The following is a 57,671-nucleotide window of genomic DNA, read 5'->3' as shown; positions in this document are numbered from 1 at the left end:
TGGGCCAAGGAATCATCACGGGTCTTGCTGATAGCCATTTCCATCAGAATGCCCATCCATATCCCTCCATCCAAGTTTTTGTTGCCTTCAAATTGAAGGACCTCGGAAGTGATTTCCTCTGCCAAAATCGGCCTGTCCATCAGCATGACGGTCGGAACATTCGATCTGGCAGCCTGTATTGCAGCAGACAGGGCAGTAATGTCCGATCCATAAACGAACATCTTTGGTTTTGCCTTTTTTTGTGCACAAACCAGACAGGGAAATAGCAAACAAAGAAAGGTTAGGACTCTCAAATTCATAGTTCCATAATTTTAAATCGAAAATAAGCAAAATCAAACAAGTATTCGTTATGCTATTATCCATTATATCGTTGAAATAGCTAACTTTGCTACATGGTAGAAGAAGAAAAATCATTGAATTTTATTGAAGAGATTATCGAAGAGGATCTTCGTAATGGGAAAAATGATGGGCGTGTATTGACCCGTTTCCCTCCTGAGCCAAATGGCTATCTTCATATTGGGCATGCTAAGTCAATCTGTCTAAATTTTTCTTTAGCGCAGAAGTACAATGGCAAAACAAACCTACGTTTTGACGACACCAACCCTGTAACAGAGGATGTGGAATACGTAGATAGCATCAAAAAAGATATTCAATGGTTAGGATTCCAGTGGGCCGAGGAATTATACACCTCAGATTACTTTGATACACTTTACGACTTTGCGGTCGAATTGATCAAAAAGGAATTGGCCTATGTAGACGACAGCACTTCAGAAGAAATCGCTGCATCTAAGGGAACTCCTACCGTTCCAGGAACTCCGACCGTATACCGCAGCCGCTCTATCGAAGAAAACCTAAAACTTTTCGAAGAGATGCGCGATGGTAAATATAAAGATGGCGAAAAGGTATTGCGTGCCAAGGTGGACTTGGCGAGCCCTAATATGCACATGCGCGATCCGATCATTTATCGTATCAAACATGCCCACCACCACCGTACTGGTGACAAATGGTGCATCTATCCTATGTATGATTTTGCTCATGGACAATCTGATTCCATCGAAAAGATAACTCACTCGGTATGTACCTTGGAATTTATTCCGCACCGTCCATTATACGATTGGTTGATCAACAGTTTGGAGATTTTCCCATCTAAACAATATGAGTTTGCTCGATTGAACCTGAACTACACGGTGATGAGCAAGCGTAAATTGCTTCAATTGGTAAACGAAAAGTTCGTTGAAGGTTGGGACGATCCTAGGATGCCTACCATTTCAGGCCTACGTAGACGTGGATATACCCCTGAAAGTATCCGTAATTTCTGCGAACGCATCGGTATCCAAAAACGTGAAAACATGATCGATGTCAGCCTATTGGAGTTCTGTATCCGTGAGGACCTGAACAAAACAGCTTGGCGCAGAATGGCCGTATTGGACCCAATTAAATTAATCATCACAAATTATCCTGATGGAAAGGTTGAGGAACTACATGGCGAAAACAACCCAGAAGTTGAAGGTGGAGAGGGTAGCAGGGTAATCCCATTTTCTAAAGAACTATGGATCGAGCGTGAGGACTTTATGGAAGACGCTCCTAAGAAATTCTTTAGGTTAGGGCCAGGTCTTTCCGTGCGCTTGAAACACGGCTATATCGTAACCTGTACTGATTTCAAAAAAGATGAAAACGGTAATATTACGGAAGTGTACTGTGAATATGTTCCTAATTCTAAATCTGGTGAAGATACATCAGGCATGAAGGTAAAAGGAACCATTCACTGGGTTTCTATACCACATGCCAAAGAAGTGGAAGTACGTCTTTATGACCGTCTGTTCCAAGATGAGAATCCTGCTGCTGCCGAAGACTTCAAAGCTTCTATCAATCCAAATAGCCTACAGATCATTGAAAAAGCCTATGCTGAACCTGATCTGGCAAATGCTGAGCTTGGAAAAGGATATCAATTTATCCGCTTAGGTTATTTTAACCTTGATAGCAAGAATACAACTGAAGATAAACTTGTCTTCAACAGAACAGTAACATTGAAAGACTCTTGGGCTAAAGAGTCTAAAAAATAATCTGGTTTTAAGGCATAAAAAAAGGACAAGTAAATTTCTTGTCCTTTTTTTATGGCCCGATAGTTTTACAACCACACGGCCTTGTATTTCTTGTCCATTCGGGAGGCTTCAGCCATCAACCGTTCATCTCCCAATTCTTTCAAGATCGGAACATACTGGTCTAATGCCGCCAATCCCAACTGAATGGAAATGGAATCATACCCCCTTTTTGCTTTTTGATAGATTGCCAATTGATAGTCCAAATTTTCCTTAATGGCCTCCAATTGCCTACCCGCCAACATCTTTGCTCTATCGACTTCCTTTACCTTCAGCAAGGTGTCCACAAGTACAGTATTGTAGTAGGTCTGTCGCATGCTTTTGGTCTCCCTCGGTTGAAAATCATAGGCTTGCAAGGCCAATTCCCTTGCCTCATCTAACTTTCCTTGATTAACCAAGGCTTGCATACCATCTGTATAGACATTAGGGTAGATCCATCCCTCATAGTATTGGTTGGAATCAACATCGAAATGCTTCAACGTATTAATATTGGACCATTCAAATTTATGAATGGCATTATCGTAAATCTTATCTGCATTGATCAGTCCGTTGCCATTTGAAGACTGCCCCATATCTACAGGCATCAGTTTGCTGACCAAGCCCTCTGAAGCAAGGTATTTATCCATGCCCATGGAGATTGCCGGTGCACTCAAGGAGACAAAGTAAATTGGCCTTTCCCAATTGTTATTGACCAAAATGGACATCAAGCTTAAGTCTGCTCGGGTCACCAGATTTTCCTTGAGCTCCCATTGCATGTGCTCTGGGATAAACTGCTGCCATTCCGCTGGAATATTGGCATTTTTCAAGGCTTTCTCCTTATCTATCTTAAGTTGGAGCTTTTTCGTCGGCATCACATTTACAAAACTGCCATCACTTGTTTCCAGCTTGTTCCTATTATCGTCCGAAAGCATCACATCCAGCAATTGATCCACATCTGTATAGCCTTCAATTCCTAGGTCAACCACCTGAATCACGTCACGAACACCCTTTTTTACTTTATTAAAGTCGAATGCGATCGGCAAAGCCTTGGATTGATTGACACCCTCCATCGCCTGCTTTACATACCAATCCGAGCCTAGGTAGCCATAATTCAAGACCCTGACATCTGTCCGGATTCCCTCTACTTCCTGTAGATACCATAATGGGAAAGTGTCATTATCAGCATAGGTGAACAATATGGCATTGGGCTCACAGGAGTTCAAGGTATTCAAGGCCACTTCCCTCGTCATATGACGACCAGAACGGTCATGGTCGTCCCAATTCTCCTTGACCAACAATATAGGGCCAGCAAGCATAGCAAATCCAACGGCAGAATAGGTAATTGCCTTCATGGAAAGTTTGCTCCTTTTTTGCATAAAATCAATCAAACCCAGGACTCCTAAACCGATCCATATAGCAAATACATAAAACGAACCTGCATAGGAATAATCACGCTCTCGCGGCTGTAGCGGTGTTTGATTTAAATACAGCACAATAGCTAATCCAGTAAAGAAGAACAATAGACCAACAATGCTGGCGTCCCTTTTGCTTCGCTTTGCTTGCCAGATCAAGCCGGCAAATCCGAGCAGTAGGGGAAGGAAGAAGTAGGTATTCCTACTTGGATCTTCTTTCATACGATCAGAAATGGCATCCATTCCCGGCAAACGCAGTTCATCCAAAAAACCAATCCCTGAAATCCAATTGCCAGCAGTCAACTCGCCTTGGCTAGGTGTATCATTCTGTCTGCCCACGAAATTCCACATGAAATAACGGGAATACATATGACCTACCTGATAATTGAAAAAGAACTTCATATTATCCAGAAAGGTTGGATCCTCCCCATCTTGTAGATTCAAATATTGTTTATAGAATTCAGTATGCTTTTGGCTGTACAACCTCGGGAACAATACTTCCTTGTCGTATTTATAGCCTTTGACATTTTCATATTGCTCATATTGCTCGGTATCCTTCCTATAACCTACGGATTCCTTAACATCCGTTATTTTTGAATTGAAGGTCGGTCCCTTAAACAGGGGTTCAGATTGGTATTGTTCCCTGCTCAAATAGCCCAAAAAGGAATATGCATTATCAGGAGCATTATTGTTCAGTGTAATATTCGTTTGAGCACGGATTATTATCATACTAAAGGACGTGAACCCGAAAAAGACCAAACAAGTACCTAAAATCAAGAGATTTAGGATAGGCTTGTTCTTTCTGATCGAATACATAATGCCGAAAACCGCTGCTGAAACTAAGAGCAGGACAAACAGAACAATGCCTGAACCAAATGGCATACCCAATGTATTAACGAAGAAGAGATCAAATCCTGCTGCTATCTTTACAGAATATTGGATCACTCCCCAAAGAATAAAGGCTAAGGCGAGAACTCCCCAAGCAAAGGATTTAATTGCACCTTTCCAGGTCACCTGCTTAGACTTCCTGAAATAGATCAGGAGTGCTATGGCTGGAATCGTCAATAAATTCAACAGATGAACTCCGATGGATAGTCCCATCACATAGGCAATCAGCAATAGCCATTTATTGGAATCCGGTTCATCTGCCCTTCTCTCCCACTTCAACGCCAACCAAAATACAATGGCGGTACAAAGTGAAGACATGGCATAGACCTCTGACTCCACAGCAGAATACCAAAAGGAATCTGTAAAGGCATATGCCAGAGCTCCTACCGCTCCAGCAGCGAAAATCTGCAGATTTTGGAGGCTATTCCCTTCTGACTTTCCTAAAAGCAGTTTTCTTGCCAAGGCTGTAATGGTCCAAAACAAAAACATAATGGTCAAGGCTGAACAAAATGCCGAACCTAAATTCATCCAAAGTGCAATATGTTCCTTATTTCCAAGAGCAAGGTTTGAAAACAGGTTCTGAACCAAGAGAAACAAGGGTGCCCCAGGTTGATGTACAATTTCCAGCTTATCCGATGCCGCAATAAACTCACCGGTATCCCACCAACTGATGGATTGATCCACAGTGAATGCATACAATACAAACGCAATAACAGCACATAGCCAGCCGAGAAGATTGTTGATTTTGCTATAGTTCATAATAGTAGGTAATAAATGTGATTTAAATTTAAAAAAGAATTATCTCCCACATTTGTGATTAACATTATTTAACATGGAATACGGCTGCTCTCTTTCTTCCAAAAAGGCCTTATCATTGCTGGATTTTCAGGAGCTTTATTTGGATTTGTTTTACCCACATTCCGAAAACTCGCAAAATGAATAGAATTTTATCCAAGTCATTCTCGAAGCTGTCTCGAAGCTGTCTCGAATGAGACTGCTATATTGGTTAAAAAACTCTCCTCATGATAAACGACAAAAGGCGAATGAAATCATCCGCCCTTTGTTCTTATTTTAGAGTTAGTCAATTTAATTACACTAATTTTTCAACGATATTTTTAGTAGGTCCAGGATTACTCATGGTGTAGAAATGCAGTACTGGAACTCCAAAGTCTATTAATTCCTTACATTGCTGTACTAGCCATTCTTCGCCAACTCGCCTAACATCCGCATTGGTTTTACAGGATTCCACGGCATCGCTTAGGTCTTCTGGAATATCCAAGTGGAAAATCCGAGGAAGGGTAATCAATTGCTTCTTGGTTGTCAACGGCTTCAGTCCCGGAATAATAGGAACATGAATATCATTTTCCCTACACTTCGTCACAAATTCCTTATATTTTTCTACGTTAAAAAACATTTGGGTAACGATAAATTCAGCTCCCATTTCTACCTTTTTCTTCAACCATTTAAAATCGGTATTGAAGTTAGGTGATTCAAAATGTTTCTCGGGGTATCCGGCAACGCCGATACAGAAATTGGTCTTTTCGGATGAGCCTATATCTTCATGTAGGTAGGAACCTTCGTTCATATCCACCACTTGTCGCAATAGGTCGGTTGCATAAGCATGTCCTCCAGCGGTTGGGATAAAGTCGGCATCACCTTTTCTGGCATCACCTCTCAGCACCAATACATTATCGATACCTAAGAAGTTCAGGTCGATAAGTGCGTTTTCAGTTTCTTCTTTGGTGAAACCACCGCAGATCAGATGCGGAACCGCATCAACTTTATATTTACTCATGATGGCAGCACAGATGGCTACCGTACCAGGTCTTTTTCTATAGGATACCCTTTCCAACAATCCGTTAGCATGTTGTTTGTACAGGTAATCCTCACGGTGGTACGTCACATCGATAAAGGGAGGTTTGAATTCCATCAGTTCATCCATCGTTTGGAAGATACTTTGGATACCCTGCCCTTTAGCAGGAGGTAACAGCTCAAAAGAATATAAGGTCTTGCCTTTCGCGTTCTTGATGTGATCTACGATTTTCATAAAAATATATTAAGGCTTAGAGAGAACACAGTGAACACTGATTCTTTGGCTTATCTTTCCCATTTTGGGGGTAGAATGTAGCACCTTGACTGGTGTCAGGTTGCTAAGGCTTCAGCGGGTCTAGTCCCTCTGCCTTTCTCTATAAGCGAGGGCTAATATCGTCAATAGCAAGGTAATCTCAAAATGTTTCAAGAAAAAACTTTGCGGATGGCATTGAATCAGAAGGAATCAGGGTTGGATGGATGGGACATATAAATGAATGGAAGAAGGTATGATCATAAAAAAATGGGCGTTTATGAAACGCCCATTCTCTTTTCAAAATATCTTATTAATCTTCTAGGTACATATCTATCAAACCTTCAGGAAGGTTCAATACGATAATCTTTTCTTCGGGGTCTATGCCGACGATGAAGTCCTCATTAAGGGGAAACATGGCGTCTCGGCCATCGATATCTACGGTTGCGATAAATTGCTGTGGCATCTCTTGGACATGGGTAATTTCGCCCAATTCGCCTTCGTCTTCCTCAATGGCGGTATAACCTACCAGATCATGATAGGTAAAATCATCGGGATCACGTTCTGGCATTTTATCGTTTGGCAGGTAGATTTGCTTTCTCAATAAAGGTTGGGCTTTGTCAATATGGTCAACATCTTCAAAGTTGACATAAGCTGTGCTGTTATTGTGAAATTTGACCTTTTCTACAAAGAATGGCACCAATTTCTTGTCCATCTCCAAGAAAACTACATCCAGATCAAGGTCCATATAGTTATCAAATTCAAAAAACAGTTGCAGTTCACCCTTCAACCCTCGGGTTTTACTGACATAACCGATATAAAAACATTGATCTTTCGTCATATTCACAAATTAATTTCCAAAAATACGGAATTCTTTTTCTGTTGGGATTTTAGGGATGTAAAATCAAGATAAAATGGGAACAAAAAAGCCGGTTCATAGAATGATCCGGCCATTTTGAATACTTTATGAAGAGATTATCCTTCAGTTTCTTCAGTGTTTTCAGTAGCATCAGCAGCTTCTTCTGCTTCTTCTGTAGCTGTTTCTTCAGCAACAGGAGCGTTTTTAGCAGCGATAGCAGCAGCTCTGTCTTCTTTTTTCTTAGCTTCAGCAGCTAAAGCAGCTTTCTTAGTCTCATCTTTAGATTTCGCTAAGCCTGATTTCTTTCCTTCGATTTGAGCATCTTTACCTTCAGCCCATTTAGTGAAAAGTTCTTCAGCTTTAGCTTCATCAAAAGCTCCTTTTTTCACACCGCCTTGTAAGTGTTTTTTGTATAAAACACCTTTGTAAGAAAGGATAGCGCGAACTGTGTCAGTAGGTTGGGCACCTTTGTTCATCCAGTCTAACGCTTTTTCGAAATCCAAAACGATAGTTGCTGGGTTAGTGTTTGGGTTGTAAGAACCTAAACGCTCGATGAACTTACCATCACGTGGTGAACGGCCGTCTGCTACTACTACGTGGTAAAAAGGTTTTCCTTTTTTACCGTGTCTCTGCAATCTGATTTTAGTTGCCATGTTTTTTCTTTATTTATGTATTCAACATATCCCCCGTTGCTTCATGCAGGAGGGGACGCAAAGATACAAAGTATTATCAATTAATACAATAGAGAATTTAAAGCTGTTTTATCTGTAAAATATGCCCTCCTTCCGAGCTATAATCTTGAAAAAGATTTGAGTAATCTCCTAATAATACCGATATTCAGATACTTCAAACCATTGACATCTTATGCAAAGAATTGCTCCTTTAAGGATTGTAAAAGCTTCCGCTGGATCTGGAAAAACATTTTCTCTCACCGTACATTACCTGACCCTGTTGCTATCAAAAGAGAGCAGCTATCGGGAAATCCTCGCCGTTACCTTTACCAACAAGGCTACAGCCGAAATGAAAGGCCGTATCATGTCCGTCCTTCATGGCTTGGCAATCGGCAGTACAGCAGATGACATTGAGCAGTACAGACAGCAATTATTGCAGCAGAACACGCAATGGGACCCTGTAAGCATTCAGGAAAAAGCCAATCGGATCTACAGGAGGATCCTCCATGACTACAGCCATTTCTCGGTAAGTACCATTGACGGGTTTTCGCAAAAGGTGATCCGTAGTTTTACCTACGAACTGAACCTCGATTCTGGCTATGCCATCGAGATGAACACCAACAAAGTGAAGCGTGACCTGACCGTTATGCTAAACCAACTATTGGATGAAAGACCTGACCTGTTGGAATGGATCATCAACTATGCTGAACAGAAGATCGGGAAGAATGAGAACTGGAACTACCGACAGCAGTTAATGGGTTTGGCAGGGTTGATTTTCTCGGAGAACTTCCAGGAGTTTGACAGTTTTATGATTTCTGCTGATACAGACAGGATCTTCAACCTGCTCAACAAAGAAATTGATGAAAAGACGAATGCCTTTTTGGATGCCTTGGTTCAAGGAATAGAAACTTTCAAAGCTGAATATCGCCGATTGGGGGTTGATGATTCAGAAATGAAGGGAAAGTCCAGAAACAGACTCGTAGCGGCCAGCAAGATCAACATAGACCCCAAAAAGATTTCTACCTCTGATATCCAGGAAAAGATATTTGACAAGTTTTTGGTTTTGTTGGATAATGAAGAGCATTATATTGACGATAAAAAGGAGGTTAGGTATGAATACATGCAGGGCATCCGTCCGGCATTGGACGCCATCCTTTCCCTACAGCAGCATTTTGCAAATTATATTGCTTACCAAGCCGTACAGACCAACCTGTATTTCCTGAGGTTGCTCAAGGAAATGAGTGACCTACTGAGTCAATGGAGAAAGGAAAACTCTGCACAATTGATCTCGGATGCGCAGATACTGCTAAACAAATTGGGTTTAGATGAACACAGTGACCCGACCTTTATCTGGGAGAAGATTGGCAACCGATACAATTATTTCCTGTTTGATGAGTTTCAGGACACTTCACGCATACAATGGAAAAACTATAGCCCATTGCTCCTAAATGCCCTTGCTGATGCTACGGGCAAGATTGCTGAGCATCTAGTGGTAGGCGATGTGAAACAGAGTATTTATCGTTGGCGAAATGGGGACTGGCGGATCCTTTTGCAACAGATTGACCAGCAGGTTTCGCAGAATTTCCACCTCAAGGAAAATCAAATAAATGAATTTATAGATAACGGAACGTTGGACACTAATTTCCGCAGCCTTCCGAATATCATTAATTTCAACAACTACCTATACGAAAAGATCCCTAGTCTATTGCAGCAAGTTTTGAACGAGAAAGTTGGCGAAAGTCTGGGCGAAGAAGGCATGACTTGGTGGAATGCTACGGGCAACAATAGCCTACTTGAAAAAGCTTATCAAAACAGCAGGCAACTGATCCCTGAACATAAGCTTCAGAACGGCAAACCCATGGGAAATATCGAAATCTCCTTTTTCCCTGTCAGTGATGGTCGAGCGCGGAACAATCAAGTGATGGAGGCTTCGGTAGAAGCCCTTTGTTCCAAGATTGCCGAATGGATCAGGACCGGAAAATATAAGCCAGCGGATATTGGGATCCTTGTCAGGAGCAATGCGCAGGCAAAATTGGTCATTCAAGAACTGATGCGCTTCAAAAACACCGAGAACCTCAACTTTGAGGTCATCTCTGGAGACGCCCTAAGTCTAATATCGAACCATGCCGTCAATCTGATCATTGAAACCTTAAGGTCTTTGGTTTTTCAATCGGAGAAACACGTTTTACACCTTGCCAACATGGCTTATCTTTTCCAATTGGCGCAGGGGAAATCCAACTTCGAGGAATCGATATGGCTGAAGTTCAAGGACAATAGTATTAAGGAACTGTCGGATGTGCTTCCGCTTACATTGATAGACTCATGGAGTCAATTGCAAAAAATGCCTTTGGTCCATCTGGTGGAAAAACTGATCGATGTTTATCAATTAGGGAATGAAGGAAGTATTCATTTACCATACCTTTTAGCCTTCAAGGATATCGCTACGGCTTTCTCCACCCAAGGGGAACGTGGAATCATACAATTCCTGGAATATTGGGATGAGGATGGCGAAAGGGCTGTACTGCCGTCGAGTGGCAAGGTCGATGCCATAGAGGTCAGTACAATACATAAATCTAAGGGATTGGCCTATGAGGTGGTGATGATCCCATTCTCTTCCTGGAAACTGGATGGAATGACCAATGGCGATTTTTGGATCGATGTAATGGATTCTCCTTTTTCAGAACTCGGAAAAATACCTGTAAAATATACCCAAACCTTAGGCAAGTCGATCTTTTACAAACAATATTTTGAAGAGATGCTGTTTAACTATATGGATGCCCTAAACACTTTTTATGTGGCAACCACAAGGGCAAAAAGCCATCTCTATATTACTGCGCCTCAATTTAAAGATGAGGTTGACAAGAAAACCGGTGAGATATTAGGTTCCGAGGTCAAGAATGATTTTATTTCAGACCTTTTGATTCAGGTCCTATCTGCCAGCAATTCTCCATTCCGATTAGAGAACAATGAATTTATTCTTTTGGATGAGCCATTAGCCGCTGAGCAGTCAAGCAAGAAAAAGGAAACTGAACAAGCTAGCATAAAAATTGAACTGAAGGATTATCCACAATCTTTAGCGCTAGAAACTGCTTTGGAAAAATCGACCTCAAGGAACATCAACACCATTTTGATGATGGAGAAGGCTGCACAATATGGGGTACTGGCACATGAGATCGTTTCGCTGGTAAAGGATGAATCGGAAATCGACAAACTGGTAAACCAATATATTGAGGAAGGTATTTTGGCCAGGGAAGAGAAGGACCTTCTCCTGGAAGAAATACAGCAGATCTGGAACCATCCAATCATTAACCAATGGTTGACGGGAAATTATAAGGTGTGGAATGAATCGAGCATCATCCTGGAGGATGGCAGTACCCAAAGACCGGACAAGGTGTTTACCAATGATCAGGAAACCATCGTATTGGACTTTAAATTTACTCAAGGAGATTATATCAATCATAAAACGCAGGTAGGAAGATACATGAATGCATTGAGCAATGTAGGTTACGGCCATATCAAAGGCTATCTATACTACGCTAAGTCGAAAGAATTAGTGGAGGTGAAATAAGGAAAGAACATGGAAAAAGCATTTTTAAGACTCGTTGCAGAAGACATTCAGGCTGAGTTTGGCCAAGACATATCAGATATTGCCATTGTATTCAATAATAAGAGGCCTATTACCTATCTGAAAAAACATTTGGTAGATGTATATGGAAAGGCCATTTGGTCACCACAGTTCTTTACCATTCAGGAGTTTTTTGCCCAATCAAGCAGTAATTTGCAGGCAACGGCATTAAGTCAGTTCTTCTACCTTTTTGAACTGCACAACGAATTATTGACCAAGGAAGGTCGTGATCCAGAGACCCTGGAGGAGTTCTACCCTATTGCGGAGATCATCTTAAGTGATTTTGGGCAGATCGACTATGATCTGGTACCGGTAGACCAGATCTATATGGAGTTGTTCGATACCTCCGAAATAGACCTTCATTTCCAACATTTCACGGAAGAGCAACAGTCATTCATCAAGCAGTTTTGGAAATCCTTTAGCATGAAAGGCCATACAGCCGTTCAGCAGCGCTTTTTGGCGCTATGGAAGCGATTACCAAAACTATATAAAGCATTTCAGGAGAAATTAAAAAACGAGAAGCAGACCAACTACCCTATTCTATATCGGGAATTGGCCGAAGGTAAAGCCGAGAATCAAGACTTTATCAAAGAGCACAAGAAAGTGCTTTTTGTAGGTTTCAACGCCTTGAACAGAGCTGAAGCACAATTGTTCAAAAAGTGGCAGGAAGAGGGTTTGGCTTTGTTTTACTTCGATGCGGATGCGCATTACCTGGATGATAAAATTCAGGAGGCGGGTTTATTCCTACGTCGGAACTTATTTAATACCGGCCTAGTCAATGCCTTGGGAGAATCGCCAAATCTTATTGCCAACCGGAATACGGATGTCAATCTATACAAAAGCCTTGGAAAAAACAGTGAAGCAAAATTGCTGCACGATGTTCTGGCAGTAAAGAACATAGATTTCAATAAGGAAACGGCAGCAATTCTGTTGGCTGATGAAAGTCTGTTGGTGCCCTTGCTGCAAAGTCTACCCAATATGGACATCAATATTACCACAGGATACCCCTTGATCCAATCAGCTATTTATGGATTGCTAGATCTATGGGCAGAAGTGCAGTTATTGATCACTCAACAGAAAAAGGAAAAAATACCTTATCAGCTATTGGAGACCTTCCTGAGCCATCCAATGACCAAGGTTAGTCGGAAACAGAAGCAAGATATACAGCGGGATTCTGCCAAGAGGCAGCTTTTTGAAATTCCGATTGCTGAGATTGATGTAAGTGGTTCAGCGCTTCCACATTTCTTCAGAAAACTAAATAATCCGGAAGAGCTTATCCCTCAAATGATCAAAATCATCGATGATCTGTTGAGCAGTCTTGCCTTGGAAGGAAGAACCAAACTGATCGAATCAAACCTTTTGATCGAAACCAAAAAGGTATTGAATCAGATGCACCTCGGTTTTGAAAAGCTGGGTAACTTGAGCGTGCTGTTCCAAGTTGGCTTGATCAAGAAAGCATTATCTCCGATCAATTCAGCTATTGAAGGGGATCAGCTTCACGGATTGCAGATCATGGGTCTGCTTGAAAGTAGATGTTTGAATTTTGACCATGTGTATGTTTTAGGGGTCAATGAAGGAATTCTCCCGAAAACTTCCAGCTCTCCTACCTTTCTGCCGAATAACTTACGGAAGGCATACGGACTTCCTGTTTTAGAAAACCAGGACGCTCTTTCTGCTTATTTATTTTATAGACATTTCCAATACAGCGATGATATACACCTGTTCTACAACGGAATCGTGGATGAAAGCAGTACGGGCGAGGAAAGTAGGTTCATCAAGCAGTTGATGTTTGAAACTAAGTTTAATTTCATCAACCATATCCAACAACAGCCTTTATTGTTTCCTAATCAACCTCAGGAATTGGTCATCGAGAAAAAAGGAGCGATTTGGAACAAGCTTTATGAGAGCTATATCATCAATAAAAAACCGCTTTCAGCATCGGCATTTACTACCTACCTGATGTCACCGTTGCAGTTTTTCCTGAAATATGTGGCTGAGATCAAAGAACCACCCAGCATATCTCAGGAGTTTGAGATGAATAAACTGGGGACGGTCATTCATAACTGCATGGAACATCTGCTAACGGCTATATTAGACCGTAAAGATTTTGTTCCAACTTCGGAATTGGAGAAAGCACTTGAAAAAGTGGATACGGTCGTAATTCAGGAAATCGGCAGGCAATATGAATCGGAATTGCACACCTTGGAAGACCTGAACAGTTTGCAACGTATCATGCATAAAATATCTTCTGAATACATCAAGATGTACCTGCAATATGATATGGAGCAATATGAATCGATCAAGATCGTGGAATTGGAAAATGATGTGGATTATCATTTGGACTTCGAGATCAATATCAATGGCACTCCTGAGATGATCAATCTATTTGGGATCATTGACCGTGTGGATGAGGTAGTTACGAAGAATGGACAGCATAAACTTCGGATTGTGGACTATAAAACTGGGGCAGATCAAGTTATTTTTGGTAATTTGGATAAAGTATTTGCCGAAAACACCGAAAACAAAGCCTTATTGCAGACCTTATTTTACGCTTATGTCTATGAACAGGTTTCAGGACTGAAAGGATTGGAGCCTCATCTATATGTTGCAAGACGTATGCGCGAAGATGGCACCTTATTTAGGAACAGAAGTGGTAGTTTGGTTTTTGAAAACTTAAACTTGGAGGATCAAAAGAAGGTATTTATAGGATTCTTGAAAGAAACATTAGAGGAATTGTTCAATCCTGAGATACCATTCAAACATAATCCAGATGCTATAGTTTATCCTTCAGACCCGTACACCTTGTTTTATAAGTACAGTGTTGCAGAAAAGGCAGAAGAGGAGGCTTAAGTACGGTAAAACTTTATTTTGCAAGAATATTCATGTTAGAAGTCAATTTTAGGATCAAGGTTTTTTATCATGCCGCGAGGGATTTAAGCTTTACCAAAGCATCTAGAGAACTAAACATCAGTCAACCTGCAGTTTCCAAACATATTCAAGAACTGGAGAATACCATTGGTCAGGCGCTATTTTTGCGTAATGGCAGCAGAATCCTGTTGACTGAGGCTGGTGCTACCTTAATGGAATCGGTGAAGGTCATCATCCATGAATATGAATTGGCTGATTATAAGCTGGGGCTGCTCAACAATCAAATCCGTGGAAACTTGGTCATTGGTGCCAGCACAACCCTTGCGCAATATATCTTACCGAAGCTAATTGCCAAGTTTTCTGAACAGAACCCGCTGATCAACATCAAGCTGTTTACCGGCAATACGGCTCAGGTGGATCGCTGGCTCTATGAAAGGAAGATTGGTTTGGGCTTTGTGGAAGGTATCGCAGAAGACCAATCCCTGAAATACAACAAGATCCTGGATGACCAGTTGATATGGGTAGCCAGAACCACCCACCCCCTATTTAAGCAATCACCTATCTGCTTGGATGAGCTCAAAAAACAGGAGTTTATCTTCAGGGAGCCTGGCTCTGGAACGAATGACATCGTATTCCAGAAGTTTAGTGAAAATGATATCAATGCCAGGGATCTGGTAAATCGGGTACAGATGTCGAGTTCAGAATCAATTAAACAATATATACGATATAGTAATGCCATTGGGATTCTATCTAAATATGCCGTTCAGAATGAATTGGAGAATGGAATTCTAAAACAAATAGAAGTTGAGGGCTTCGAAATCAACAGAGAGTTATATTTAGTTCATCTTCACGGGGAGCTGTCAGGGCTTCCAAAACAGTTTATACGCTTTATCAATCAATCACTTACAAAGTAAGATAACCTGAGGTTATAGCCCATAACATTTTACCGTTTTAGCGACTCCATTAACAAGCTTAAGTTTGTTCATATGGAAAACGATTTAAACAAACCACAAAACCTTCTCAAGGAAGTAAATAAGATTGCCAAACAGACAAAAATCGTGGCAGGCTTATTTATTTTCATCGTATTCGTTGTCCTCATGCAAGCATTGGGGTTCAACACCAATATATTTAAGGCCAAACTAGCTGCTGACAAAAAGCAGGATAGCGTGGCGACCAATTCCGTGAACCTGATCAAAGACTTTAAAATGGCGCCCTATCCTGATTCTGAGGAAGGGAAAATGGCCGCCTATGGGGAAAAATTAATCAAAGAAACGCCCAAATACCTGGGTCCCAACAACAAGCATGGCGAGGTGTTTTCGGGCAATAACCTTGCCTGTGGCAGTTGTCACCTTAATGGCGGAACAAAGGAATATGCAGCCCCCTATATCGGCTTAAGCGCCTTATTCCCTATATATAGCGGCCGTGAGGGCAAAGTTGCAACAATAGAGGAAAGAATCAATGGCTGCTTCGAAAGGAGCATGAACGGCAAGAAACTGCCCTCAGAGAGCAAGGAGATGATTGCCATCGTGAGTTATATCAAACACTTGAGTAAAGATGTTAAAGTTGGAAGCAGGATAGAAGGTCAAGGCTTCGTGAAACTAGAGGCTCCTGACCGCAAGGCCGATCTACAACATGGGGAGTCAGTATTCAAGACACAATGTATGAGCTGCCATCAAGCTAACGGCCTTGGTTTGCCTAAAAAAGCTGATGAACCAGAGGAAGGTTATTTATATCCTCCACTTTGGGGTTCCGACTCATTCAATGATGGCGCGGGCATGGGTAGAATGCTGACCGCAGCTAAATTCATCAAGGGCAATATGCCATTGGGAGCAAGTGCTGACGCTCCTATCCTATCAGATGAAGAGGCATATGATGTAGCGGCCTACATCAATTCCTTTGAAAGGCCTTCGAAAGCGAATAAAGAAAACGACTATCCTGATCTGAGCAAGAAACCAAAGGACAGCCCTTATCCGCCATTCGCTGATAAAATACCAGAAGAACAACATAAATACGGACCTTTTAATTTTTAAAAAGCATGAGAAATATAATTATTATTTGCAGTCTATTTTTAATGACTAGCAGCCTAGTAAAGGCACAAAGCAAATCAATTGACAACAAATTGATTGAAAACGCCAAGTTTAGTGGCGCGGAGACTCACCATAAACACTATAAAGCCATCTATCAATTGGACAGCAACAATCCTGATGTTGTTAAAAAGGCTTTTAGGAACATCAAGAACGTCTTGAATGACCCACGCTTAAAGGATAAGATCGAAGTGGAGTTGATAACTTTCTCTGGCGGTACTGAAGTGATGTTAAAAGACTCAGGCTATGAAGAAGCATTGAAAGAACTGATCGATAAAGGAGTCACAGTGGCTCAGTGTACAAACTCTCTGCATGAGAGAAAACTGAAAAAAGAACAGTTATATGATTTTATCGGCTATGTACCGAGTGGCAATGGTGAACTGGTGATCCGTGCTTCAGAAGGCTGGGTAATCGTAAAACCATAATACACCTTAATCCATTGTAGAAATATTGAATATATGAAGAATTTAAAACGAATATTATTACTTGCTGTTATATTGTTGATGAACAAAGCATTTGCCCAAGACCCTTTTCAATATGATCCACCATGGAATACGCCGCCAAAGTCGGCAGTTGATTTCACCGTTCCAGGTATAGACAATGTCCCGGATCTGTTTGGTGATATCGTAGACCCTCAGTTAGTGGTGTTTTTTGCAGGAAACCAATTTATGGTCATGGATGATCTATTGGACGCCTTCAAAAAGAAACATCCTAAATATGAAAGGATCTTTGTGGAAACATTGCCTCCGGGCATCTTGGCCAAACAGATAGAGGGTGGATCAATCACCATCGGAAATATGAGGATCACCCATAAACCTGATGTTTATGCAGCTGGTAAAAACAGGATCGACAGTATGCAAAACCACTTCTCTAGAACAGAGGTCTATGCATACAATAAATTAGCGATCATGGTTCCTCAAGGAAATCCTAAAGCTGTAAAAACAGTCCAAGATCTAGCCAAGAAAGATGTGAAGATCGCCATGCCTAACCCTGCATGGGAAGGAATAGGAAGACAGATTGTATCGGTCTATAAAAAGTTAGGTGGCGAACAATTGGAGAAAACCATCATGAAGGATAAAGTAGCTGATGGCTCAACGTACTTAACCAAGATTCATCACAGGGAAAGCCCTATGAAAATCCTTTATAAAGAGGTTGATGCAGCCCCAGTTTGGTATTCGGAGGTCGTATATCAAAAGCTATTAGATCATCCCGTAGAGATGGTTGAAATTCCAAATGACCAGAATATCAGAGCAACATACATGATTGCTGAGATGAAAAACGCTCCAAGAGCTCAAGCGGCAAAAGATTTTGTGGATTTCATGAAATCTGATGAAGCAAAAGCGATCTACAAGAAATATGGATTTGAAACACCATAGTTTGTTTAATTAAAAAGAGAAGGGTTCCAATCCATGATTGGAACCCTTCTCTTTTTATAGCTATTCGCTTATTTCTTATATTTTCTGATGGCTTTGTTCGCTCTTTTGGTTGCGGTGTCGATTTTATAATCGAGCCATTTATCTTTAAAGATCTTACGCATGGTGTCATCAAAGTGGCGTGTTACGAAAAGGTTCCTAGCACCCTTCAGTTTCTCGCTCAATGAATTCGCCAAAGCGCGTACAGAAATAGAATATCCCTCAGTTTCATATTGGATATAATGCCACCATCCAGCAGGCATATACAAGGTCTCACCTGGATTGATTACCGCTTCATAACCATCTAAAAATTCTAAGCCTGGATAATCCTTTACATCGCTCTTTTTCAAGTTGGCAATGCTATGGAAGTTATAAGGCAATTTATACATAAGGTCAGACTGGTTGTTCGGGAATAACCAGATACGCTTTGCTCCTTGGAATTGCGAGATGAATACATGGGACATATCGATATCAAAGTGGTTCCTAGTTGCAGAACCTTCACCACCGAAGAACATATAGGGTAACCACTGGATGACCTTGCCACCTGTAACATCATTGAATATAACGTCTTTTTTCAGCTCAGGTCTTATTTTCATAAGGTTAAACAAGAATAGACGAAGCTCAGTAGGTTCTTTACGGATCATATCCAAGTACTCTCCAAAGGTCATCTTTCCAACCGGAGGACTTGCTGCATGGTTTTGTGACTCCTCTTCCCGACCATAAACGTCGATTTTTTCGTTACCCGCTATTTCCTTGAAATAGTCGTAGCTCCACTTATTCCAACAAGGGCTATCCTTACTGATAAAGTCCTTGATGATAACAGGCTGACTCTTATTCAGATAGTCCCTAACAAAATCTTTAGGAGCTATTCCAGATATACTATTAACAGGTTTTAATTTCACAATATTCCCATTTTTGAGTTAATGCAAACATAAAAAAAATATTTCTACAATAAATATACCCAACCCACATGAAGGGAATATTTATGACTATTTTTTGGTAATGTAGGGAGAATATATTTATCAAAAAATGATAAATATCAAATTTGTAAGTGTTTCTTGATAATCGCTTTACGATGTTTTAGCTGAGATAAACAGAAGGTTTGTTGACCCATTACGGGAAACCATAAAAAAAGGCTACCCTTCTCAGGATAGCCTAAATATTATTTTGGGCAATTGCCTACTTGTTAACCTGTTTGATGTACTGCTCAATGGCCATTGTCATACTTGGAGCATTCGGTGTCGGTGCTGGGATATCCAGGATCAGACCATGTTCCAATAATGCCTGTTGAGTAGTAGCGCCAAATGCAGCGACACGGGTGTTGTTCTGTACAAAATCAGGGAAGTTCTCATACAAGGACTGTACACTGGAAGGACTGAAGAACACGATGATATCGTAAAAAACATCTTTCAAGTCCTTGATGTCCGAAATCACTGTTTTGAATAGCACAGCTGGCGTGAAATCATATCCATTTTCTTGCAACCAGCGCTGAGTTTCCTCATTGGCAACGTCAGAACAAGGAAATAGGAATTTCTCTTTGTTGTGCTTTTTCAGGACATCCTCAAGATCCTGTGCGGTTTGCTTTCCGAAGAAAATCTTGCGCTTACGATATTGAATGTATTTCTGAAGGTACAAGGCAATGGTTTCAGAAATACAGAAATATTTTAGTTCCGCAGAAACTTCAAATCGCATTTCCTCACATACCCTAAAGAAATGATCTACTGCATTTTTACTGGTGAAAATGACTGCAGAAAAATCTGCAAAATTAACCTTCTCTTTTCTGACATCTTTTGCAGAGACGCCTTCAACATGGATGAACCCTCTGAAGTCTAATTTTAAATTATACTTCTCGGCTAGTGTGAAGTAGGGAGATTTATCGTTTTCAGGCTTTGGTAAAGTAACTAAAATGCTCTTTACTTTTTTGGATCTTTCTACATCAATCTGCATATACTCTTTCTTAATTACTTAGTGACCTCACTAATATCAAAATTGGTGCTAATTCGAGACTGCAAAGATAAAGAATTAAATAAAAAATAGAAAATTTGAAATGACCGAACAGGTGAAAAGCAGTCCTAATAAACCTATACGAGAATAAAATAATTACAATACAAATGTAAATTATTGAGATAGTTTGAAAATAATATGCAGGAATAAACACTACAGCCAACAAAAAGGGCATTAGGAAAAACATGCTATTAAAATAAACTAGGTAAAGAATTGCAATATATTCCCTTACAATTTTATCTAATTGAAATACAAATGATACAAAGCGGATGATCAGGATCTTTGCAATAAACAGCAAAGCGATGAAACCGGAGTTCTTGAGGAAGTTTTCAAAAGTTAGATAATTTTTGTCGCCGAAGCTTGACATGATCACCACCACAAACAATCCCAGGGACAAACTAAAAACGGCGTACAAAAAGATATACGGCCACGAAGTCGCTAGGTTATCTTCCTTACTGACCTGAAGCAATAACCGCTCTTTGTAATAGGCATCGACTATAATCTTAAGCTCCACCGGAAATACAATCCGAAGTACCCCTAACATCAAGAACAAAAGGAATACGATCAACAGGACCCATGCAGGCCTGTTACTCTTCTCGATCCCATCCTGCAAGGCAGACTGTTTATGGTGCTTCCCTACTTCTTCAATCCCGAAATAAAGATCTTGATTCCCTCTTTTCAGCGTAGAATCATAGGCTACTTTCAAATAATTGATTCCCTTATCCGGGAAAAGAATAATTTGACTATTTTTAAGGTTGTTGTCCAAGGACTCAAAGATGGCCACTCGTGCAAGAGAGTCTTTGATAGCAACGGAATCCACTAACAGCACGGAGTCAACAGGCAATGTTTGGCCATAACTTTTAGGAGCAAAGAAAATGCTGCTAAAAATTAAAACCCATATCATATAAAATCTGTTGATGTGCTTCATGAAAGGCGTAAAGTTAGGACAAAATAATTGCTTTAGAAATTGAAAACATGAGTAAAAAAGAAATTGTAAGATGCGGCTGGTGTGGCACGGATGAATTGTACCAAGAATACCATGACAAAGAGTGGGGAAAACCAGTAAAAGACGACAAAGTACTGTTTGAATTCCTGATCTTGGAGTCTGCACAGGCTGGTCTAAGCTGGATTACGATCCTGAGAAAAAGAGAGGGCTACAAAAAGGCTTTCTCCAATTTTGATTACAAGAAGATAGCGAAATATACAGAGGAAGATGTGGAAAGGCTATTGCAGGATCCGGGCATTATCAGGAACCGCTTGAAAATAAACAGCACGATCCATAACGCAAAAGCCTTTATGGATATCCAAAAGGAATTTGGAAGCTTTTATAACTATCTATATAGCTTTCTTCCAGACCAGAAACCTATCATCAACAAGCTGGAATCATTACAGGATGCTGTTGCAACCACGGAGCTTTCAGACCGCATCGCTAAAGATCTTAAGAAACGAGGCATCAAGTTCTTTGGGTCCACCACCTGTTATGCCTATATGCAGGCCGTTGGCATGGTGAATGACCACCTAACCACATGCAGCTTTAGATAGCGCCGGTACGGGGGATATTTTTATAGATATTTTGAAGGTTACGGCATTGCCCATTATAGTCCAATCCGTAGCCTACAACAAATTCTTTCTCGATTTCAAAGCCCACATACATGATATTGTCGAAGGAATACAGGAGGCAATCGGGCTTTAAGAGCAAGGTCGCAACGGATATGCTGGCCACCCCTAATCGCTCCAATGCTTCAATGGTATGGACCAGAGAACGGCCCGAATCCACCACGTCCTCCACGATTACGATATGCCTGCCTTCCAGCGACATGCCCACTCCTATCAGCTCATGTATTTCGCCTTGGTCGGTCCCAGCATAGGAAGCCAACTTCACGAAAGACATTTCACAGGGAATATGCACCTGCTTCATCAGGTCGGCCATAAACATAAAGCAGCCATTCAATACGCCGACAAATACAGGATGTTGGTCTTCATACCTCAGGTTGATATCAATCCCAATCAAGCGGATCCTTTTCTGGATTTGCTCATAATCAATCATGAGCTCAAATTCCAAATCGTCGATAAATATATTCTTCATGATTAATCGTTTTGTTCTGAACTGCCCTTGCCAAAAAGTTTCTCCAATAAGGATTTGCGGATTTGCTCTTCCCTATCGATTTCATCCACCATATCCTTGATATCATCATGGTTCATCATGGAATCAGGCACACCCTTAGGTCTTGGCGGACGTAGGTTAGGCTGAAGTTCCACTTGATAGAATCCATAATTTCCAGGAACGTTCTCCCCTTCCAGCTGGTTCATTTTATTCATGATATAGCCATAGGTATTGAAATGCTTCATCACCCAAGGTTTCAGGTGGCCGGTATAATCAAAGGATGAAAGGCCGGTTTTCGGTCTAGGAATAATGCTAGACAGGTACAAGCTCTCGCCGATGGTCAGTTCTGAAGGCTTCTTGCCAAAATAATATTTTGAAGCTTCTGCTATGCCATATACATTTTTACCCCATTCGATGATATTCAGGTATACTTCCAACAGGCGGTCCTTGCTGACCTGCTTGGACTGCTCCATGAGCCATACCAGCAGGATCTCCTCAAACTTCCGCATCATGGTCTTGTTCCGGTTCAAGTACAGGTTCTTGATCAGCTGCATGGAGATTGTACTGGCTCCACGTTTAAATTTTCTCTCCTTGATGTTGGTCACGATGGAAAGCTGGAAAGCCTCCAGTTCAAAACCATTATGTTTATAGAAAAACGGATCCTCCGTATTCAACACCGTTTTCTTCAAGATCGGAGCAATCTGATCCAAAGGCGTAAAATTAGGATTGGAAACATCCAATTTTATATCCCTCATCTTAAGGGTATCCTCATAGGCCTCATAAACAAATGGACCATTTAGGGCTGCAATATCGGCTTTTCCCCATTTCTTGACCTTTAGGTTTTTATCATCGATCTTGGAGGCAAACTTCAGATCATCCGGATCATCCAGGTCCACATTGAAATCCATGTCATATTGTATGTCACCTTCCACTTGGATACCATCCAGGTTCTCAAACAATCCCGCTGGAAGGGCATCAAAGAAATTTTGGGCCTTGAACATACCAGTATGCACGGCCATCTCCAATATCTTCTTCGGTTTACGGGTAAACTTCAGTTTTGGCTGAAAGGAAAAATCCTTTACCTCCACTTTGGTACCTTGCACCAATTCGATCGTATTTTCAGAAACCAGGAATCCCCCATCTGCCGAGCCACCCGGCAAAACAATGGTTTCTTCGGAAAGTCGATGGTGGTTCACCCTTAAATTCTTGGCACTGACCCCACCTAGCATCTCCAAACTTTCCTTGCCCTTCCGAGCCACATTATCCAGATGGAAACTCAATTCATCAAAACTCACATTCAAGCCAAAACGCCTCCCAATAAAGGGTATCTGCGCATCCTTATTATCCGATGATATGGTTACATTGGCCGTCTGACGGCTTGAATTGATGTTCCCTTTAAAATTCCATTTTGCTTCCTGTTCATTGAGGAACACATCGATATCATAGTCGCCATCATCGATCTTCCCTTCAGGAATCTTTACCACTTGGGTAGAAGAAGAATCTTGAAAGGATAGGCTAACATTTTCTAAATTTAAATTATTCGGAACGGCCTGAAAAGCTCTCTTCAAAAGGTTATCAATGGTTTCGGCCAAGGTCTTGGTTTCGGTCACTTCTTTGGTACTGTCTACTTCAGACTTCTTGCGGAACAGGAAATCATAATTGGCGGTACTATCATGCTTGACCAAGGTGATATCCGCGTTTTTAAGGTCTAATTCATCCAGCTGTACCGTTCCTGAAAGTAGGGGGAATAATTTAACAGACACCTTGAACTCATCGATAGAGGCCAGTTGTTCTGCACTATCGGGAATCAGCTTTACCCGTTGAAAATCTACGGTGGTCAAACCTGCAAATTCATACTTTTGGACTTCAAAATTCAAAGCATAATCATCCTTCAATTTCTTCTGCACCTTAGCAACAGCCTTGTTCAGCATATCCCCACGCACAGACATCGCCCATATAAAACCTATTGACAACACCGCTAGGATGCTCGCTGCAGTTATAATGAACCATCTCTTCTTAACGAAACTGAAATCGGGAATCTTGATATTTTTTACGTCTAACATATATTAATGTGAAAACCGAAGATTATGGTAAAAATATGCAAAAATCATTAAAAACATCATTATGACAAGATATTGAGCTTCTTTCTTTAATTTTGTTAAATTAATTTAAATCCATGATTACTAAAGAACAGATTTTACATGCTTTAGGTCATGTGGAAGAACCAGATCTAAAAAAGGACTTGGTAACCCTCAACATGATCGAAAACATTGAAATATTACCGAATAAAATAAAATTTGATGTGGTACTCACCACACCTGCCTGTCCGCTAAAGGGACATATTGAACATGCCTGCCGAAACGCCATTGCCTTATTTGTTTCCAAGGAAGTAGAAGTTGAAATCAACATGACGGCGAGGGTTCGCGCTGTTGATACCGCCCAATTGAAAAACATCAAGAACATCATCTTGGTTTCCTCTGGAAAAGGTGGCGTAGGAAAATCCACCGTTGCAGCAAACTTGGCATTGGCCCTAGCAAATACCGGTGCAAAAACCGGATTATTGGATGCTGATATCTATGGACCTTCGGTTCCATTGATGTTTGGTGTGGAAGGTGCAAAACCACAGTCATCACAAGGTCCAGACGGTAAAAACAGAATTGTTCCTGTCGAAAGGTATGGATTAAAGCTATTGTCCATTGGATTCTTTACCGACCCGAACCAACCTATCCCATGGAGAGGTCCGATGGCAACTTCGGCAATCAAACAATTGTTTGGCGACACGGATTGGGGAGAACTGGATTACCTGATCGTGGACATGCCTCCAGGCACTGGAGACATCCATATCACTACCGCTCAAAGTTATCCTATTGCAGGAGCGGTGATTGTAACAACACCTCAACAAGTTGCGTTGGCCGATGCGATCAAGGGGATGGCCATGTACCAGATGGAAGGCGTAAAAGTGCCTATCATTGGGGTTATTGAAAACATGTCCTACTTTACACCTGCGGAACTTCCGGACAACAAATATTATATTTTTGGAAAAGATGGTGGCAAGCGACTTGCAGCAGACAACCAAGTACCGTTTTTAGGCGAGATTCCATTGGTTAAATCTGTGGCCGATGCTGGCGATAATGGCTTCCCAATTGCCTTAGATCAGGATGAACCTGTAGCAAAGGCTTTTGCAGACATTGCAGGACGTGTTGCACAGGAACTAAGTATCCTAGCTGCCAAAGCATAAGGGTATCCTATAGAAATTTGAAAGGGACAACATCTGTTGCCCCTTTCTCTTTTTAATCTATGTTTGGTAAAGAATTCATTATTTAGTCAACCAAACCTGTGCTTGAACAGGTATAATTTCCTGGTCATTGTCCAGTTTCAACAGGAACATAAAAGCAATCTGCAATTGAGAAGCCGTAGCATTCGCTTCAAACCTTTCAACTAAAGCACTATTAGCAGGACTACTGGCCTTAAAAGCAGCAATGGTTGTATTAAAGACCGCCCTATTTCCATTTCCAGGAATGGGAGCAGCAATATAAGTTCCCGCTCTCACCCCACCGGCATTAACCGCTGTCGTTCCAGCCAACACCTTAGAAATTTCCTTAATCGTCCTGCCAGAACCTGATGGAATGGTCAACGTAAAACTGATCTCATTCTTACTCAGCGGCTGTGTGATGTAAGGGTTAAACCCATACGTTGTGGCACCTTCATAGGTAACCGGAATATCAGGTCTATTATCCTTATATAGCTCTGTATACTCTTTTTTACAAGCTGAAAACAGCGTGACAAAAAGAGCTATTATGATTGTATTGATTATATTTTTCATCGATTAAAGTTTAATTAGCGTCCCACCATACTTTTACATTCGAATTTGGCACATTACTTCCCTGTGGAAAATTTGGATTACGTTGCTGTTCTGCAAATATATATACTGCGCGCACCGGTCTGGTTCCATCAATACCAGCGGCATTTTGATGGTCTGCCAAAACAGGGTACCCGGTCCGTCTCCAATCGTTCCATTGTTCCAAACCATTCGAGAAAAGGGAAATATACTTTTGGGTAATGATTTTCTCAATCCTTTGGGCAGCGGTTCCTGTCAAGGTCACTTCTGCAGGATTATCAACAAAATACTTATCAATTACTGCGGCTGTTACCCCTGCATCCGACATCGAAGCACGAATCCCCTGTTGATACATAGCTTGAGCATCCCCAGCAATTCCATGACGCACGATGGCCTCAGCAATGATAAAAGAAGTCTGCGCATAAGTAATCAAACGTGTCGGACCCTCGCCACTTTGTCCAGTTACATAGACATTATATTTAGACCTGTCATTAAATGGAGGTGCCGTACCTGCAAAACCATTGTCTAAGGTCACATATTCACCGGTTGGTTTTGTCACAAACTTTTCAAGACGTGGGTCCTTCTTATCGTTCAATAGGGTCACGAAACGGGTACTGATCAACAGGTCATTTTGGAAAAGGGAATTATGTGTCAACGTCCAGATGGGCGCCTGACTTCCAACCTGTCCACCAAAGTTTACCGCTAGGTTTGCCGAATTGCTGTTGATATAGTAATTCTTGCTGATGATCTCCTGTAGGATTGCCTTAGATTGTGCCGGCTCTACTGCGCTGATCTGCATGGCTAATTTCAACAACAGGGAATTTCCTGCACGCTTCCAACTTTCCATATTTCCGCCATACACGATATCATCCACTCGAGGACTTAATGGGCTCTCCTTTTCTAGGTCTGCAAGACCGGAGCGAACCAAGTCAAATAGGTTTCCTAAGGAGCCTTCAACATTGCCCAAATAGATATCCTTTTGTGGGGTTAACACCGGTGTGGTTTTACCCTGATCACCTATCAAGGCCTCATAATAGGGCACATCGCCCCAGACATCGGTGGTCATAGCAAAAGTTAGGGCCAACATGATCTTGGCAACACCTGAATAGGCAGGTCCATTATCTTGGTTAGCCACATCGATCAGTTTACGATAGTTGACCATGGCGCCACCATACAGTTCATAGGACCATTGGTTACCAAAATCATCACCGCTCGTAATATAGCGATCCCAACCCGCAGGGCTTCCAGAAGCTCCAGCGGTAACACTCATGATCGTAGAGGCAAACCTGTTCAATTCATTGGAATTGGCAAATGCAGTACCTGCAAGCGCCGTCGGCAGCAAAGTCGCTGCAGGCACTTTCAATGGGTTATTTGGTGTATCATTGACGTCAAGGAAATTGCTACAGCCGACTAGGGAAAGCGACAGAACAAAAACCGATATTTTCCGTATATTATTTTTTATGATTTTCATTGTTCAATTTTTAGAAGGTAACTCTTAGATTAAATCCATAATTTCTAGCGGTGGGCGCACCGTTCAGGTCCATACCTTGAACATTACCGGCACCTTGTGTATTCATCTCAGGATCACCTGGGAAACCCGGTGCAAACATCCAAAGATTTCTACCGCTTACCCCTACGGATATCTGTCCAAATGGAGTTTTCTGCAATAAGGAGTTTGGTAAGGTATAATTCAAGGAAACCTCGCGCAAACGGTAAGAGGTGGCATCAAACACCGCAGCCTCTGAACCAATACCGCCTAGGCCTTGCCAATAGGCTTGTGAAGAGATCTGTATATCATTTGGTCTATATCCCGTCACGTTTCCATCTGCATCCTTGATTTCGATAACGCCCGGAAGGATCCTTGGCTTATCCCGGTCTACAGCTGTGATATCTACCATCCCTCCGCTGCGCATATCCACTTGGGAGAAAGAGAAAATCTGACCACCTTTTTGGATATCAAATAAGGCCATTAAGCTTAAGCCTTTATAATTGATGGTGTTGGTAAATCCTAAGGTGTAATCTTTTTGCGGACTGGCGATTACTCTATTTCCTATTGCAGGAGCAAATCCACCGGTTACAGGATTGATCAGGAACTGACCCGCATCGTTACGGGCATGCTGCGCACCAACGATGACACCATAAGGATACCCTTCAGCAATGGACGGTGCAATACCGATAAAACTATTGATACCCGGAATTACCGTACTGGTCACTTCATCACCGCCGACTGGGTCCTTGCCAAAAATGGCAACGACATTATTTCTGATCTTGGTAAAATTGAAGTTGATATGCCAGCTAAAATTGTCTTTTCGAACTGGGTATCCCCCTAGCAAAACCTCAATACCTCTGTTTGTCATTTCACCGATATTCGAGGTAAAGGAATTGTATCCCGATGAATTTGACACCGCTACATCAAAAATCTGGCTCGCACTTCTGGTACTGAAATAGGTAAAATCCAAGTCTATTCTATTATTGAACAAGCCCAATTGAGTTCCCACTTCATAGGATGTCACAAATTCAGGCTTTAATTCAGGGTTCCCTATTGTACTTCCAATCTGAAACCCTGTAATACTGCTACCCCCAACAGATAATGGGAAAGTGATATTGGCCGTATTGTTACCATATCCTGCTGGACCATAAACGGAACTCAACAGATAAGGATCGGCATCACGGCCTACTCTTGCCACATTACCCCTGATTTTCCAATAGGATAAGATTTCTCCTCGTAAATTTTCAAAGGCGGTTGTAGGGACAAAGCTTAAAGAGGCAGATGGGTAGAAATAGGTGTTGTTCTTTTCAGGAAGCGTCGAAGATTGATCCGCCCTTCCGGTCAATTCCAAGAATAGGTAATCATTATACCCTAAGCTCAACTGACCATAATAACCGATCAATCTGCGCAAGGTTTTTCCTGCATAAGACGAGGTAAACACAGAGGCATTGCTCACATTGTCAAACATGGGAATAGCCAATGAACTACCAATAACCCCTGAATAGCGATAAGAACGACTATTGATGTTTTGACCTAAAAGCAGGTTTGCATCCAGGCCTTCCATAAAAATATCATCTTTCTTGGCCGTGATCATCAAATCTCCATTTAGTTCACTTCTGAACCTCGTATCTTCATAGATGGTACCCAACGGTGCACGGGCAGCACCTGGCCTTTGGATCTGCGACCTCTGGTCAAAATAGGTATCCGCAGTCACCCTATAGGATGCACTCAACCAATCCGTGAAATCATAGCCCACAACCAAGTTACCATAAGCACGGTCTACTTCGGATTGAAAAAACTCATTCTGAATACTCCATAATGGACTGTTTTGCGTTGGCAAGAAATACTGCCTCTGTCCCGCAGGGCTTAAAATGGGAGTCCCGTGTAAGTCATAGGAAACCGGGATACGGGTAATCTGTCCAAAAGCACTACCACCATTCCCCATGGTTGCTCCGCGCTGGCTAGTTTTCGCATAATTGATGGTACCACTGATCTTAATTCCATTTTCCAAGTTCCTGTTTCCACCAATATTTGCCGTATGCCTGTTGTACTTACTTTCTGGAACAATACCTTTCTGAATGGTACTTGATACACCCGCAACAAAATTGGACTTCTCATCGCCCCCAGCAAGGTTCAATGAATTTTGATAAAAAGATCCTGTTTTATAAAAATCTTTAATATTGTTTGGATACGCTCTATAGGGAACTGTTAATCCTGTACCCCCTTGGATCACTTCATCCACGGTTCCAAATCTTGGTCCCCATGAAAGGGTAGATTGATTATTATAGATGTTCTGTGAACCCTGTCCATACATGTCCTGAAATTTCGGGAGATACCCTACATTTTGGAAGTTCATCGAAGAGTTTAAGGTTACCTCGGTCTTACCGCCTAAGCCTTTACCCGATTTGGTCGTGATCATCAAGACCCCAGCCGACGCTCTTGAACCATATAGTGCAGATGCCGCAGGCCCTTTCAGGATATTGATCGACTCGATATTGTCCGGCGGAATATCATTCAAACGATTGGATGGTTGAGAACCAAACAAGGTATTCTGGCTGTTATCGGTATCATTACTGAAAATAATCCCATCGACAACAATCAAAGGTTGGTTATTACCACCAAAGGAAGTAATACCACGGATATTTATATTGGTCGAAGAACCTGGCTGACCAGAAGCACTTCCGATCGTCACCCCTGCAACCTTTCCTTGCAATGAATTCAAGACATTGGTTTCCGATCGCTGAACTAGGTCTTCCCCACCGACCTTCTGGGTTGCATAACCAATGGATTTGGCTGTTCGCTCAATACCTTGTGCAGTTACCAATACTTCTTCAATGGCTTCATCGCCCCCTTTCAGCACAATGTTTATACTGCTTCGGCCAGCAACCTTCACCGTATGGCTCTGGTATCCTACATAAGAAAACCGCAATGATGCATCTGCATTGGCTGAAATATGGTAGGTACCGTCACTTGAAGTCTGCGTTGCTACAGAAGTACCAACCACACTCACCGACACTCCTGCCAATGGCGTTCCATCACTCGCTGAAGTTACCCTCCCAGTAACCTCTCGTTCTTGTGCATACGCTGTACCGCACAGGCATATGAACACAAAAATAAATTTGAGTAGTCTTTGTTTCATAAATTAATTGTTTAGTAATAAAAGTTTATATATACTTAATATTTGTTTAAATATTAACTTGAAATTGGCTCTAAATAACTTTATTAACTATATATTCTAAATTTCGTTAATATTTTTAACATAATCAAGATAATTAGGTAGGAATTATTAATTTTAGGGAAATTATTAATAAAATAAACCTGAAATCATAAACAATATCTATTGTTTAGATTAATTTTAACCTTCGCTTATTGCGCTCTAGTATAAATTCCGATAGTTATTAAGCAGAAATGGGAATAATGAAAAACAGCTAGGGTGAAAAACAAGTTTTGTATCTATTAATTTCAAGAACTGCCAAATTCAACCCACTCTTATTCGAGACACATTCGGAACTTTGGCTACATGCCTCAATCCTTACACAGTTCCTTTTCAGAAAATCTTCGGAAAATACCGTGGAGATTTCCGAATGATTCCCGAATATGTCTCGAATATGTCTCGAATATGTCTCGAATAAAACCCGATCAGGAGGAGATGAAAATCAGGGCGGAATTGCCCCATATCCTTAAGATCATCGAAGAGGGAAAAGTGCTGTCTGGGGGATAGAATTTTCGGAAATAAAAAAAGCCTTCAGGAAATCCTGAAGGCTTATATAGCAATCAAAAATTAGTCTATTAAATTTGAGGGTTATTTTGAATTTCCACTTGAGGGATTGGGAAAGTCAATTTCTCATCATTGTATCTATAAGATTGACCAGGGAAAGAAAGGTGGTTTGAACCTCTAGTGATGGTCGCTTTATTACGTTTCATCGCTAGGTAACTTTTTCCTTCACCCCAGAACTCGATACGAGTCTGTAAATAGATTTCATCCTTCAAAGCTTGGCCAGAAAGGTTAGAAATATAGTTTACATCTGCTTTTCTTAGGCTCACTACTTTTTTCAAAGACTCAGCAGCAGAAGCGGCATTGTTCAAGTTAGCATAAGCTTCAGCGTTCAAGATCTGCATCTCATCCACACGCATATAGATATAATCCGTAACCACATTTCTTTGACCCATTGCTTTACGCTCTGGTGCGAAGAATTTGTTGAGTGGCATTAAGTTTTTAGCGTTGAATTGAGATTTTCTCACGTCATCAGCAGGAATTTTATCGTAAAGACCTTTGTCGATAGTTTTAGGGTCACCTGCAGCAGCATAGCTATAGGTAAAGTAATCTACCTGTCCCCACCAAGAAACCAAGTCAAGGTTACTCGCTAAGGTCAAGTCAACACCCCACATCCAACTTGGTGTATTTACGTTGTTGAAACCTGACTCAGGGTTTGTTACAATACCATTTTCATTTAGAATAGCAGCAGATTCACGTTTTGTAGTTAAAGGGAATCCTCCATTGGTCAAAATATCATTGGTCAAGGTAACTACTTGTTGCCAATCAGCTTGTGTACCTCTAGCACCTAATGCATAAGCTAACAAACCTTTTGCTACGTATTTGTTGATCTGATCTTTACTTGTTCTGTTGAAGTTATCTAAGTAAGCAATAGATGTATTCAAGTCAGAAACAATCAGGTCATATACATCCTTGGTACTTGACAAAGGTTGGTTAGGCTGATCAGTAGAAGTATAGATCGGCAAGATCATTTCAGAACCAGTACCATATTCTTTAGCATATAAGTTTGCTAGATAGAAATACGAATAAGCTCTCATGGCCTTAGCCTGACCCATAATATGTCTCTGTTCGATATCTTCAGCAGGAATTTCCACATCTGTACCACCCAAAGCATCAATTACCGTATTAGCAGCGAAAATGATCTTGTAGTAATATTTCCAAGCATGGCTAGCTTCTAATTTAGTATAATCAGTTGTCGTGATGTAACGCGCGATTTGATCATACCAACCATAGTTTCTTCCAGCCAATACCATATCAGAACACAACATGTCTGTATAGATGTCATAACCTTTTTGACCAAAGTCGTCATGACTTTCTTCAGCGGCACCTTGCGCAGAGAATAAATTGTACATGGTTGAATAAAGACCTGCAATATTACCTTTTAACAAAGCAGGGTCTTGTTTTGCAGCTTCTTCCAACTGTTCGGTTGAAAGTTCTTCTGTTGGTTTTTCATCCAAGAAGTCTTTACTACAAGAAGCAGTAAACAACAGGGACGAAATCAACACTATATTTAATGACTTTTTCATTGTTTATCTAACTATTAAAATTTAACTCTTAAACCTGCACTTACAGTTGATAAAGGAGAGTATCTGTACATACTTGATGAACCAGCTTGGTGAGTTGAAGGATTGAATCCTTTTCTCGCTGAAGCGATAGCCAAGTTATCTGCAGAAACCCAGATTCCTAATGCTTTTGCACCGATAGCATCTAACACATTAGTTTTGAAGTTGTAACCTAATCTTACGTTGTTCAACATCAAGTAATTTGCAGATGTCAAGAATCTAGTTGATGAAGAGTTTACACCAACATCATTGTCATTATTCAATCTTGGAACATTGGTGATATCACCAGGCTGTTGCCATCTGTTGAACATATCCGTGTGCCAGTTGTTACCACCGATCACATCATTGTTCATCAAGATTGCGTAAGCACCGTCATATGCATATCCACCTAAGCTATACAACATCTGTACGCTTAAATCGAAACCTTTGTAACCTGCTCTCAAGTTCACTGCACCTCTTAATTTAGGGATAGCAGATTTACCAACATAATGTTGAGTTGCTTCAGAGTAAACTGTTGTAGTTCCTTCTTTGATCTCTTTATTTTCTGGGTTGTCGAACAAAGCCAATGAAGTGATCTGCTCACCAGTGTCAAACTGACCGTTTGCATTGTTGTCCGTATAGAATACCTTGAATTGGCTCTCACCAGTTTCAGCATCCACACCTACGAAATCTCTCATGTAGAAATCGTAAAGAGAGTGATCTTTAGACCATCCATAAACCCCTTGGATATCAATTTCCTTAGGTAAGTTTGTGGAAGGTTCGATCGGCATTTTAGTGATTTTGTTTTTGAAACTCTCACCGTTGATACCTAGATCTAAATAGTAATCTTGACCTTTAAGGATGTGACCTACTAAATCAAATTCGATACCTTGGTTTCTTAACTGGCCGTCGTTTACCTTGATTGTAGGGTAACCGATTGATGGACCAACACCTCTATCGAAGATTAAGTTGTCGGTATTTTTCACATAATACTCAATTGTACCAGAGATATAGTTACCTAATTCGAACTCGATACCTGTTTGGAACATTTTGGAAGTTTCCCAAGTCAAGTCCTCATTACCTTTAGTTACGAATGAGAATGCAGGGTTGTTGTTCAAGTTATCTACACTGTACAAGTCGTAACCTGGGTAGTAACCAACACCAGCTTGCTCACCAAGGACACCGTAGGAAACTTTATATTTCAAGAAATTGAAAATATCTTGGTCTTGCATGAAGTCTTCGTTAGATACAATCCAACCAGCACCTACTGAACCAAAAGTTCCCCATTTATCTTTCTTGAACCTAGAAGAACCATCTCTTCTTACTGTTCCGGATAAGTAGTATTTATTTTTGTAATCGTAATTAACCTGTCCGAAGTAACTTTCCAAAGCATAAGCTTCAGTGTACGATTTAACTGGGTTAGAAACAATTACGTTATTGAAATCAAGGATGTTGTTGTCCACTAAGTTGTAACCAGAAGCATTCAAGATATTGCTTTCCCACTTAACAGCCTCATGTGCTACCAATGCTTCCAATGAGTGATCACCGAAATCTTTTCTATAGCGCAATAAGTTCAATAAGTTGAAGTAGTTAAGCTCTGTACGACTTTGGTACAATGAACCGTTTTGAGATGCAGAACTTCCGTAGAATTTGTTTGCACGGTCATTGTAGATGTTGTTATAGTATTGGATACCTAAGGAGTTTTCAAATGTCAAACCATCAATGATATTGAAGTTAACATAGGCTCTACCGTTCAATTCATTACGTTTGTGACGTTTGATGTCATAAGTTGCATCAGCGATCGCATTGGTTAATGAACCAAATTTACGGCCTGAGTTCGTTCCATAATCGTATACATAACCACCGAAGATATTATCATCGATTTTGTTTCCGTTTTCATCACGCTCAAACAAAGGATAGATAGAAGGAATGTTATCTACGAACCAGAAAATACTTCCTGAATCTTCCGATTGACCACCTGTATTTCTTTCTACTTTCGAGTAGTTGGTGTTCATACCCACTGTCAACCAGTCGGTCACTTTATGGTCTAAGCTCAAACGACCTGTAAATCTTTCGAAATCAGAGTTGATTGAATAACCTTTATCGCCTAAGTAACCGAAAGAGGTAAAGTAGTTTGTTTTATCTGATGCACCACCGAATCTAACGTTAATGTCAGTTCTAGCAGCGTTTTGGAAAGCATGATCTTCCCAGTTTTCAGGATCAAACTTTCTAGTTACATTGTTTTTAACCTTTCTAGTTACAGGATCGATTAGATCAGACACTGAACTTACGTTCCAAAGGTTGTTCAATGGATTGATACCTCTTTCTGAGAATAAGTACTCGTTAGCATAAGCAGCACCGTCTTCACCAGCCAATACACCTTCGTTGTACATAGCTTCCCAGCTTAAGCCGATATATTCTTCAGGGGATTTGATCACATCATAACGAGGCAATAAAGACATGTTTGTACCGAAGTTAACATCAGCTTCAATAAATGAGCTCTGTCCTCTACCAGTTTTAGTAGTGATTACGATTACCCCGTTAGCACCTCTAGAACCATAGATAGCAGTTGCAGCAGCATCTTTCAATACCGTTACATTATCGATATCTGCATTATTGATTGAAGTAATGTTACCTGAGAAAGGCACACCGTCAACCACGTACAATGGGTCACGGTTACCGTTAACCGAACCAAAACCACGGATACGTACTGTTGAAGCAGTACCTGGCTGACCTGTAGTATTGGTTACTTGAAGACCAGCGACCTCACCAGCGATTGCCTGCGATACGTTTGAAGTGTTTTTTTGTTGCAATTTCGTACCATCAACCTTTTTTGCAGAACCTGTAAAAGCTTCTTTGGTTGTACTACCGTAACCCACAACGACAACTTCATCTAAAGACATTTCATCTTCTACTAATTGTACATTGGCTGTTGTTTGGTTAGCAACATCAACTCTTTTGGAAGTATATCCAACAAATGAGAAGTTCAATACCGTCTTACCGTCCGCTACAGTAATCGTGAAACCTCCATCTGCGTCTGTCTGAGTAGCAATACTAGTTCCCACTAGCGCTACTGATACACCACTTAAGGGTGCTCCGTCAGTAACCGAAGTTACCTTACCACTCACTTGACGATCTTGTGCGAACGCTACACTAAACATGCAGGTTAACACAAAAATTAAGCTGAGTAATTTGTGTTTCATAAATTTTGCTATTAATTAAAAGTTTTAAAACAGAGTCTGTTAAAATTTGTTAAACAGTCGACAAATATAGACTTACCTTAAATATTTCACAAATAAATTCCTGTAACCTATTATTTTTATCAAATAGGTAACAGAAAAGTTGAAATGTTAACTATTATAAGTTTCTACGTTAAATTTTATAATAATTAGCATCCATTTAATAGTTATTTGACTGAAATGAATAAAACTTTTTTAATATTAACGAGATTATTATTCCCCTATCCTACTGAATTACTGTTATTTAGAAATCAAGATTGAAAATTTGGTAAAATATTGACTCATTTAGATGTTTGAACAAGCTTTTAGGGGAAGTAAAATTATATACACGTTACGACATCGAAATATCTAGAGATCAAAAACGAAACATTCATCAGTGGCTGAACAATAATTCAAAACATCAGTCATCATCATGTTTATTAATCAGAATATAATTTTGATTTATCCAACAAACACCACTCTTATGACAATCTTTATTGAAACACAATAATTCATTCAAAAATATTTATTACATAAAAATTGTAAAATGCATGTTACTTTAATATTATCTCTTGAATTTCTCGGTTAAAATGGATGTTTGAACACAAAAATGAGTTTAAAGCCTTAAAATCCACAATATTTCTTTAGGCGAAATATTGCACACGATTAAAGAACAAAAGTATAATTCATTTCACAAGACCTTGAAAAACAGCTTTTAGGGAGTATGGCAGAGAAAAAAAAACGGGATTGAACACTGTTCAACCCCGATTAATATAAAGGCAGTCTATCTTAGGGCTAAGCATTAACCGCCTATTACAAACACAATATTATTTAGTTACTTATTCAATTTCGATCGGAACATCATAGACATCTACTCGATTTATCTTAAGAACTTGTAAATAAAGGAACCGCCAAAATTTTGGACGGCCCCTTCATAGGTAATATTATTATTTAGTATCCCACCAAAGTCTGGTGTTCAATTCATCTGGACCTTGAGCGGCAACAGCTGCTTCATAGTTTTTACCATTCAAGCCCGATTCCGTATTCGGATATGCCTGACGAACAGGGATCTTTTTGTCGATTGACAAAGGAGCCGGACCAGGATGTAACTCTGGGAATCCAGTTCTTCTCCAGTCCACCCAGCTTTCATAACCATTTGCTTGGTAATTAGCCAACCATTTTTGGGTAATGATCAATTTCAAGCCATTTGCTGCATTGTAAGCAACGCCACTTTGCGTAAAGTAGGATGCAGGCGCAGTTACCCCTTGTTGTTGCATGGATGCATCGATACCTTTTTTGTAAAAAGTAGCAGCGTCTCCAGTTCCCCAACCGCGATAAGCAGCCTCAGCTAACATAAACTGAATTTGTGCATAAGTTGTGATTGGCAAACCATAGTTTTGAGCAGTGAATTTTTTACCGATCAACGAAACAGTTTCTTGGTTCAAATCATCATCCGCATTGGCCAAACCATAAGGCATACCTTTATAACCACCCCCTTGAACCACTTTTTCTGCATAAACTGGCAGGCGAGGATCAGCTAAGTCTTCCAACGTTTCGATCATTTTTTCACTTACCGCATAATCCGTTCTTTTACCAACAAAGTAGTTGTTATAAAGCGGGTTTTGGTTATTGGCATCATTCAGGTAAGCAAAAACAGCGTTGTCAGCATTACTAGCGATTGCTCCTGCAGCATAAGCACTAGCAAACTCCGCTTTAGCTAAATTTGGATCAACATCTGCTAAGTGAATAGCAGCAACCATACGTAAAGAGTTGGCCCATTTTACCCATTTAGAAACATTCCCTTGGAAAAGGATATCACCATTTAATGCTTCACCAGTCTTTAATTGCGCAGCAGCTTCTTTCAATTCTTTCAACAAAGAAGTGTAGATATCCTTTTGTGTATCGTATTTAGGTGTCAATACTTCTTTACCTTTTAAGGCTTCTGAGTACGGCAACATTCCCCATCTGTCTGTCATGTGCAGATAAAAGAAAGCTTTCAAAATTCGAGATACCCCAATTTGGTTATCCGTGCTACCACCTTTTTGAACATAAGGTAAGTTTGCAGTTGCTGGATCAGAGTTTAAATTAAGGATGGTTTGCGCATCCAATAATGGCCCATTGTAATAAGCTGAAAAATCATAGAACTTATTTTGGAACCTAGACTCATTGGTATATTGAATCTCGGCCATATACTGGGGATATATATCCTTTGCCCAACCAGCGATACCGTTTCCTTGGTTACCAATTTGACGGATCACATTACTTATCAACAGCTCGGTATTTGGATCGGCTGGATTATTTGGATCTTTGTTAATCTCTTCAAAATCTTTGGTACAAGAAACTGAAAGACCAATCAAAACAAATCCAAGTATTGTATTTAAAAATTTCTTTTTCATAAACTTAATAGATTTACAGGCTAAACCTTAGATTAAAACCAAATGTCCTTGTGTTAGGCAACTGACCACCTTCAAACCATGAGCCTTCTAAGATGGAAGGGTCAAAGTTTCTGTTTTTAGCATAAATCAAGAATGGATTTTGTGCAATCAGGGTTAATGAAACTTTCTTGAATGGAGTTTTACCAAACATTCTGTCAGGGAAAGTATAACCGATGTTGATTTCACGCATTTTGATATATGATGCATCATATACCCAGTTTTCCCAAATGTTACCTGAGTTCAATTTGTCTTGATATAATTGTTGAACATCCACATACACATCATTAGGAGTTCCATCTTCTTTCACACCATCAAGGAGAACACCACCACCTTGATCAACTGGATCACGTTTAGGGTTTCCTTTATCGTTCACACCTGCTGTTTCTTCGTACAATCCAGAACCATTACCGAACATGGAAGAAATAGACATGTATTTACCACCTTTTTGAAAGTCTAGAGAGAAACCAGCCGTAATGCCTTTGTAGTTGAACTGTGAAGTTAAACCACCTGTGAAATCAGGAAGGATAGAGCCTAGATCGACGTCGCCTGAAGTAGGGACATAAAATCCGTCAGCTCCAACGATTTTTTCGCCTTTTTCATTTCTTTTGAAACCTGAACCAGTCAACATACCGAATGCATCACCTTTACGGGCATTAACAGCAATAACCGGAGCACCAACGAAACCAAATGAGTTTCTGGTACCATCCACTGTAACCCTTAGGTTGTTTACAACGATATTATTTACTGGATCTTCGTATAGTTCAACAACTTTGTTTTTGTTGATACCAATGTTTGCATTCAAGTTCCAGGAGAAGTTATCATTTCTGATTGGTGTACCACCTAATGAGAACTCATGCCCCCAGTTGTCAATTTGACCAGCGTTGATCGCTGTAGTCGCATATCCTGATGCTGAAGTTACCGTCAAAGGAATAATTTGATCTTTCGATGAACGTGTGTAGTAGTTGTAATCAAAAGTCAAACGATCACGGAAGAATCTTAATTCCGTACCTACTTCAATAGATGAAGATAGCGTAGGTTTAAGTTCTGTATTCACCAATTGGTTAGGAACAGTCAATAATGGATTAGAGCCATAAGGGTTTCCGATCGAATAAGTTTGTGCAACCCTGAATGGATCAGTATCCGTACCAACACGAGCGATGGAAGCTCTTAATTTACCATAGCTGAACCAATCGGACTCAATAAATTCAGAGAACAAGAATGATCCCGAAACACCTCCGTATAAATAGGAGTTATTTTTCTTAGGTAAACTTGAAGACCAGTCATTTCTAGCATTAGCTTCTAAGAACAAGAAGTCTCTGAAACCTAAAGTAATGTATCCGTATAGGGAGTTTACTTTATAATCGCTTAAGAAAGAGTTAAGGGTAGGTCTGTTCTTGGACGCTGATAGGGTATACAAATCAGGAACAGCTAGACCACCTGCAGTACGTGCATCAGTATATGTACGTTTGTTTCTTCTGTTTTCTACGAAAACAGCTGCTGCAATATCAAAATCCTGAACCTTAGTCGTATAATCAATACTACCTACGAAGTTCAATTCTTGTTGATTGTTCAAGTATTGGTAGTACTCGTCTTGGCTAAGTGTGTTGGAAGCGATTCTAGAGTTTTGCTCACCGTTAAAGAAGTTACCACGAGCGATTGCAGAAGCTTTCCAGTTTTCATTGAATTTATACACTGCACTTACGTTTCCGTACAATCTTTTTCTGATATCATTCGAAATGTTTTTGTACACATGTGTATATGGGTTGTCCCAGTACTTAGGGTTTGTATTGGTTGGAGAAATCATGTTCCAACTTCTGTACGTACCATCAGGTCTTTGGTAATCTTTAAGATCATCCATGTTCAAGTTTCTTGCAAACCATTGGTTGAATGAACTTTGCGGACCTGAACTATAACCATCGATAGGAGTATTGAAACGGTTTTCAAAGATAAAGTTGAGGTTCGAGCTAACGGTTAATTTATCACTTAAATTCAACGCTGCATTAGCACCTAACCAGTGTTTACCTTGTTTAGAATTAGGCATAACCCCAGTTCTGCTCAAATTGGTATAGGAAAGTCTTGAATTTAGATCATCCGTTCTTTTTGAAACCGCAACGTTAGTACTCGCCGTAACACCAGTTTCAAAGAAGCTCTTTACGTTGTCTGGTTGAGGAGAGAAAGCAGCCAATTGACCGAATTTAGGGTGGGTTGGATCCCAAGCGTACCAAGGCGCGATCATTGATCCGTCCAACTTGTGACCCCAGCTTTCATCTGCTGAGAAGTTGTAATATTGAGCACCATCTAAGGCTTTCAAATAATCGGCATGAATAGCAGGATTGTACTTAAATGTAGAGAACTCTTGGTTGTAACCACCACCATATTCGTTTTGGTATGCTGGTAAGCCATAAACATTTTCAAATGAAGTGGCTTGGTTTACTTCGATACCGATTCCAGGTGTTGCTTTACCCGATTTGGTTTTGATCACGACTGCACCTTCTGCACCACGTTGACCGTACAATGCAGTTGCTGCAGGGCCTTTCAAAACGGATAGGCTTTCGATATCGTCGTTGTTAACATATTCAGGACCCGTGATCACACCATCCACAACGTAGATTGGGTTACCACCTGTCAAGTTGTTAATACCACGGATACGGATAGCTGCAGTACCGAATTTAGCACCAGAACCCGTTCTGATTTGGATACCGGAAACTTTACCCGCTAAAGCTGTGTTTAAATCTGCTTGTCTAGCTTGTGTAAGGTCCTCTCCTTTTACTTGTTGAACCGAATAACCGATTGATTTTCTGGTCCTTTCAATACCTAGAGCAGTTACTACGACTTCTTCCAGGTCATTATCTCCGCCAACCAATCGCACATTAATAGTTGTTTGGGAGCCAACGGTAATGGTTTGGGTTTCATAACCGATATAGGTAAATGAAAGTTTACCATTCGCTGGTACGGAAATTGAATAATTTCCAAATTCATCAGTTTGTGTAGCGGAATTAAGATCCACAACCCTAACTGTAGCGCCTGCAATAGGGCTGCCGTCAGATGCCGCTGTCACTTTACCACTCACTTGCCGATCTTGTGCATGTACGACGCCAATTAGCATAGTACACAGCAACAGAACACTGAGTAATCTTTGTTTCATGTTTCTTGTTTTTAGTTAATAAAAATTGGGTTCTAATTTTTCTTGGCAAAAAGTTAGTATTGTTAAACTAGCGCCAAATCTATTTATATGCTATTGGGGATGCAAAAAAAGGGCATTTATTTTTTGAAATTTTCGAAATTAAACTTAAAACACTATTAAAATTATATTTTATACAGCTTTTGGTTAATTGAAAAGGAGTGATTTTAGGTGTTTTTTATGATAATTGAAAAATATTTCACTATTAATCATTAAATAAAATATATCTGTGTAATAAAAATTAATTTCATATAATAAATGAGGTTAAATTAATTTTACAATAAGAAATTGTTAACCATAACTTATTCGTTTTTCCTAAATGCATTTTTAAACCCGTTTTATCCAATAATCACGTACATTTGCGTATGCGTTTTGACATCATTACCGTATTACCACAATTATTGGACAGCCCTTTTGCCCACTCTATCCTTCAGCGTGCGCAAAAAAAAGGGTTATGCTCCATCCATGTTCATAATTTGAGAGATTATTCCGTAAACAAGCAAAAATCTGTAGACGATTATCCTTATGGTGGTGGATCAGGCATGGTCATGCAAATTGCGCCTTTTGCAGCTTGTATAGAGAAACTAAAATCTGAGCGCGAATATGACGAGATCATCTATATGACTCCAGACGGGGAGACCTTAAACCAAGGGATCGCCAATGGGCTAAGCTCGGCCAAGAACATCATGATATTATGTGGGCACTATAAAGGGATTGACCAACGGATCAGGGACATTTACGTGACCCGCGAAATATCCATCGGTGATTATGTTCTGTCGGGGGGAGAATTACCGGCAGCCATATTGGTGGATTCTATCGTCAGGATCATACCAGGGGTGCTTTCCGATGAAACCTCTGCCCTTTCCGACTCCTTCCAAGATGGCCTGTTGGATGCGCCAATCTATACCCGACCGGTAGACTGGAATGGCCATAAAGTACCTGATATCCTATTGAGTGGACATGAAGCCAAAATCACAGAATGGCGTCATGAGCAACAACTTATACGAACGAAACAAAGAAGACCGGATTTGCTAAATGACTAAAAATCCTGCCTAATCTTTGCTTTTTTCACAAATAAAGTTTGAATATTCAATTTTTCTATTAATTTTGTGATGCAATGATGACTGTAATTCAATATACTAACCGTTGGTGGCTTCTGACTATATAAGTCGGGAAGGTGGTATATTTTAGATAAAATTTTTCATAATCAACCAAAACCACTGAATGGTAGCCCGACGTATTTCGTCGGGCTTTTTTTATTTTTGAAAACTATTAAACACTTATATGAACTTTAAATTCAAAACTAACCATAAGAAGATCTTAGCGGACACGACTACACCGGTAAGCATCTACCTTAGACTGCGCGATACTTTCCCCAACAGCCTGCTCTTGGAAAGTTCGGAGTACCATAGCCGGGACAACAACATCAGCTATATCTGTTGCCAACCGATCGCCAGCATCATCTTGGAAAACGACGAACTGAGCATCAGCCTACCGAACCAGAAGAAAACCGTCAAGAACGCGAAGGAACTTAACCTGAGAGAAGAGGTTTCAAATTTCAGGAAATCTTTTGAAGCCGATCTCGTTCCTGATGTAAACGTGATTTCCAATGGCCTTTTCGGATATTTCAGCTTTGAGGCCGTGGAATTCTATGAGGACATTGAACTAACGGCCAAAGAAAACCAAAGACGGAAAATCCCGACCCTGCAATACCATATCTACAAATATGTTATCGCAATTGACCATTTCAGGAACCAATTGCATGTATTTGAAAACCTATTGGATAACGAACCTTCGGACTTGGACAGGCTTCAATTCCTGATCCAGAACAAGAACTTCCCAGAATATACCTTCCAGGTAAAGGGTGAAGAGTCTTCAAACATGAAGGACGAAGACTTCAAGGCCTTGGTCAATAAAATGAAGGAGCATATACAGAGAGGTGACGTTTTTCAGATCGTTCCTTCAAGGGCATTTGAAACTCCTTTTTCTGGGGATGAGTTCAATGTCTATAGAGCATTACGTTCCATCAATCCATCGCCATACCTATTCTATTTTGACTATGGTGATTTTAAGCTCTTCGGTTCTTCTCCAGAGGCCCAGCTAACGATTAAGAATGATCAGGCAACCATCTATCCTATTGCCGGGACCTTCAAGCGGACTGGTAATATGGACTTGGATGAAAAGATAGCTGAAGAATTGAAAAATGATCCGAAAGAAAGTGCTGAGCACGTCATGCTGGTTGACCTGGCCAGAAACGACTTAAGCAGACACTGCCATCATGTTCAGGTTAAATCCTACAAGGAAGCGCAATACTATTCACATGTTATCCATTTGGTGTCCAAGGTCAGCGGAACGTTGAACCCGAACACCAATCCTTTTGATGTGGTTGGTGATACCTTTCCGGCAGGAACCCTATCGGGCGCCCCTAAACATATGGCCATTACCCTGATCGACCGTTATGAAGGCCTTCAAAGGTCATTTTATTCAGGTGCTATCGGTTTTATGGGCTTTAATGGGGATTTTAACCATGCCATCATGATCCGCTCCTTCCTGAGCAAGCAGAATGTATTGCATTATCAAGCTGGAGCAGGAATTGTATTGGATTCAGATCCTGAAAAAGAATTACAAGAAGTAAATAATAAGATATCAGCTCTTCGCAGGGCTTTAGAATTAGCGGAAACCTTATAAAATGAGCAAGCCAATATTAGTAATCGACAACTACGACTCCTTCACCTACAACCTGGTACACCTCCTTCAAGAATTGAACGAGCGCTATGAAGTCGTTAGAAATGACAAGTTTGACCTCGAAGACATCGAGAAATACGACAAGATCTTGTTATCACCAGGACCAGGCATTCCTGAGGAAGCCGGCCTGTTATTGGATGTCATCCGTAAATATGCGCCAACCAAAAGTATCCTTGGGATATGCCTTGGACAACAGGCTATTGCGGAGGTATTTGGCGGCAAGCTCTACAATATGCCCAAACCTTTGCACGGGGTGGCTACAAGCATCCAAGTGACGGACCCTTCTGAGCCTCTTTTCGAGAATTTCCCGGAAGATTCAAAAATCGGCCGTTACCATTCTTGGGCAGTGGATCCTGACAGTTTAAACGAGAACTTAAAGGTTACTGCTGTGGACCCGAACGGTGTAATTATGGCTCTGAGCCATACGAAATATGATGTGAAAGGCATGCAGTTCCACCCAGAATCCATCTTGACTGATAATGGAAAAACATTGATCGCCAACTGGATCAAGGGCAAGAATTAATTCCCATAAAAGAAGATTAACATGACCATATTAGATAAAATAGTAGCCAGAAAGAAAGAGGAAGTAGCAGCTGCCAAAGCATTGCTGAGCATTTCAGATTTGCAGGCCATGCCTCTATTTTCTCGGGAATGCCATAACCTGAAGGAAAGCATCTTGGACCCAACCAAAACGGGGATCATTGCTGAATACAAAAGGGCATCGCCTTCAAAAGGCCTGATCAATGGTACCTCCACGGTACGGGAGGTGGTATCTGGCTATCAAAAAGCAGGAGCTTCGGCCATCTCTGTCCTGACGGACAAGGATTTCTTCCAAGGTTCATTGGAAGACCTGACCGCAGCACGCGAGGTGTTAGAAATTCCGTTATTGCGCAAGGAATTTATCGTGGATGAATACCAAATCGCAGAAGCGAAGGCATACGGAGCAGACATTATCTTGCTGATTGCGGCATGCTTGGATAGGCAGGAAATCAAAACCCTGTCGGAATACGCCAAATCTTTGGGGTTAAATGTATTGCTGGAAGTGCACAATGAGGAGGAGCTCCAAAGGAGCATTTTTGACAGCATTGATGCCATTGGGGTAAACAATAGAAACCTGAAGGATTTCAGTGTTTCGTTGGAGCACTCCTATGATTTGGTCAATAAAATCCCGGATCAATTTATCAAAGTGTCCGAAAGTGGGATTTCAGACCCTGAGACCATCAAGGCCCTTAAAAAGGCTGGATTCAATGCCTTCTTAATCGGTGAGAACTTCATGAAAACAAAGGATCCAATGGAGGCCATAGTGGAATTTGTAAACAAAATCTAGGTATAGAGCCTCTATTATTATACAAAAGAAGGGAGGTCATTAGAATGTCTAAAATCTTGTGCCTCTTATCTATTGTCTATTTTTGTTTACCTTTGTAAAAATTTCAACAAATAATGTCGGTAAAGATAGGCGAACATATTGATTTAGGTGAGTTTCCATTGTTGTTGGCTCCTATGGAAGATGTCAGTGATCCTCCATTCCGTTACGTGTGTAAACAGAACGGTGTGGACATGATGTATACTGAGTTTATCTCATCCGAGGGCCTGATACGTGATGCCGCTAAGTCTCGCCAGAAACTGGACATCTTTGAATATGAAAGACCTATAGGCATACAGATCTTCGGTTCAGATATTGAACACATGCGTCAATCGGCTGAAATCTGCACGGCAGCTAATCCAAATTTAATTGATATCAACTATGGTTGTCCGGTTAAGAATGTAGCTTGTCGTGGCGCTGGTGCGAGCCTATTGCAGGACATCGACAAAATGGTTGCGATGACCAAGGCTGTTGTGGATGCTACCCACCTTCCTGTTACCGTCAAGACCAGATTGGGTTGGGATGACAACACTAAAAACGTGTATGAGGTTGCTGAACGTCTTCAGGACATCGGTATCAAGGCATTGGCCATCCATGGTCGCACCAGGGCGCAGATGTATAAAGGACAGGCAGACTGGTCGATGATCAAGGACGTGAAAAGGAACCCTAGGATTCAAATCCCAATTTTTGGAAACGGAGATGTGGACTCTGTGGAGAAAGCTGCTGCCTGGAGACAGGAATTTGAAGTTGACGGCATTATGATCGGCAGAGCATCCATCGGTTACCCTTGGATCTTTAGGGAAATCAAGCACTTTTTCAATACCGGGGAGCGCCTAGACGGCCCGACGGTATCAGAACGTGTCGATATCTGCCATACCCACCTGACCAAGTCCATTGAATGGAAGGGTGAGAAAACAGGAATATTTGAAATGAGAAGGCATTATGCCAATTATTTCAAAGGGATACCTAATTTCAAGGATTATAGAATGAAACTGGTCAGCTTACAGGATGTCAATGAAATCCTGGAAGTACTGGAAGAAATAAGATTTAATTTTGCAGAAGAAGTCGCTTAGGAATAAGCGACTTTTTTTGACTCTATATTTTGATTATCGCCTTTTCAGTACCTTGAACAAGGTGTTTTTTTCAAAGTAGAATACAGCCCCCAAAAACAGGATAAATAATAGATTTCCAATCCAGAAATGTCCAAAATAAGCAAACCAAGAGACGATCAGTCCCATGAATAGGTATGCCAGGATCTTCTTGCTGTTATAGGGAATGCTATAGTTCTGCTGCCCCCAGAAATAGGAAAGTCCAACCATCACCACATAGGCACTCGTGGTAGACAATGCGGCTCCAACGTAGGAATAGCGAGGGATCAGAAGGAGGTTCAAAATGATGGTAATAATGGCCCCTACTCCAGATATATATAGGCCATATCGAGTCTGATCGGATAGTTTGTACCAGATGGACAGGTTCATATACACGCCCAAGAGCACATAATTGAAGAGTAAGATCGGAACGATAAACAGTCCTGACCAATAGGCTTCAGGCTCTAATTTAGACCCTCGGATAAAGCCTTTTAACCAATCAAGGTTTGCACATAGACCAATCATCACGATAACCATAGCAATGACGAAATATTCCATAATCACGGCATAGGTCTTCCTTGCATTCTCGTTCTTAGCATATGAGAAGAAGAATGGTTCAGCACCCAATCTAAATGCAGTGACAAAAAGGTTTAAGAAAACGGCAATTTTTGCTACTGCCCCATAAACACCAAGGTCCATTTCCCCTTGCTCTCCTGGCACCAACCGTGGGAACATGATCTTATCCAGGTTTTCGTTGATAATAAAAGAGATATTGGCAATCAAAATCGGGAAAGAATAGTTCAGCATACTCTTGATCAGCTTATTGTCCAGTCGGAATCTAAATCCAGCAATCTGCGGTATCAATAATAGTAAAGTGACCAGACTGGCCATTAAATTGGCAATAAAAACATTACCTAACCAGCCTTCACGAAACCAACCTGCACTGAATTCCCTGAAGAATTCCGAGTTCTTGTTCCATTCTGGCAACCATGCCAACAAGACAAAATTGACGGTAATGAAGACCAAGATGTTGATCAGTTTCACCAAACCATATCGGATTGGCCTCCCTCCTGCTCTCAATTTGGCAAAAGGCACTACAGCGATTGCATCGGCAGCAATGATCAGCGCAAAGAACTTGACGTATAGAATATAATCAGGTACATTTACCCCCTCACTTAAAAAATGGGCAATGGGCTCTGTAAAAGTGAACACAGACAACAGAAATATTGCTGTGGTAAATAGGGTAATCAAGAAACTATTGTCGAATACGCGATCTTTGTCAGTGTCTTCCTTTTGCAGATAACGGAAAAAAGTCGTTTCCATTCCAAATGCTATAACAGCATTCAGCAGGGAAGCATAAGAAAAAAGATTGGTGAAAACTCCGTATACGGAGGTGCGAAACTTCCCTGTAAAGAAAGGGGTCATCAAGAACCCAAGCATTCGGGATAAGATGGTCGAGAGACCATAGATCATCGTATCGCTGACAAATTTCTTAACTACCGACACGCTTATTTGATTTTCTTAACGACTTCGAAATTGCGGAATCCCTTGATTTCATCGGACTCTTCATATTCCACATGGGCAACTTCAGCATGTTCAGGCCCCTCCTGACAAAAGTCTATTAAAGACTCTAGGGCGAAAACATCGCCCTCAGCTTCTATATAAACAGATCCATCAGGTTCGTTCATCACAAAACCTTTTACCTTCAATTGATCAGCAACAGCTTTTGTCGAAGCCCTGAAAAAGACTCCTTGAACTTTACCTTGAACCTTAATATTCCAATGTTTCATGAATACAAAGGTAAAAGAAGAAATAGAATTAGAAACTATCTAATTCTTCTAACCTTAACTTTCGGGTTCAGTTTGAATGTATCCATTCCTTCCAATAACACCAAGCCTGGTTTCTTGCCTACTTCCAAAGATCCTAATTCACTTTCTAGGTTCAATGCTTTAGCACCGTTCAACGTAGCCCATTTGATAGTCTCATTGAAGTCCAATTCCGGAAACTCTTGGTGGATAACCTTTAATTCCTCTAAAATATCCAATGTATCGTTTGACGCTAAACTGTCGGTACCAATCACGATGTCATGGCCTCCCAACAAGAAATTGTCGATTTTAGGAATTCTATCTTCGATATATAAGTTGGCTTTTGGACAGAAACAGAAATAAACCGATCTACCCATTCTATCCACAAAATCCAGGTCCTTAATCGAAGTATATGTATTGTGCACTAGGATCAATTTATTCTTGCTAGGGATATAGGGCAAAAAGGATTGCAGAGAGTTTCTTGCTTGAGCTCTAAAATCTTCCATCACCATGTCCATCTTCTTGAAAAACTCCAAGAATTCACCTTTCTTATAACGGAAAAGCTTGTTCTCTTCGTCACTTTCCTGATTGTGGATACTGATGATATTATCTTCGCTGATTGCTTTTTTCAAGGTCTTAAATAAGAATTTAGAACCAGAATAAGGCGCGTGAGGGGTGATTGAGGAATGTTTGTAATCAAAATGGAATTCAATTTCCTTGGCATTGTCGATTCTTGTAACTACATCTTCCTTATTGGTTGCCATTACTTCAACAAACGTATGGTATTTGATAGGGCTGTTTTCCTTGATCTTAGCGGTAACTGCAGAGTTCACGTGGTCGCCGACAGCTTGGATGCCGTTCTCATACATCATTTTGTCAGCTTCTTCCATGGCAGCTTCCAACTTGCTTTCATGGTTTCCGCGTTCATTGATTACAGCAGAAAGGAAGTTAGGTAATCCTGTACTTCTAGGCACAACACCTAATAAATGGGAAAGTTCCAGATGACAATGAGCATTTACAAATCCAGGAATTAAAGCTCCTTTGAATTGTTCCACTAAATTTTCATCTATTTCACCTGGATTGAAAACACCTTTCACAATCCCTTGATCATCCATCGCGACTACCCCCTTTTTAATAGCAGGCCCGGCAACAGGAAACACAACATCAGCAGCGTAATACTTCATAAGAAATTAATAGTTCCGTTTTTTTAAAGTTAGCGTAATTTGCCCATTGATGGCAATGCAGGCAATTTACAAAAAAATACTATCAGTTTAACTAATAAAATAATAATTACGAATTTGTTACAATAATATTTAAATTTTGTTTTATTTATCCAAAAGGCTAGCTTTGCGCTATCGAATAGGGGTGCCTTGTTGAAAAACACGAACAAAGGCTGAGATTATACCCTGTATTTCAAGTGATTACAAGAAATACATACCTGATCTGGATAATGCCAGCGTAGGGAAAGGGCGGTTAAATAGAACTTGTTGTGACCCCTTACAGCAAGAAAGTTTAACTCTTTAAAACATTTTTTTTATTATGTTTAACAAGCTTTGGGCAACTTTAGCCTTATGTTTGCTAGTACTTGCGAGCTTTGCTCAACAAAACTTCACTGTTAGGGTTTTAGACAAATCTGGAGCACCTGCAGATGCCGCAACTGTGTCCATCGACGGACAATCCAAATCCAGCAATAAAGACGGAATTGTCGTTTTTGACAATCTAAGCGCAGGCTTCCATGACTTAAAAATTTCTTTTATTGGTTATAAATCCGAGATTTTAAGAATAAATCCGAAAAATCAAGCTAATTTTTCCATTCAATTAAAAGACAATGTGTACGAATTCGAGGAAGTTTATGTAACAGCAACACGTGCGAAAGAAAATTCCGCGACTACCTTTAAAACCATCAATAAGGAAGACATCAAGAAAAATAACCTCGGACAAGATATTCCATATCTCTTAGACCAAACTCCTGGTGTCGTGATCGGTTCTGATGCAGGTGCTGGAATCGGATATACAAACATGACCATTCGTGGATCCGACAATGAACGCATCAATGTCACTTTGAATGGCATCCCTTTGAACAACCCTGAAAGCATGGGCTCCTTCTTTGTAAACCTTCCTGATTTTGCCTCCAGTACAGAGAGCATTCAGATTCAAAGAGGTATCGGAACTTCTACAAATGGCCCTGCGGCATTTGGAGCATCTTTAAACTTCCAGACAGACGCCCTGGAAACGAAGCCCTACCTAGAGTTCAATAACTCCTTTGGTTCCTATAACTCTTGGAAAAACACCTTAAAAGCTGGATCAGGACTGATCAACGATAAATTCGCATTTAATGCTAGGTTATCTAGGATCTCTTCGGATGGCTATGTAGATAGAGCTTCGTCCAATTTAAAATCTTTCTATGTTGATGCAGGCATGTATACGGATAAGCATACCTTAAAAGCCACCGTGTTTTCAGGTAAGGAAAAAACTTACCAAGCTTGGTACGGACTTGCTGAACCATTATTTACTGGCAATAAAGAAAGGATTGAGGAGTATGCCGATAACCTTTGGTTATTCGACGAAGAGCGTGAGAGATTCTTAAATGGAGATCGAAAATATAACTATTATACTTACGATAACCAGACGGATAACTATACGCAGACGCATGCCCATCTGAACTACTCCTACCGTCCTTCTGAAAAAATGACCTTCAATACGGCTCTTCACTATACCCGCGGCGCTGGATATTATGAAGAATTCAGACCATTGGATGGACTAGACCATTATGGAATTGATCCAGTAGTTGCAAACGGCAATACAATTAAAGATACCGATTTGATAAGGAGAAGGTGGTTGGACAATCATTTCTATGGCTTGACCTATTCCCTGCTCTATAAGCCATCCAACAACCTGAACTTCACTTTCGGTGGTGCTTACAACCAATACAAAGGCGATCACTATGGAGAAGTAATTTGGGCAGATCAAGTCCCAGAGGATAAACTCAATGACAGATACTACTTTAGCCATGCCAATAAAAATGACTTCAACTTTTACGCAAAGGCAGATTATAGAGTAGAAAACTTCCTTTTCAATCTGGATGTCCAGCACAGGAACATTGTTTATAATGGAAAAGGTGATGATGATAAGATAAAGGATTTCACGTTTGAGGACACCCACAACTTTATCAACCCCAAAGCAGGCGTTACATATTTCTTGAGCGGCAATTCCAACCTATACGCTTCTTACGCCTTTGCGAGCAAAGAGCCTACTAGAAACGATTACGTAGAAAACCCAATAGGTGCAATTCCGAAGACAGAGAAGATGCAGGATATTGAGGCTGGATACCGCTACAGAGACGAAAATATCAATATAGGAGCAAACCTATATGCCATGCTTTACAAAGACCAGTTGATACCAACCGGAGCATTGAACGATGTGGGTTCAGCGGTAAGGATAAATGTGGACAAAAGCTATCGAATGGGATTTGAGCTTGATGGAAGTTGGAAAATCCATCCTAAATTCATTTGGTCAGCAACCGCAGCTTTATCGCAAAACAAGATTAAAAACTTTGTAGAAAACATCCCTGTTTATAGTGACGATTTCGATTTTGTAAAGTATGATTTGATCACGCATGAAACTACGGATATTGCAAAATCACCAGCTGCGGTCTTATCTAATAATTTCACCTATAAACCGATTGAATCATTAAGTTTCAGCTTTTTGAGCAAATACATCTCGAGGATTTACCTAGACAATACCTCCGAAGTGAACAGAAGCATCGCTCCATCCTTCGTCAACAATTTCCAGGCTATCTATTCATTCTCGGTATTTGGCCTTAAAAACGTAGACTTAAACCTGATGATCAACAATATCTTCAACGAAAAGTATGCAACCTCAGGTTATACATATAGCATGATCATGGAATCTGTAGGAAAGAGAGATTATTTCAATTTCTACTATCCGCAGGCGGAAACTAATGCCATGCTAGGATTAAATATTAGATTTTAATAGTACCAAACCCCACAGAAGATGTCCTTTCGTTCATTCGGAAGGGCATTTTCGCTTTTTGGGCGTTTTGAAATCCGATTGCCCAATTGATTTTGCCAATAACGAATTAAATAATACTTTTAAGCCATGCGAGCAGTAATTCAAAGAGTGACACATGCATCCTGTACGGTAGACGATCAGATTACAGGACAAATTGAAGATGGTTTACTCGTTCTTTTGGGGGTAGAAGAAGAGGATTCAAAAGAAGACCTTCAATGGTTGGGACAGAAAATAGTCAATCTGAGGATATTTTCAGACGAACAAGGCTTAATGAACAAATCCGTTCAGGATATCCAAGGCAACATCCTATTGATCTCCCAATTCACCTTATTTGCTCAGACCAAGAAAGGGAATCGCCCTTCCTTTATCCGCGCTGGCAAGCCCGACAAGGCAAAACCTATGTATGAGGAAATGGGAAAGTATCTATCAGGCCTTCTGGGAAAGGAAGTACAAATGGGGATTTTCGGCGCTGATATGAAAATCGACCTCCGAAACGATGGTCCAGTCACCATTATCATGAATACTAAAGACAAAGACAACTTCTAACCACATACAAATATGACAATCAAAGAAGCTCAGGAAATTGTAGACAAATGGATCAGTACCACTGGAGTTCGTTACTTCAACGAACTGACCAATACGGCCATGTTAATGGAAGAAGTTGGCGAGGTAGCCCGCATCATGGCCAGAAAGTACGGTGAACAGTCTTTTAAAAAATCAGATGAGGAAGTCAACCTAGCAGATGAAATGGCCGATGTACTCTTCGTTCTGATCTGCCTAGCGAATCAGACCGGAATAGACCTGACCTCTGCACTAGAAAAAAACCTTGACAAGAAAAATATCCGCGATGCAGATCGCCATAAAAATAATGAGAAATTGAAGCAATAGACATAAGACTATAGACATAAGACACAAGACCTTTGTCCATCCCTAAATAGGGTTGACCGATTCTATTAGGGAGTCCAAGCCGTAGTTTCGAAGTTGAAATTTCTTATGTCTGTTGTCTTGTGTCTGTTGTCTATTATCTAGAACTCAATCTCCGCATACAAAGGCAAATGATCTGAAGCATACTCTTCTTTGATCACTTGATACTTTTTCCAATTAAAATCCTGATTCTTTAGCACCATGATATAATCGATTTCATTCTTTGTATTAACATTCGGAGAAGTAGGCTGATTGGATGTCGTATTTCTAACAAAATATTTTTCAAGGATCTGAATCGGTTTAGACTCCGGTTTTGCATTCAAATCCCCAACCAAGATCAACGGTTTTTTATATAGCTCACCAAGTTCATTAATGAATTCCGCTTGCGCGATCCTGTTCTCTTCCTTCAGGTCCAGATGCGTATTTGCCAATGAAACGATCTTTCCTCCAGGCAACTCTACATCTACAATCGCCAAAGAACGATTTTCACTTGTCACCGGCATAGGAAGATCATATCTCCTTTTACCTACGATCTTATGTTTACTCAAGATCAAAATGCCATAATAGCCTTTCTCCAGGTCGATTCCTTTAGAGAAGAAATATTCAGTTCCCGTAAGTTCTGCCAGTTTCTCTGCCTGGTTTACCATTTCCGAACGTGAGACGTTGATATCAACTTCCTGGATACCGATAATATCGGCATTCGCATCATTGATAACCTTTGCGATAGCTTCAATATCAATTTTCCCAGGAGTGGAAGGTGGATTGGCATGGTGAATATTGTAGGTCAGGATTTTTACGGTTTGCGCTTTCAGTTGCATGGACACAAAAAGCAATAGGATCAGGCTCAGTATTCGCATAATTAAAAATTTGATTGAAGTTAATATAATTCATCTAATAATACCAATTTATTATCTTAGCGACATGAAAAAACCTAATTTGATTTATTTATTCTTAATCGTCTTTTTTCTGGGCTCTTGCTCAGTTAATCAACAGACTGCTTCACACCAAACCGAGTATGAAAATGGGGCAGTTGTGACGGCTCACCCGATTGCTTCAGAGGTGGGAGTAGAGATCTTAAAAAAGGGCGGAAATGCTGTTGATGCAGCAATTGCTGTAAAATTTGCTCTAGCAGTAGTCTACCCTAACGCTGGAAACCTTGGGGGAGGTGGATTTATGGTATTTCGTGGAAGAGATGGTTCGGTATCATCCCTTGACTTCCGCGAAAAAGCACCTCAGAAAGCTTCCAGAGACATGTACTTGGACAAAGATGGAAACCCTATTACCGACCTAAGTCTTTACGGACAATTGGCATCTGGTGTACCGGGATCTGTTGCCGGGATGGATGCTGCCTACAAAAAATATGGCACTATCGCTTGGAAAGACTTAGTTCAACCGGCCATCGACCTAGCTACAAAAGGCTTCCCGATCACCAAACAACAGGCTGGCGAATTCAACCGCTACAAAGCCCGCTTCCAAAAATTCAATCCTGATGGCGCTGCAATCATCCGCGACACGGAATGGAAAGAAGGCGACCTATTCGTACAAACTGAATTGGCTGAAACCTTGAAGCGAATTGCAGAACAAGGACGTGATGGCTTCTATAAGGGACAAACTGCCGAATACATCGTTGCAGAAATGAAACGTGGCAATGGCATCATCAGCTTAAAGGACCTTGAAGATTATCAGGCAAGCTGGAGAGACCCTATTGTAGGCAAGTACAAAAACTATAAAGTGATTTCTATGCCTCCTCCTTCTAGCGGTGGTGTGGCATTAATGGCACTATTGCAGTCCGTTGAGAAATACCCGCTTGCAAAATGGGGATTCCAGCATGACAGTACCGTACGTGCAATGGTCGAGGCTGAACGCCGTGTGTATGCAGACAGAGCTACCCACTTGGGTGACCCTGACTTTTACCGCGTACCGATCGCAAACTTGACCGACGCCAAATTCAACCAGGACCGTATGGCTAAGGTAAACTTGGATAAAGCTACCCCTAGCGATCAGGTAAAAGCTGCCAAGTTCCCAGGTTACGAATCTGAAGAGACTACCCACTACAGCATCGTTGACAAGAATGGCAATGCCGTTTCCTTGACCACAACCATCAACGGTTCTTACGGATCATGTGTTTGGGTAGATGGTGCAGGATTCCTATTGAACAACGAAATGGATGACTTCTCCGTAAAGCCAGGTTCACCAAACATGTACGGCCTTCTAGGTGGTAAAGCAAATTCCATCGAACCCGGAAAAAGAATGCTTAGCGCCATGACACCAACCATCATCGAAGAAGATGGAAAACTGAAAATGGTTGTTGGTACGCCAGGTGGATCCACGATCATCACATCGGTATTCCAAACCATCTTAAACGTATTGGAATTCGACATGACTGCACAAGAATCCGTGTCAGCAGCCCGTTTCCACCACCAATGGCAACCCGACGTAATCGACGTTGAAGAAAAAGCAATCAACGACAAAACACGCCAAAGCCTTGAAGAGGACGGTTACAAAATCAATAAAAGAGGTGCTATCGGCCGCGTAGAAAACATCGTTATCCTCAAAAACGGAAAACTCCAAACCGGAGCCGACCATAGAGGCGATGACCAAGCGAGGGGATACTAGAGAGTATTTAGTATAAAGTATTTAGTATTTAGACAATAGGACGCCCTACAATGTCTAAATACTAAATACTAACTACTAAATACTTTAAAAGCCTAATGATACCCCACATCATCCAGCTTGCCTTTAAATACCCTAAATTGGATGATAAAGTAGATAACTACCAGCAGGAAGGCTATCACGAACCAATATAGCCCCACGGATAGGCCATATTCATGGCCGGCGACATTGTAGACCGTTAGGGATGGATTGACAGAATTGGTTGATGGCAGTACATTTGGGAAGAGTGAAGCAACGGTCGTTGCAAAGCTCCCTAGGATAAATAAGGTAGAGAAAAGAAATCCCATACCATCTTTCTTAAATTTCTTGATCCAGAACTGACCAATCAAACCTATTCCAGCGATTACAGGAAAAATCCATAACCAGGCATGTCCGATTAGGTTATTGAGTGGAAATGGTTTTACATATTGCCATAACCCTGCTGTTAGGACCACTAAAAAAACAAGGGCAATATTCAATTTGAAAATGATGCCTTTCAACCTTTGGTTCAAGCCAGTAGAGGTTTTGAGAATAATCCAGTTGGCGCCGTGAATGGTAAGCGTAAATACAGAAACAATGCCCAATAAAATCGTAAACCAGTCAATGATTCCGTGAACATCAGACATAGGGTCTAATGTGGGATTCCATAATTGCAGGAAGAAATAATGGGGTTCTTGTGTGGACACGCCATTCTCCACCATGCCTAGGTTCACTCCACGCACCACGTTTCCCAATGCAGCCCCAAAGAACAGGGCCAGGAACAGACTCGCCATGCCAAATGCCTTCTCCCAAAACCTTTCCCACAATTTATTGTGGATCTGCCCACGAAGCTCCAAACCAACGGCCCTAAAGATCAAAAACCATAATACCAGCATCAATGGCAAATAGAACCCACTGAATGCCGAAGCATATAAAGTAGGAAATGCGAAAAACAGAACACCTCCCGATGCAATCAACCAAACCTCATTGGCATCCCAAAAAGGACCGATTGCATTGCGGATGGCTGCCCGCTCCTCATCGGTTTTTGCAAATAATAAATGAACAATACCAGCTCCAAAATCATATCCATCCAGCACCACGTACATGCCCAACATAAAGACCAAAATGATAAACCAAAACATTTCCATAAGCTATGATTTTAGTGCTAAATTAGTTTCAGGACCTTTTCTGATGATCTTCAATACCAACATCAAGAACAACAGACCCAATAAAATATACAGCCCTACAAACCCCAATAAGGTAAACAGGGTGTTCCCTGAAGAAACCGTAGGAGAAACTCCATCGACCATCCGCATCAGGTTGAAGACCAACCAAGGCTGTCTGCCCAATTCCGCAGTGTACCACCCTGCCGTATTGGCGATATAAGGAAATGGAATCATGAACATCAATATCCATAATACCCATTTCGTTTGAAATAGCTTTTTCCGCCACAGCAGGAATGCAGCAATCATCATGATTCCAATAAAGATGGTCCCTAGACCAGCCATGATATGATAACTGTAATATAGTCCAGGAACG

41 protein-coding genes and 1 riboswitch (2 of these 42 cut by a window edge) are annotated in these 57,671 nt (G+C 40.8%); of the genes, 18 read left to right on the top strand and 23 right to left on the bottom strand.

Annotated elements, in window-relative coordinates:
* Positions 1-299 carry the 5' end (the start) of an FAD-dependent oxidoreductase gene (locus ACWIB3_RS13780; RefSeq protein WP_313189473.1) on the bottom strand. Its footprint begins 976 nt before the window's first position, so the window shows 299 of its 1,275 coding nt (coding positions 1-299); the start codon lies at positions 297-299; the stop codon falls past the left edge of the window.
* A 93-nt stretch (positions 300-392) separates the two neighbouring features.
* On the opposite strand from ACWIB3_RS13780, the gene ACWIB3_RS13775 reads away from it, so the two are divergent.
* Complete coding sequence (locus tag ACWIB3_RS13775; protein WP_313511882.1) at positions 393-2,063, top strand: glutamine--tRNA ligase/YqeY domain fusion protein; 1,671 nt, start codon at positions 393-395, stop codon at positions 2,061-2,063.
* A gap of 65 nt (positions 2,064-2,128) precedes the next feature.
* Here ACWIB3_RS13775 and ACWIB3_RS13770 read toward each other — a convergent pair whose 3' ends face one another.
* The 4 genes from ACWIB3_RS13770 to ACWIB3_RS13755 all read right to left on the bottom strand — a co-directional run bounded on the left by ACWIB3_RS13770 (position 2,129) and on the right by ACWIB3_RS13755 (position 7,952).
* The gene (locus ACWIB3_RS13770) at positions 2,129-5,137 is read right to left on the bottom strand and encodes a glycosyltransferase family 117 protein (protein WP_313189475.1); all 3,009 of its coding nucleotides are present in this window, start codon (positions 5,135-5,137) and stop codon (positions 2,129-2,131) included.
* Positions 5,138-5,468: 331 nt separating this feature from the next.
* The gene (locus tag ACWIB3_RS13765) at positions 5,469-6,425 is read right to left on the bottom strand and encodes a methylenetetrahydrofolate reductase (RefSeq protein ID WP_185213942.1); all 957 of its coding nucleotides are present in this window, start codon (positions 6,423-6,425) and stop codon (positions 5,469-5,471) included.
* A gap of 47 nt (positions 6,426-6,472) precedes the next feature.
* A riboswitch (SAM riboswitch) is annotated at positions 6,473-6,573 on the bottom strand.
* Positions 6,574-6,753: 180 nt separating this feature from the next.
* The gene (rimM, locus tag ACWIB3_RS13760) at positions 6,754-7,281 is read right to left on the bottom strand and encodes a ribosome maturation factor RimM (protein ID WP_185213941.1); all 528 of its coding nucleotides are present in this window, start codon (positions 7,279-7,281) and stop codon (positions 6,754-6,756) included.
* Between the two features lie 134 nt (positions 7,282-7,415).
* Positions 7,416-7,952 carry a 30S ribosomal protein S16 gene (locus tag ACWIB3_RS13755; protein WP_185213940.1) on the bottom strand — a complete coding sequence of 179 codons (537 nt, stop codon included), beginning with the start codon at positions 7,950-7,952 and terminating at the stop codon, positions 7,416-7,418.
* Between the two features lie 211 nt (positions 7,953-8,163).
* Between ACWIB3_RS13755 and ACWIB3_RS13750 the strand changes: the two genes are divergently transcribed.
* The 6 genes from ACWIB3_RS13750 (at position 8,164) to ACWIB3_RS13725 (ending at position 17,923) form a co-directional block, all read left to right on the top strand.
* Complete coding sequence (locus ACWIB3_RS13750; protein ID WP_313189476.1) at positions 8,164-11,538, top strand: UvrD-helicase domain-containing protein; 3,375 nt, start codon at positions 8,164-8,166, stop codon at positions 11,536-11,538.
* 9 nt (positions 11,539-11,547) lie between these two features.
* The gene (locus ACWIB3_RS13745) at positions 11,548-14,445 is read left to right on the top strand and encodes a PD-(D/E)XK nuclease family protein (RefSeq protein ID WP_313511887.1); all 2,898 of its coding nucleotides are present in this window, start codon (positions 11,548-11,550) and stop codon (positions 14,443-14,445) included.
* Between the two features lie 32 nt (positions 14,446-14,477).
* Complete coding sequence (locus ACWIB3_RS13740; protein ID WP_185213937.1) at positions 14,478-15,377, top strand: LysR substrate-binding domain-containing protein; 900 nt, start codon at positions 14,478-14,480, stop codon at positions 15,375-15,377.
* Between the two features lie 72 nt (positions 15,378-15,449).
* A complete protein-coding gene (locus ACWIB3_RS13735) occupies positions 15,450-16,493 on the top strand; it encodes a c-type cytochrome (RefSeq protein WP_313189478.1) in 1,044 nt (347 codons plus the stop codon).
* Between the two features lie 41 nt (positions 16,494-16,534).
* Entirely contained in the window at positions 16,535-16,972 is a 438-nt protein-coding gene (locus tag ACWIB3_RS13730) for a DsrE family protein (protein WP_454291891.1), read from the top strand.
* A 33-nt stretch (positions 16,973-17,005) separates the two neighbouring features.
* Complete coding sequence (locus ACWIB3_RS13725; RefSeq protein WP_313189480.1) at positions 17,006-17,923, top strand: molybdate ABC transporter substrate-binding protein; 918 nt, start codon at positions 17,006-17,008, stop codon at positions 17,921-17,923.
* Positions 17,924-17,991: 68 nt separating this feature from the next.
* On the opposite strand, the gene ACWIB3_RS13720 is transcribed toward ACWIB3_RS13725, so the two are convergent.
* The 3 genes from ACWIB3_RS13720 to ACWIB3_RS13710 all read right to left on the bottom strand — a co-directional run bounded on the left by ACWIB3_RS13720 (position 17,992) and on the right by ACWIB3_RS13710 (position 20,867).
* Entirely contained in the window at positions 17,992-18,861 is an 870-nt protein-coding gene (locus ACWIB3_RS13720) for a cupin-like domain-containing protein (protein ID WP_093101040.1), read from the bottom strand.
* 277 nt (positions 18,862-19,138) lie between these two features.
* Positions 19,139-19,906 carry a uroporphyrinogen-III synthase gene (locus tag ACWIB3_RS13715; protein ID WP_185213933.1) on the bottom strand — a complete coding sequence of 256 codons (768 nt, stop codon included), beginning with the start codon at positions 19,904-19,906 and terminating at the stop codon, positions 19,139-19,141.
* Positions 19,907-19,916: 10 nt separating this feature from the next.
* Complete coding sequence (locus ACWIB3_RS13710) at positions 19,917-20,867, bottom strand: DUF4271 domain-containing protein (protein WP_313189481.1); 951 nt, start codon at positions 20,865-20,867, stop codon at positions 19,917-19,919.
* 71 nt (positions 20,868-20,938) lie between these two features.
* Between ACWIB3_RS13710 and ACWIB3_RS13705 the strand changes: the two genes are divergently transcribed.
* Positions 20,939-21,505 (top strand): DNA-3-methyladenine glycosylase I, encoded by a 567-nt coding sequence (locus ACWIB3_RS13705; RefSeq protein ID WP_313189482.1) that lies wholly within the window; start codon positions 20,939-20,941, stop codon positions 21,503-21,505.
* Here ACWIB3_RS13705 and ACWIB3_RS13700 read toward each other — a convergent pair.
* On the bottom strand, positions 21,498-22,049 hold the full coding sequence (locus ACWIB3_RS13700) for a phosphoribosyltransferase (protein ID WP_185213930.1): 552 nt from the start codon (positions 22,047-22,049) through the stop codon (positions 21,498-21,500). The genes ACWIB3_RS13705 and ACWIB3_RS13700 overlap by 8 nt on opposite strands.
* Positions 22,050-22,051: 2 nt before the next feature.
* Positions 22,052-24,130 carry a transglycosylase domain-containing protein gene (locus ACWIB3_RS13695; RefSeq protein ID WP_313511891.1) on the bottom strand — a complete coding sequence of 693 codons (2,079 nt, stop codon included), beginning with the start codon at positions 24,128-24,130 and terminating at the stop codon, positions 22,052-22,054.
* A 113-nt stretch (positions 24,131-24,243) separates the two neighbouring features.
* Between ACWIB3_RS13695 and ACWIB3_RS13690 the strand changes: the two genes are divergently transcribed.
* Positions 24,244-25,305, top strand: a complete 1,062-nt coding sequence (locus tag ACWIB3_RS13690; protein WP_313189484.1) for an Mrp/NBP35 family ATP-binding protein — start codon at positions 24,244-24,246, stop codon at positions 25,303-25,305.
* A 78-nt stretch (positions 25,306-25,383) separates the two neighbouring features.
* Here ACWIB3_RS13690 and ACWIB3_RS13685 read toward each other — a convergent pair whose 3' ends face one another.
* From ACWIB3_RS13685 to ACWIB3_RS13655, 7 genes are all read right to left on the bottom strand, one after another.
* A complete protein-coding gene (locus tag ACWIB3_RS13685) occupies positions 25,384-25,890 on the bottom strand; it encodes a hypothetical protein (protein WP_313189485.1) in 507 nt (168 codons plus the stop codon).
* Positions 25,891-25,900: 10 nt separating this feature from the next.
* Positions 25,901-27,376 (bottom strand): SusD/RagB family nutrient-binding outer membrane lipoprotein, encoded by a 1,476-nt coding sequence (locus ACWIB3_RS13680; RefSeq protein ID WP_313189486.1) that lies wholly within the window; start codon positions 27,374-27,376, stop codon positions 25,901-25,903.
* A gap of 10 nt (positions 27,377-27,386) precedes the next feature.
* Positions 27,387-30,533: a SusC/RagA family TonB-linked outer membrane protein gene (locus ACWIB3_RS13675; RefSeq protein ID WP_454291890.1), complete on the bottom strand. Its 3,147-nt coding sequence runs from the start codon at positions 30,531-30,533 to the stop codon at positions 27,387-27,389.
* 650 nt (positions 30,534-31,183) lie between these two features.
* Positions 31,184-32,695: a RagB/SusD family nutrient uptake outer membrane protein gene (locus tag ACWIB3_RS13670; RefSeq protein ID WP_313189488.1), complete on the bottom strand. Its 1,512-nt coding sequence runs from the start codon at positions 32,693-32,695 to the stop codon at positions 31,184-31,186.
* 14 nt (positions 32,696-32,709) lie between these two features.
* Complete coding sequence (locus tag ACWIB3_RS13665) at positions 32,710-35,913, bottom strand: SusC/RagA family TonB-linked outer membrane protein (RefSeq protein WP_454291889.1); 3,204 nt, start codon at positions 35,911-35,913, stop codon at positions 32,710-32,712.
* Between the two features lie 962 nt (positions 35,914-36,875).
* Complete coding sequence (locus tag ACWIB3_RS13660; RefSeq protein ID WP_313189490.1) at positions 36,876-38,324, bottom strand: SusD/RagB family nutrient-binding outer membrane lipoprotein; 1,449 nt, start codon at positions 38,322-38,324, stop codon at positions 36,876-36,878.
* Positions 38,325-38,337: 13 nt separating this feature from the next.
* A complete protein-coding gene (locus tag ACWIB3_RS13655; protein WP_454291888.1) occupies positions 38,338-41,508 on the bottom strand; it encodes a SusC/RagA family TonB-linked outer membrane protein in 3,171 nt (1,056 codons plus the stop codon).
* Positions 41,509-41,909: 401 nt separating this feature from the next.
* Between ACWIB3_RS13655 and trmD the strand changes: the two genes are divergently transcribed.
* The 5 genes from trmD to dusB all read left to right on the top strand — a co-directional run bounded on the left by trmD (position 41,910) and on the right by dusB (position 46,725).
* Complete coding sequence (gene trmD / locus ACWIB3_RS13650; protein WP_185213920.1) at positions 41,910-42,587, top strand: tRNA (guanosine(37)-N1)-methyltransferase TrmD; 678 nt, start codon at positions 41,910-41,912, stop codon at positions 42,585-42,587.
* A 241-nt stretch (positions 42,588-42,828) separates the two neighbouring features.
* Complete coding sequence (locus ACWIB3_RS13645) at positions 42,829-44,232, top strand: anthranilate synthase component I family protein (protein WP_313189492.1); 1,404 nt, start codon at positions 42,829-42,831, stop codon at positions 44,230-44,232.
* A gap of 1 nt (position 44,233) precedes the next feature.
* Positions 44,234-44,812 carry an anthranilate synthase component II gene (locus tag ACWIB3_RS13640; RefSeq protein ID WP_313189493.1) on the top strand — a complete coding sequence of 193 codons (579 nt, stop codon included), beginning with the start codon at positions 44,234-44,236 and terminating at the stop codon, positions 44,810-44,812.
* A gap of 21 nt (positions 44,813-44,833) precedes the next feature.
* Positions 44,834-45,616, top strand: a complete 783-nt coding sequence (gene trpC, locus ACWIB3_RS13635; RefSeq protein ID WP_313189494.1) for an indole-3-glycerol phosphate synthase TrpC — start codon at positions 44,834-44,836, stop codon at positions 45,614-45,616.
* 113 nt (positions 45,617-45,729) lie between these two features.
* Positions 45,730-46,725, top strand: a complete 996-nt coding sequence (gene dusB / locus ACWIB3_RS13630; RefSeq protein WP_185213916.1) for a tRNA dihydrouridine synthase DusB — start codon at positions 45,730-45,732, stop codon at positions 46,723-46,725.
* 33 nt (positions 46,726-46,758) lie between these two features.
* On the opposite strand, the gene ACWIB3_RS13625 is transcribed toward dusB, so the two are convergent.
* The 3 genes from ACWIB3_RS13625 to ACWIB3_RS13615 are packed head-to-tail and all read right to left on the bottom strand — an operon-like array spanning position 46,759 to position 49,729.
* A complete protein-coding gene (locus ACWIB3_RS13625; protein WP_313189495.1) occupies positions 46,759-48,246 on the bottom strand; it encodes a lipopolysaccharide biosynthesis protein in 1,488 nt (495 codons plus the stop codon).
* A gap of 2 nt (positions 48,247-48,248) precedes the next feature.
* On the bottom strand, positions 48,249-48,530 hold the full coding sequence (locus ACWIB3_RS13620; protein ID WP_185213915.1) for an acylphosphatase: 282 nt from the start codon (positions 48,528-48,530) through the stop codon (positions 48,249-48,251).
* Between the two features lie 35 nt (positions 48,531-48,565).
* Complete coding sequence (locus ACWIB3_RS13615) at positions 48,566-49,729, bottom strand: amidohydrolase family protein (RefSeq protein WP_313189497.1); 1,164 nt, start codon at positions 49,727-49,729, stop codon at positions 48,566-48,568.
* 355 nt (positions 49,730-50,084) lie between these two features.
* On the opposite strand from ACWIB3_RS13615, the gene ACWIB3_RS13610 reads away from it, so the two are divergent.
* The 3 genes from ACWIB3_RS13610 (at position 50,085) to ACWIB3_RS13600 (ending at position 53,465) form a co-directional block, all read left to right on the top strand.
* Entirely contained in the window at positions 50,085-52,538 is a 2,454-nt protein-coding gene (locus ACWIB3_RS13610) for a TonB-dependent receptor (RefSeq protein ID WP_454291887.1), read from the top strand.
* A gap of 126 nt (positions 52,539-52,664) precedes the next feature.
* The gene (gene dtd / locus ACWIB3_RS13605) at positions 52,665-53,123 is read left to right on the top strand and encodes a D-aminoacyl-tRNA deacylase (RefSeq protein WP_454291886.1); all 459 of its coding nucleotides are present in this window, start codon (positions 52,665-52,667) and stop codon (positions 53,121-53,123) included.
* 12 nt (positions 53,124-53,135) lie between these two features.
* The gene (locus ACWIB3_RS13600) at positions 53,136-53,465 is read left to right on the top strand and encodes a nucleotide pyrophosphohydrolase (protein ID WP_454291885.1); all 330 of its coding nucleotides are present in this window, start codon (positions 53,136-53,138) and stop codon (positions 53,463-53,465) included.
* Between the two features lie 137 nt (positions 53,466-53,602).
* Here the strand turns inward: ACWIB3_RS13600 and ACWIB3_RS13595 are convergent, their stop codons facing one another.
* The gene (locus ACWIB3_RS13595) at positions 53,603-54,358 is read right to left on the bottom strand and encodes an endonuclease/exonuclease/phosphatase family protein (RefSeq protein ID WP_454291884.1); all 756 of its coding nucleotides are present in this window, start codon (positions 54,356-54,358) and stop codon (positions 53,603-53,605) included.
* 64 nt (positions 54,359-54,422) lie between these two features.
* On the opposite strand from ACWIB3_RS13595, the gene ggt reads away from it, so the two are divergent.
* Positions 54,423-56,117, top strand: coding sequence for a gamma-glutamyltransferase (gene ggt / locus ACWIB3_RS13590; protein ID WP_454291883.1), 1,695 nt, complete (start codon positions 54,423-54,425; stop codon positions 56,115-56,117).
* Between the two features lie 92 nt (positions 56,118-56,209).
* Here the strand turns inward: ggt and cydB are convergent, their stop codons facing one another.
* The gene (cydB, locus tag ACWIB3_RS13585; RefSeq protein ID WP_454291882.1) at positions 56,210-57,280 is read right to left on the bottom strand and encodes a cytochrome d ubiquinol oxidase subunit II; all 1,071 of its coding nucleotides are present in this window, start codon (positions 57,278-57,280) and stop codon (positions 56,210-56,212) included.
* A gap of 3 nt (positions 57,281-57,283) precedes the next feature.
* A protein-coding gene (locus ACWIB3_RS13580; protein ID WP_185217358.1) for a cytochrome ubiquinol oxidase subunit I crosses the window boundary here: on the bottom strand, positions 57,284-57,671 show its final stretch. It continues 953 nt past the right edge of the window; the window shows 388 of its 1,341 coding nt (coding positions 954-1,341); its start codon lies beyond the right edge, outside the window; the stop codon is at positions 57,284-57,286.

It is taken from the genome of Sphingobacterium sp. NPDC055431 (assembly GCF_053644255.1).
This window is presented reverse-complemented; position numbering and strand designations above follow the sequence as displayed.

Excerpts from the sequence above, each read along its gene's own strand:
- ACWIB3_RS13750 (WP_313189476.1), top strand. The coding sequence starts at position 8,164 with ATGCAAAGAATTGCTCCTTTAAGGATTGTAAAAGCTTCCGCTGGATCT.
- ACWIB3_RS13610 (WP_454291887.1), top strand. The coding sequence starts at position 50,085 with ATGTTTAACAAGCTTTGGGCAACTTTAGCCTTATGTTTGCTAGTACTT.
- ACWIB3_RS13770 (WP_313189475.1), bottom strand. The coding sequence starts at position 5,137 with ATGAACTATAGCAAAATCAACAATCTTCTCGGCTGGCTATGTGCTGTT.
- ACWIB3_RS13695 (WP_313511891.1), bottom strand. The coding sequence starts at position 24,130 with ATGTTAGACGTAAAAAATATCAAGATTCCCGATTTCAGTTTCGTTAAG.
- ACWIB3_RS13740 (WP_185213937.1), top strand. The coding sequence starts at position 14,478 with ATGTTAGAAGTCAATTTTAGGATCAAGGTTTTTTATCATGCCGCGAGG.
- cydB (WP_454291882.1), bottom strand. The coding sequence starts at position 57,280 with ATGGAAATGTTTTGGTTTATCATTTTGGTCTTTATGTTGGGCATGTAC.
- ACWIB3_RS13700 (WP_185213930.1), bottom strand. The coding sequence starts at position 22,049 with ATGAAGAATATATTTATCGACGATTTGGAATTTGAGCTCATGATTGAT.
- ACWIB3_RS13670 (WP_313189488.1), bottom strand. The coding sequence starts at position 32,695 with ATGAAAAAGTCATTAAATATAGTGTTGATTTCGTCCCTGTTGTTTACT.
- ACWIB3_RS13595 (WP_454291884.1), bottom strand. The coding sequence starts at position 54,358 with ATGCGAATACTGAGCCTGATCCTATTGCTTTTTGTGTCCATGCAACTG.
- ACWIB3_RS13685 (WP_313189485.1), bottom strand. The coding sequence starts at position 25,890 with ATGAAAAATATAATCAATACAATCATAATAGCTCTTTTTGTCACGCTG.
- ACWIB3_RS13655 (WP_454291888.1), bottom strand. The coding sequence starts at position 41,508 with ATGAAACAAAGATTACTCAGTGTTCTGTTGCTGTGTACTATGCTAATT.
- ACWIB3_RS13705 (WP_313189482.1), top strand. The coding sequence starts at position 20,939 with ATGAGTAAAAAAGAAATTGTAAGATGCGGCTGGTGTGGCACGGATGAA.
- ACWIB3_RS13640 (WP_313189493.1), top strand. The coding sequence starts at position 44,234 with ATGAGCAAGCCAATATTAGTAATCGACAACTACGACTCCTTCACCTAC.
- dtd (WP_454291886.1), top strand. The coding sequence starts at position 52,665 with ATGCGAGCAGTAATTCAAAGAGTGACACATGCATCCTGTACGGTAGAC.
- ACWIB3_RS13775 (WP_313511882.1), top strand. The coding sequence starts at position 393 with ATGGTAGAAGAAGAAAAATCATTGAATTTTATTGAAGAGATTATCGAA.
- ACWIB3_RS13735 (WP_313189478.1), top strand. The coding sequence starts at position 15,450 with ATGGAAAACGATTTAAACAAACCACAAAACCTTCTCAAGGAAGTAAAT.
- ACWIB3_RS13710 (WP_313189481.1), bottom strand. The coding sequence starts at position 20,867 with ATGATATGGGTTTTAATTTTTAGCAGCATTTTCTTTGCTCCTAAAAGT.
- ACWIB3_RS13765 (WP_185213942.1), bottom strand. The coding sequence starts at position 6,425 with ATGAAAATCGTAGATCACATCAAGAACGCGAAAGGCAAGACCTTATAT.
- rimM (WP_185213941.1), bottom strand. The coding sequence starts at position 7,281 with ATGACGAAAGATCAATGTTTTTATATCGGTTATGTCAGTAAAACCCGA.
- ACWIB3_RS13730 (WP_454291891.1), top strand. The coding sequence starts at position 16,535 with ATGACTAGCAGCCTAGTAAAGGCACAAAGCAAATCAATTGACAACAAA.
- ACWIB3_RS13680 (WP_313189486.1), bottom strand. The coding sequence starts at position 27,376 with ATGAAAATCATAAAAAATAATATACGGAAAATATCGGTTTTTGTTCTG.
- ACWIB3_RS13600 (WP_454291885.1), top strand. The coding sequence starts at position 53,136 with ATGACAATCAAAGAAGCTCAGGAAATTGTAGACAAATGGATCAGTACC.
- ACWIB3_RS13715 (WP_185213933.1), bottom strand. The coding sequence starts at position 19,906 with ATGCAGATTGATGTAGAAAGATCCAAAAAAGTAAAGAGCATTTTAGTT.
- ACWIB3_RS13690 (WP_313189484.1), top strand. The coding sequence starts at position 24,244 with ATGATTACTAAAGAACAGATTTTACATGCTTTAGGTCATGTGGAAGAA.
- dusB (WP_185213916.1), top strand. The coding sequence starts at position 45,730 with ATGTCGGTAAAGATAGGCGAACATATTGATTTAGGTGAGTTTCCATTG.
- ACWIB3_RS13745 (WP_313511887.1), top strand. The coding sequence starts at position 11,548 with ATGGAAAAAGCATTTTTAAGACTCGTTGCAGAAGACATTCAGGCTGAG.
- ACWIB3_RS13725 (WP_313189480.1), top strand. The coding sequence starts at position 17,006 with ATGAAGAATTTAAAACGAATATTATTACTTGCTGTTATATTGTTGATG.
- ACWIB3_RS13645 (WP_313189492.1), top strand. The coding sequence starts at position 42,829 with ATGAACTTTAAATTCAAAACTAACCATAAGAAGATCTTAGCGGACACG.
- ACWIB3_RS13615 (WP_313189497.1), bottom strand. The coding sequence starts at position 49,729 with ATGAAGTATTACGCTGCTGATGTTGTGTTTCCTGTTGCCGGGCCTGCT.
- trmD (WP_185213920.1), top strand. The coding sequence starts at position 41,910 with ATGCGTTTTGACATCATTACCGTATTACCACAATTATTGGACAGCCCT.
- ACWIB3_RS13620 (WP_185213915.1), bottom strand. The coding sequence starts at position 48,530 with ATGAAACATTGGAATATTAAGGTTCAAGGTAAAGTTCAAGGAGTCTTT.
- ACWIB3_RS13665 (WP_454291889.1), bottom strand. The coding sequence starts at position 35,913 with ATGAAACACAAATTACTCAGCTTAATTTTTGTGTTAACCTGCATGTTT.
- ACWIB3_RS13660 (WP_313189490.1), bottom strand. The coding sequence starts at position 38,324 with ATGAAAAAGAAATTTTTAAATACAATACTTGGATTTGTTTTGATTGGT.
- trpC (WP_313189494.1), top strand. The coding sequence starts at position 44,834 with ATGACCATATTAGATAAAATAGTAGCCAGAAAGAAAGAGGAAGTAGCA.
- ACWIB3_RS13675 (WP_454291890.1), bottom strand. The coding sequence starts at position 30,533 with ATGAAACAAAGACTACTCAAATTTATTTTTGTGTTCATATGCCTGTGC.
- ACWIB3_RS13755 (WP_185213940.1), bottom strand. The coding sequence starts at position 7,952 with ATGGCAACTAAAATCAGATTGCAGAGACACGGTAAAAAAGGAAAACCT.
- ggt (WP_454291883.1), top strand. The coding sequence starts at position 54,423 with ATGAAAAAACCTAATTTGATTTATTTATTCTTAATCGTCTTTTTTCTG.